Annotated in this window: 44 protein-coding genes and 2 riboswitches (1 of these 46 running past the window's edge); of the genes, 22 read left to right on the top strand and 22 right to left on the bottom strand. The window is 60.4% G+C overall.

All coding sequences use genetic code 11. The features are described from left to right. A protein-coding gene (locus Q7C20_RS21005) for a nitrite/sulfite reductase (RefSeq protein ID WP_375069926.1) crosses the window boundary here: on the bottom strand, positions 1-27 show its 5' portion. Its footprint begins 1,632 nt before the window's first position; only the first 27 of its 1,659 coding nucleotides appear in the window; its start codon is at positions 25-27; its stop codon lies beyond the left edge, outside the window. 422 nt (positions 28-449) lie between these two features. On the opposite strand from Q7C20_RS21005, the gene Q7C20_RS21000 reads away from it, so the two are divergent. Beyond that, a complete protein-coding gene (locus tag Q7C20_RS21000; protein WP_375069925.1) occupies positions 450-1,517 on the top strand; it encodes an ABC transporter substrate-binding protein in 1,068 nt (355 codons plus the stop codon). Here Q7C20_RS21000 and Q7C20_RS20995 read toward each other — a convergent pair whose 3' ends face one another. After that, positions 1,518-1,736, bottom strand: a complete 219-nt coding sequence (locus Q7C20_RS20995) for a DUF2970 domain-containing protein (protein ID WP_348058554.1) — start codon at positions 1,734-1,736, stop codon at positions 1,518-1,520. A 113-nt stretch (positions 1,737-1,849) separates the two neighbouring features. Between Q7C20_RS20995 and Q7C20_RS20990 the strand changes: the two genes are divergently transcribed. Then, the gene (locus Q7C20_RS20990) at positions 1,850-9,070 is read left to right on the top strand and encodes an NEL-type E3 ubiquitin ligase domain-containing protein (protein WP_375069923.1); all 7,221 of its coding nucleotides are present in this window, start codon (positions 1,850-1,852) and stop codon (positions 9,068-9,070) included. 62 nt (positions 9,071-9,132) lie between these two features. Here the strand turns inward: Q7C20_RS20990 and metH are convergent, their stop codons facing one another. After that, on the bottom strand, positions 9,133-12,843 hold the full coding sequence (metH, locus tag Q7C20_RS20985; protein ID WP_375069922.1) for a methionine synthase: 3,711 nt from the start codon (positions 12,841-12,843) through the stop codon (positions 9,133-9,135). 323 nt (positions 12,844-13,166) lie between these two features. On the opposite strand from metH, the gene nfuA reads away from it, so the two are divergent. Next, positions 13,167-13,751: a Fe-S biogenesis protein NfuA gene (gene nfuA / locus Q7C20_RS20980; protein ID WP_027606479.1), complete on the top strand. Its 585-nt coding sequence runs from the start codon at positions 13,167-13,169 to the stop codon at positions 13,749-13,751. Between the two features lie 219 nt (positions 13,752-13,970). On the opposite strand, the gene cobM is transcribed toward nfuA, so the two are convergent. The 4 genes from cobM to Q7C20_RS20960 form a co-directional block, all read right to left on the bottom strand. Beyond that, positions 13,971-14,717 (bottom strand): precorrin-4 C(11)-methyltransferase, encoded by a 747-nt coding sequence (gene cobM, locus Q7C20_RS20975; RefSeq protein WP_375069919.1) that lies wholly within the window; start codon positions 14,715-14,717, stop codon positions 13,971-13,973. A 70-nt stretch (positions 14,718-14,787) separates the two neighbouring features. After that, positions 14,788-15,180, bottom strand: a complete 393-nt coding sequence (locus tag Q7C20_RS20970) for a cobalamin biosynthesis protein (protein ID WP_375069917.1) — start codon at positions 15,178-15,180, stop codon at positions 14,788-14,790. Next, entirely contained in the window at positions 15,177-15,869 is a 693-nt protein-coding gene (locus Q7C20_RS20965) for a CbtA family protein (protein WP_375069915.1), read from the bottom strand. The genes Q7C20_RS20970 and Q7C20_RS20965 overlap by 4 nt, the downstream gene beginning before the upstream one ends. Positions 15,870-15,880: 11 nt before the next feature. After that, positions 15,881-16,069: a CbtB-domain containing protein gene (locus tag Q7C20_RS20960; protein WP_024075128.1), complete on the bottom strand. Its 189-nt coding sequence runs from the start codon at positions 16,067-16,069 to the stop codon at positions 15,881-15,883. 94 nt (positions 16,070-16,163) lie between these two features. Next, positions 16,164-16,379: riboswitch (cobalamin riboswitch) on the bottom strand. A gap of 41 nt (positions 16,380-16,420) precedes the next feature. Further along, a riboswitch (cobalamin riboswitch) is annotated at positions 16,421-16,621 on the top strand. A gap of 92 nt (positions 16,622-16,713) precedes the next feature. Here Q7C20_RS20960 and cobW point away from each other — a divergent pair. The 4 genes from cobW (at position 16,714) to Q7C20_RS20940 (ending at position 23,567) form a co-directional block, all read left to right on the top strand. Continuing rightward, entirely contained in the window at positions 16,714-17,775 is a 1,062-nt protein-coding gene (cobW, locus tag Q7C20_RS20955) for a cobalamin biosynthesis protein CobW (protein ID WP_375069912.1), read from the top strand. Between the two features lie 3 nt (positions 17,776-17,778). Further along, positions 17,779-21,540 (top strand): cobaltochelatase subunit CobN, encoded by a 3,762-nt coding sequence (gene cobN / locus Q7C20_RS20950; RefSeq protein ID WP_375069910.1) that lies wholly within the window; start codon positions 17,779-17,781, stop codon positions 21,538-21,540. 372 nt (positions 21,541-21,912) lie between these two features. Continuing rightward, positions 21,913-22,911, top strand: a complete 999-nt coding sequence (locus tag Q7C20_RS20945) for an ATP-binding protein (RefSeq protein ID WP_375069909.1) — start codon at positions 21,913-21,915, stop codon at positions 22,909-22,911. Positions 22,912-22,964: 53 nt separating this feature from the next. Continuing rightward, positions 22,965-23,567, top strand: a complete 603-nt coding sequence (locus Q7C20_RS20940) for a VWA domain-containing protein (RefSeq protein WP_375069908.1) — start codon at positions 22,965-22,967, stop codon at positions 23,565-23,567. Between the two features lie 108 nt (positions 23,568-23,675). Here Q7C20_RS20940 and Q7C20_RS20935 read toward each other — a convergent pair whose 3' ends face one another. Then, positions 23,676-24,623 (bottom strand): DUF1853 family protein, encoded by a 948-nt coding sequence (locus Q7C20_RS20935; RefSeq protein WP_375069907.1) that lies wholly within the window; start codon positions 24,621-24,623, stop codon positions 23,676-23,678. A gap of 146 nt (positions 24,624-24,769) precedes the next feature. Between Q7C20_RS20935 and Q7C20_RS20930 the strand changes: the two genes are divergently transcribed. The 8 genes from Q7C20_RS20930 (at position 24,770) to Q7C20_RS20895 (ending at position 33,354) form a co-directional block, all read left to right on the top strand. Continuing rightward, positions 24,770-25,660, top strand: a complete 891-nt coding sequence (locus Q7C20_RS20930) for an NAD(+) kinase (RefSeq protein ID WP_375069906.1) — start codon at positions 24,770-24,772, stop codon at positions 25,658-25,660. Further along, positions 25,660-26,646, top strand: coding sequence for a metallophosphoesterase (locus tag Q7C20_RS20925; RefSeq protein ID WP_375069905.1), 987 nt, complete (start codon positions 25,660-25,662; stop codon positions 26,644-26,646). Before Q7C20_RS20930 ends, Q7C20_RS20925 begins: the two co-directional genes overlap by 1 nt. After that, the gene (locus Q7C20_RS20920; protein WP_348062632.1) at positions 26,643-27,512 is read left to right on the top strand and encodes a rhomboid family intramembrane serine protease; all 870 of its coding nucleotides are present in this window, start codon (positions 26,643-26,645) and stop codon (positions 27,510-27,512) included. The genes Q7C20_RS20925 and Q7C20_RS20920 overlap by 4 nt, the downstream gene beginning before the upstream one ends. Positions 27,513-27,526: 14 nt before the next feature. Further along, the gene (locus tag Q7C20_RS20915) at positions 27,527-27,787 is read left to right on the top strand and encodes a YeaC family protein (RefSeq protein WP_065895393.1); all 261 of its coding nucleotides are present in this window, start codon (positions 27,527-27,529) and stop codon (positions 27,785-27,787) included. After that, the gene (locus Q7C20_RS20910) at positions 27,784-28,614 is read left to right on the top strand and encodes a DUF2797 domain-containing protein (protein ID WP_375069904.1); all 831 of its coding nucleotides are present in this window, start codon (positions 27,784-27,786) and stop codon (positions 28,612-28,614) included. Before Q7C20_RS20915 ends, Q7C20_RS20910 begins: the two co-directional genes overlap by 4 nt. Positions 28,615-28,626: 12 nt before the next feature. Beyond that, positions 28,627-31,284 carry an aminopeptidase N gene (pepN, locus tag Q7C20_RS20905; protein ID WP_375069903.1) on the top strand — a complete coding sequence of 886 codons (2,658 nt, stop codon included), beginning with the start codon at positions 28,627-28,629 and terminating at the stop codon, positions 31,282-31,284. A gap of 339 nt (positions 31,285-31,623) precedes the next feature. Next, on the top strand, positions 31,624-32,730 hold the full coding sequence (gene zapE, locus Q7C20_RS20900) for a cell division protein ZapE (protein WP_375069902.1): 1,107 nt from the start codon (positions 31,624-31,626) through the stop codon (positions 32,728-32,730). A gap of 132 nt (positions 32,731-32,862) precedes the next feature. After that, the gene (locus tag Q7C20_RS20895; protein ID WP_348060290.1) at positions 32,863-33,354 is read left to right on the top strand and encodes a GNAT family N-acetyltransferase; all 492 of its coding nucleotides are present in this window, start codon (positions 32,863-32,865) and stop codon (positions 33,352-33,354) included. Between the two features lie 112 nt (positions 33,355-33,466). Here Q7C20_RS20895 and Q7C20_RS20890 read toward each other — a convergent pair whose 3' ends face one another. From Q7C20_RS20890 to Q7C20_RS20875, 4 genes are all read right to left on the bottom strand, one after another. Beyond that, complete coding sequence (locus Q7C20_RS20890; RefSeq protein WP_348060288.1) at positions 33,467-33,688, bottom strand: hypothetical protein; 222 nt, start codon at positions 33,686-33,688, stop codon at positions 33,467-33,469. A gap of 152 nt (positions 33,689-33,840) precedes the next feature. After that, positions 33,841-36,072, bottom strand: coding sequence for a TonB-dependent siderophore receptor (locus tag Q7C20_RS20885; protein WP_375069901.1), 2,232 nt, complete (start codon positions 36,070-36,072; stop codon positions 33,841-33,843). A 130-nt stretch (positions 36,073-36,202) separates the two neighbouring features. Next, positions 36,203-37,945 carry a phosphoethanolamine transferase CptA gene (locus Q7C20_RS20880; RefSeq protein ID WP_375069900.1) on the bottom strand — a complete coding sequence of 581 codons (1,743 nt, stop codon included), beginning with the start codon at positions 37,943-37,945 and terminating at the stop codon, positions 36,203-36,205. 154 nt (positions 37,946-38,099) lie between these two features. Beyond that, positions 38,100-38,261, bottom strand: a complete 162-nt coding sequence (locus Q7C20_RS20875; protein ID WP_375069934.1) for a DUF6026 family protein — start codon at positions 38,259-38,261, stop codon at positions 38,100-38,102. 283 nt (positions 38,262-38,544) lie between these two features. On the opposite strand from Q7C20_RS20875, the gene gnd reads away from it, so the two are divergent. From gnd to Q7C20_RS20860, 3 genes are read left to right on the top strand one after another with little or no spacing between them, the layout of a single operon-like run. Further along, on the top strand, positions 38,545-39,528 hold the full coding sequence (gnd, locus tag Q7C20_RS20870) for a phosphogluconate dehydrogenase (NAD(+)-dependent, decarboxylating) (RefSeq protein ID WP_348060280.1): 984 nt from the start codon (positions 38,545-38,547) through the stop codon (positions 39,526-39,528). Then, on the top strand, positions 39,525-41,048 hold the full coding sequence (gene zwf, locus Q7C20_RS20865; RefSeq protein ID WP_375069899.1) for a glucose-6-phosphate dehydrogenase: 1,524 nt from the start codon (positions 39,525-39,527) through the stop codon (positions 41,046-41,048). Before gnd ends, zwf begins: the two co-directional genes overlap by 4 nt. After that, a complete protein-coding gene (locus Q7C20_RS20860; RefSeq protein ID WP_375069898.1) occupies positions 41,045-41,869 on the top strand; it encodes a Cof-type HAD-IIB family hydrolase in 825 nt (274 codons plus the stop codon). Before zwf ends, Q7C20_RS20860 begins: the two co-directional genes overlap by 4 nt. Positions 41,870-41,940: 71 nt before the next feature. On the opposite strand, the gene Q7C20_RS20855 is transcribed toward Q7C20_RS20860, so the two are convergent. Then, positions 41,941-42,201, bottom strand: a complete 261-nt coding sequence (locus tag Q7C20_RS20855) for a hypothetical protein (RefSeq protein WP_375069897.1) — start codon at positions 42,199-42,201, stop codon at positions 41,941-41,943. 345 nt (positions 42,202-42,546) lie between these two features. Between Q7C20_RS20855 and Q7C20_RS20850 the strand changes: the two genes are divergently transcribed. Next, complete coding sequence (locus tag Q7C20_RS20850) at positions 42,547-43,872, top strand: sigma 54-interacting transcriptional regulator (protein ID WP_375069896.1); 1,326 nt, start codon at positions 42,547-42,549, stop codon at positions 43,870-43,872. Between the two features lie 40 nt (positions 43,873-43,912). On the opposite strand, the gene Q7C20_RS20845 is transcribed toward Q7C20_RS20850, so the two are convergent. From Q7C20_RS20845 to Q7C20_RS20815, 7 genes are all read right to left on the bottom strand, one after another. After that, positions 43,913-45,223, bottom strand: coding sequence for a hypothetical protein (locus tag Q7C20_RS20845; RefSeq protein WP_375069895.1), 1,311 nt, complete (start codon positions 45,221-45,223; stop codon positions 43,913-43,915). 49 nt (positions 45,224-45,272) lie between these two features. After that, positions 45,273-46,022, bottom strand: a complete 750-nt coding sequence (locus Q7C20_RS20840) for a hypothetical protein (RefSeq protein WP_375069894.1) — start codon at positions 46,020-46,022, stop codon at positions 45,273-45,275. Positions 46,023-46,059: 37 nt separating this feature from the next. Beyond that, positions 46,060-46,737: a C39 family peptidase gene (locus Q7C20_RS20835; RefSeq protein ID WP_375069893.1), complete on the bottom strand. Its 678-nt coding sequence runs from the start codon at positions 46,735-46,737 to the stop codon at positions 46,060-46,062. A gap of 61 nt (positions 46,738-46,798) precedes the next feature. Further along, positions 46,799-47,509, bottom strand: coding sequence for a heme utilization protein (locus tag Q7C20_RS20830; RefSeq protein WP_375069892.1), 711 nt, complete (start codon positions 47,507-47,509; stop codon positions 46,799-46,801). Between the two features lie 67 nt (positions 47,510-47,576). Continuing rightward, the gene (locus Q7C20_RS20825) at positions 47,577-48,140 is read right to left on the bottom strand and encodes an adhesin (RefSeq protein WP_375069891.1); all 564 of its coding nucleotides are present in this window, start codon (positions 48,138-48,140) and stop codon (positions 47,577-47,579) included. Beyond that, positions 48,137-48,598, bottom strand: coding sequence for a hypothetical protein (locus Q7C20_RS20820; protein WP_375069890.1), 462 nt, complete (start codon positions 48,596-48,598; stop codon positions 48,137-48,139). Before Q7C20_RS20820 ends, Q7C20_RS20825 begins: the two co-directional genes overlap by 4 nt. A gap of 316 nt (positions 48,599-48,914) precedes the next feature. After that, entirely contained in the window at positions 48,915-49,913 is a 999-nt protein-coding gene (locus Q7C20_RS20815; RefSeq protein WP_375069889.1) for a FecR domain-containing protein, read from the bottom strand. A 151-nt stretch (positions 49,914-50,064) separates the two neighbouring features. Here Q7C20_RS20815 and Q7C20_RS20810 point away from each other — a divergent pair, with 151 nt between their 5' ends. After that, a complete protein-coding gene (locus Q7C20_RS20810) occupies positions 50,065-50,334 on the top strand; it encodes a PepSY domain-containing protein (protein ID WP_348061699.1) in 270 nt (89 codons plus the stop codon). A gap of 22 nt (positions 50,335-50,356) precedes the next feature. Here the strand turns inward: Q7C20_RS20810 and Q7C20_RS20805 are convergent, their stop codons facing one another. Then, positions 50,357-55,489, bottom strand: a complete 5,133-nt coding sequence (locus Q7C20_RS20805; RefSeq protein WP_375069888.1) for a dermonecrotic toxin domain-containing protein — start codon at positions 55,487-55,489, stop codon at positions 50,357-50,359. A gap of 199 nt (positions 55,490-55,688) precedes the next feature. Here Q7C20_RS20805 and Q7C20_RS20800 point away from each other — a divergent pair, with 199 nt between their 5' ends. Continuing rightward, positions 55,689-56,726 (top strand): Ldh family oxidoreductase, encoded by a 1,038-nt coding sequence (locus tag Q7C20_RS20800; RefSeq protein ID WP_348061697.1) that lies wholly within the window; start codon positions 55,689-55,691, stop codon positions 56,724-56,726. 34 nt (positions 56,727-56,760) lie between these two features. Here Q7C20_RS20800 and Q7C20_RS20795 read toward each other — a convergent pair whose 3' ends face one another. Then, entirely contained in the window at positions 56,761-57,081 is a 321-nt protein-coding gene (locus tag Q7C20_RS20795) for a YqjD family protein (protein ID WP_375069887.1), read from the bottom strand. A 164-nt stretch (positions 57,082-57,245) separates the two neighbouring features. Here Q7C20_RS20795 and Q7C20_RS20790 point away from each other — a divergent pair, with 164 nt between their 5' ends. Next, complete coding sequence (locus Q7C20_RS20790) at positions 57,246-57,497, top strand: hypothetical protein (RefSeq protein ID WP_348061694.1); 252 nt, start codon at positions 57,246-57,248, stop codon at positions 57,495-57,497. The last annotated feature ends 174 nt before the right edge of the window (positions 57,498-57,671 follow it).

The raw sequence follows: 57,671 nt of genomic DNA, 5'->3' as shown, positions 1-57,671 counted from the left end.
CTGATCGTATTCGTCGTATACGTACATATAGGTCCTGTTCTCGGCAAATCTGCGCGCACGGCCGCGCACTCCCAACGGAGCCGGCGCACGATACCAGTTTGCGTTTATGCGCAAAAGTGATGTTTGAGTATATGCAAAGAACCAAATCGACTAATGAGACTGATTATCTTGATATCCACATTTGTCATAGGGGCAAGTGTGAACTTTACTGAGGTCGAGTCTTAATGCAATCACCTATAAAACCGACAAGAGGCGATGCGATGAGCAATTCGACAAAGATCCGTAAACCCGACAGCACTGTGGATGCCTGGGCCATTTTGTTCCTGATAATCCTGGTCGTCGGCACTGCCGTGTTCTGGGTCGGCCACCAGTAAAACATGTGTATTGAGCCTCGATTGACTGTCGCATTGCCATTATCATGGCGGTCAACGTTCAAGGCTTGAACAACCATGTTAAAGGTTCTGATTACGTGTGTGTGGTTGCTGGGATCGACGTACGGGGCAATGGCTCACGCGACCTCGGTGGTGTTTCTCAACCCTGGCATGTCGACCGAAACCTTCTGGGTCAGCTACGCGCAATTCATGCAGGCCGGCGCCAAGGACCTCGGCCTGGATTTGCGCGTGCGCTATTCGGAGCGCGACGTGCAAAACACCCTGGCTCAGGCCCGCGAAGCGCTGCAAGGCGCCGATCGCCCGGATTATCTGGTGCTGGTGAACGAGCAGTATGTCGCGCCGCAGATCCTGCGTATGGCCGAGGGCAGCGGGGTCAAGTTGCTGATGGTGAATAACGCGCTGACCCCTGACCAAATGCAGATGCTTGATGCGCGCCATGATGCCAAATGGATGGGCAGCCTGGTTCCCGATGACGAGCAGGCTGGCTACCTGATGCTCACCGACTTGGTGCGTCAGCATGGCCCGGTTGCTCCCGGCGAATCCCTCGACTTGCTGGCATTCTCCGGCTTCAAAAACACCCCGGCTGCGCAACTGCGTGAACAAGGCTTGCGCCGTGCGTTGGCCGAGCACCCCGAGGTGCGCCTGCGCCAGTTGGTCTACGGCGAATGGAGCCGGCCGCGCGCCTTTGAGCAGGCCCTGCAACTGTTCAAGCGCTACCCGCAAACGGCGCTGGTGTGGTCGGCCAATGATGAAATGGCGATGGGTGCGATGCAGGCGTTGCAGAACAGCGGGCGAGTGCCGGGAAAGGACGTCTTGTTCAGTGCGGTCAACAGCTCGCCGCAGATCTTGAAAGCGCGGCTGGAGGGGCGGCTGGCGACGTTGGTCGCCGGGCATTTCACCTTGGGCGGGTGGGCGATGGTGCTGATCAATGATGATGCCAAGGGCGTGGATATCGGCGCTCACGGTGGGCGTGACCGTCAGGAAGCGTTGTTCCAGTTGATCGACGCCAGGCAGGCCCGCCGGTTGTTGGGGCCGATGCCGACGGTGGATTTCCGAGCGCTGTCGGCGGTGGGCAAGCCTGCGTCCTACCGCTATCCGTTTAGCCTGCAACTGCTGCTGCGGTAGCTAAACGCCGGCCAGCAACAACACAAGCTTGACGATGCCGAACAGGGCCAGCGCAAACACTGCGGTGAACAGAATACCCAACACTACAAAATGGCTGGGCTTGCCATGGGAGAAGTCGCGGGCGCGATTTTTCCCGCTCTGCACGCCAAACGCCGCCGCCATCACACTGTGCAGCATTTGCCAGAAGGTCGGCGGCTTGTTGTCGAGTGGATCGTCCATAACACCCTCGTCAGGCAGACTGTTCTTCAGAGCATAGACGCCCTGTACCTATGCACCACCGGCCAAGGGGCGGAGGGTGGTGTGCTGTCACTTCATTTAACAGGAGTGACAACATGCCCGATTTACCGCCCCGTCCCGACGCTGGCAAGCCGCCCGCGGCGACCCTGAGCATTCATGGCGATTTTCTCGAAAAGGCCGTGCCCCAATGGTTGGTCGACGCGACACCGGCCCGTCGGTTGGCGCTTAAAGAAGCCGAACCAGTCCTGCCGGCATGGTACGCAAACGCTTCGCCCCAGCAACGCAAAACCTACGACGCAAGCCTCAAGGCCAGTGTGACGGCCCAGGTCCAACTGGACACCACCATGAAGACGTTCCTGGACGTCGATGCGTTCGCGCGACCGCTACTGCTCAAGGCCTTGAACGACCAGTATCACGTGCAAGTCGATGTCGACAAGACGTTGCTCTGCCTGCGGCGCCCGCTGGCGGTCAGTGCGCTGCAAGTGGAGATATCGTCGTTCGAGTTTCTGAAGCTGCCGATGTTGCAAGCGGCCTTGCATAACTTCGAGGCCTGGGAGTGCAAGCCGGGTGCTTACCACAAGACCTCGGGTTATGTGCTGGAAACCGCCACTGCCGGCACCTACACGCCAACGACCGTCAACCTGACGGTCAGCCAGTTTATGTCGTTGTGCCGAAGCCTCGACATCGGCGCGCAGTACCAGACCTACCTGAACTCATTCTTTGAACCGGTGGACACGAGCCCTGAACCGGCCCTTCGCCAACACTTTATTGCCAGCCAAAAGGCGACCATGAAGGCCGCCGCCGACTACGCCGTATTGGCCGGGGATATTGAACCTGCGGATCACGCGATGATTCTTTCGGTGATCGGCGGCAACGTTTATCCCATGCTCGGTGGCAAACGGGTCTGGCCGTTCGACATGAGCCTGATGAAAAAAAGACTGGTGGGTTGTGTCTATTTTGTGATCGGTGACAGGTACAGCGACGAGTTGATCCTGTATATCCCTCACGATCCGGCTCACCCACTCAAGCGCTATACACGGCAACAAATGTGCGACGAGCTTAAGCGTCTGTTCACCGCTCGCGATGGGATGGCGGCTGGCGACCCCGCACCGACGGCCTACCAAAGGTTTTTCAGCCAGTTCCTGCCTTATGACCAGCAACCCTACTATTTCAGCCAGTTCACCCAAAGGTCTGCTGATTCTCCGAGCAATCCGTTGGCCTCGCCGTGGCGAACGTTCGTGGAAACCTTCCTCGGTCTCTCCGTGTTCACCCAAATCAAAGAACTGCCGCCTGAAAAAAACCTGAAGCTGGAGCCGGTAGACGACCCTTATCTTGCGCCCGGTAACCTGATGCCCTTTCGCGGTAAAGGTATCTTTTCCGGCCTTCTTGACCTGTGGCCCTTCCTCTACGAAAAACACCGCGACAAGGTGCTGGCCGATGCCCGTGCCCATGCCGTGCCCACCGCTGAAGTCGACACCAAGGCGCGGGAGGCCAAACTGGCGCACGTGCTGGAACTGGGCATGCTGGCGTTTAACCTGGTCTCTATGTTCGTGCCGGTACTGGGCGAAGTAATGTTGGGGTTGATGGTTGAGCAATTGCTGGCCGAAACCCTGGAAGGCGCGGCTGAATGGGCCGAAGGCGATAAACGTGCGGCCAAGGCGCATTTGGTGGACGTGGCAGAGAACCTGGCACAGATCGCTGTGATGGCCGGAGTAGGCGCGCTGGCCAGCAGGTTCAGAGCGGTCAAGCCGGAGCCGGTGCTCGAAGGCCTCAGCCCCGTTACCCTGCCCAACGGCGAAACCCGCCTGTGGAAGGCGGATCTGAAGGGTTATGAAAGTACCGTCACGCTGGATGCGAGTCCAGGCGCCAATGCCCTGGGTCAACACACACTCGATGGCAAGACCTACATCCGCCAGGGCCAGGCGGTCTACGAGACGTTCTACGATGACTCGATCAACACGTGGAGGATCAAGCATCCGACGGATGCCGAAGCCTACCAACCTGTTCTAGGCAGCAACGGGCGTGGCGCATGGCGCCATACCTTGGAACGCCCTCTGGAGTGGGACCGCCTTACCCTGTTGCGGCGAATGGGTCACGACACCGAGGCGTTTTCCGATGCCGAGTTGATCAACGTGGCGGATGTCAGCGGCGTCAGCGACAACGCCCTGCGCAAAATGCACGTGGACCATGCAGCGCCGCCCCCTGAGCTGCTGGATGCGATGCGCCTGTTCAAGGCCGACGCGGGCGTCGAGCAGGTGATTGCCCAGTTGCAAGGCACCCAACCGATCACTGAGCGGTATTTATACGTGCTGCCCCTGGTGACCGAGATGCCACGCTGGCCAAACACGCGGGTGCTGGAGGTATTCAAGGGGCCTGGATTGTCGGGGGAGTCAGTCAAATACGGCGCAGGGCGCTTGCCGCGTGGTGCCGTCGCCAAGGCCGCCATCAAGGTGAGCCGGGCCGATGTCTTGGGCGGGCAACTGCCTGCGGTGATTCTGGCGGCATTGGACGATTCAGAGGTTACACGCCTGCTGGGCGGCGAGGGCGCGCGCTTGAAGCACTTGAGGCCGCAGGAGTTTGCCAAGCAAATCGCCGAGTATGCCCAGACCCGCAAACCCGCCATTTTCGACAGCATTTACGCGGGTACCGAACCAGACAATACCCAGATCAAGCTTCTACAACGTACCTGCCCTGGGCTTAGCGAAGCCGCGGCCCAGGAAACACTGGCCAACGCTTCGCTGGATGACCTCAAGCGTTTGGAGGCGACTCGTCGGGTGCCTCTGCCGATGCTGGAGGAGGCCCGTTGGTATGCACGCCAGGGTCGACAGACCCGTGCGTATGCGGGCTTGCGCAGCGATACCATGGCCTCGGCGGACAGTCGACGGCTGGCGCTGCATACCCTGGAAAAACTACCCGGTTGGCCGGACACCCTGCGTCTGGAAGTTCGCCAGGGCAGTGCCAGCGGCACGCTGCTGGACAGCATTGGCCCAGACACGGCACGGCATAAGAAATACCTGGTGAAAAAAGGCCCGCGCTTCCAGGCGTTCAATGAACGCGGGGAGGAACTCAACAGCTTGCCCAAAGAGGGCGATAACTTTTATGCCTCGCTGATGCATGCCCTGCCCGATGAAGCACGGCAGGCGCTGGGTGTGCCGCAGGTCAGTCAGAGCGCTCAACTGCAAGCCAGAATCATCGCGTTTGCCGAGCTTAATCGCAGTCAAACCCCACAGCTGCTGGAGCCGCAGCGCAAAGGGTTCAAGCCGCCGGTGCGGGTCAACGGCAAGCTGGTGGGTTATTACGCCAGTGGTCGCGGTGAAGGCCTGAACCCGAGCCTGAGTACGCGTGCCCGTGATGTCTATCCCGAAATGTCCGACAGTGAGGCCGACGGGTTTATCCTCCAATTACGTCGCACGTACCCTACTGATAGAGCCATCTTCAACCACTTGCACAACCTGAGCCGTGAATACCAGGCACTGGAGTCGACGCTCGATGAATGGGTGAGACAACCCGCTGGTGCGCAGCCCGATCCCTTCAGCAGGCAATCAACCAGCAGACGGCAAGCCGCGACGGCGCTCAAGCAGGCATGGCGGCGTGCCCCCTTGGCTGGGCGAATATCTGCAGCCGCAAGTCTCAGGCTCGTGCTAGGGGACACGCTGCCAGCGCTGACGGCCGATTTTTCTCATATACGCGAATTGTCCATCAGCGGGCGCGGCATGAATGACGCCAATGCCGATGCATTTCTGCAACGCTTCCCCGAGGTTGAGAAACTGACGATAGAGCAGGTAAACCCGCTGGAATCCTTGGCGGGAATCAACCGTCGCTGTCTTACCACCTTGCCGCAGTCGGTGAAGGCGATGCGGGCGCTCAAACAGTTGAAGTTCCATCTTGATGAATACGCGGCGGTCGCAGATTTCAGTACAAACCTGCGCGAATTGACAGCCCTTGAGGAATTGCACATCGACTACACCGGGCGCGATCATTCGGACATGCGCATGCTGGATTTTTCCGCGCTGGTGAACCTTAAAAAACTCAAGGTTGAAGCACACACAGTGCTGTGGGAATGGCCGTCCAGCGTTGAACAGCTGCCCGTGCTGGAGCGTCTTGACCTTGCGAGTACCAACATCAGCGCGCTCCCCGAGCGCCTCTACGTCGGCCATGAGAAGTTGCTGTCCGGTTTATCGCTGAACTGGTCGAGATTTTCCCGCGACGCGTTCAAGCCCGTGTATGCGTTCGCGAGCCTTTCATCGGCATCGGCAGGCCATTTGATCGACCTGGATCTGATGGTGCGTGACTATGCCAAGGGCGAACTGCAGTCACTGTATAACCATCACCCGATTGCGCAGGTGCTGCATGAAAGGATCCTCACGGATTTCCCTACCCCGCAAGCGCGCTTCGCGGCGATCGACGCGCTCAGCGCAGAACACGCGGCACTTTTCGACAGGTTCTACGAACCCGCGCTCCCCAACTTCAGGTTCAGGCTCCTGCGGTCCACCTGGCACACCACCGAAAGGTCGAGCGTTATCCATGCGCTGAAAGCCAGTTGGGGCCGTGCTGCGGCCAAACGCTATGGCGTGGACCTGGATGCGTCGGTGCTGCAACTGCCGTCGCCGGAATCCAAAGGGTTTGTGGCGCGTCTTCCGGATAACCGGGTCAAGCTTCCCGAGCTGCCGGCCGGGTCTTTTTCCCACGTAAAAACGCTGCGCATGAACTGGGCAGGCGAAACCCTTGAGCAGACTCGCGGGTTCCTGCGTGCCTTCTCTGATGTGCGATCCCTTGAACTCAACGAGGTGAGCTTGACCGAGTGGCCTGTTCACGCTGCCGATTTTCCGGCCTTGACGTCGCTCAACCTGTCCCGCAACCGCCTGGTCGTTACCCCTCAGGTTCAGGCGCAACTTAACGGCTTGAGCAACCTTGAACGGTTGGACCTGAGCGATAACCCGCTGGGCGTGGTGGATGTGAGCGCGCTCACTTGCCTTGAAGCGCTGAACCTGAAAGCGACCAACCTGACGGCCTGGCCAGCGGGCGCTGAGCATTTGCCGCAACTGGAATGGGTCGACATCCGGGACAACAATTTGCTGACGATACCGGCGCAGGTGCTGAGCAACGATGAGGCGCTGATGAAGGTCAACACGCTCGGCAACCCGTGGCTGAGGGGTGATGTAGATATACGAGCGGCACGCAAGCGGGTCGAGGCTGCCAAAGGGTTGCCGGAAGGCACACTGCAGCGGTTTGAGCAGGAGCCCGTCCCCGCCACGTTTCCACCACTGGATACCGCTCGTTCGCTTGCGCGCACGCTGTTACCGCTGCCCGAGCCCCTCGTTGAACTGCAAGGGCCGGCAGGCTTTGTCAAACGCTTGCAGCGCTTGAACCCGGCGGTCACTGATGAACAGGCGCTGCAACGGATTGAACAACTGCGCAGCGGTGGAATGAGCGATGCCCAAATCAATACGCAGTTGAGCGCGTGGCACCAGGATTTCGAGACGCTTACGCGCCAGCTCAACGGTTGGCTCTATACCCGCGAGCCGCAAGGCCCGGGCGTGCATGCTTCGGCTGCCACGCGCAGGACCGTCGCCGCCAATATTCGCGAATGCTGGCAAGGCGGGCTGTTGCCCAAGGCGCGTCAGGAGCTGAATCTGCAAGGCCTGCAAACCGGCGATTTGCCTGGGCTGAACGTGCAATTCCCGAGGGTGCAAACCCTGGATCTGAGCGGTGCGCGCATTTCCGTTCAAGGCTCCAATGCCTTTCTTGAGTGTTTTTCCCAACTGCGCAACCTGGTGCTGAGCGGCAACGGCCTGACCGGCGTTCCCGACGCAGTCCTGCGCATGCCCCAGCTTGAGCGGCTGGAGCTGGCCAGCAACCAGCTCTCCGACACCCAGGCGCTGTATCAACACCCAAAAGTCGCGGGGCTGGTCTGGCTGGATGTGAGTCACAACAACCTGAGTCAATTCGTCGGCACTGGCTTCAACCAACTGCAAACCCTGAACTTGAGCTACAACAGGATCGCGTTTTGGCCCGAAGGCGTATTGGAGGCCCCAAACCTGCGCACCCTGGACCTCAGCGGCAACGAGCTGACCGATTTTCCGGACCGCTTGCTCGATGGAACCCATGAGGAACTGGTGGCGGGCATCGACCTTTCGGAAAACGCCGACCTGACGCTTCATAGCTTCGAGCAGATGAGTCGCTACAGCCCGAATGGGACCACAGCGCCGTTGATGGGGTTTTCGCAGAGTGAGATTCGTCAAAGGATTGCCGCGTTTGAAGAGGCCGAAGCGGGCAGTGAAGCCACTTCCCGGGAGGATTCAAGCGATGAATCCGCCAGCGATTCTGAGACTGATGTGGACGAAGCCTACGAACCCCTTGAACTCATTATTGATCCTGATGGGGACGCGGGAGAGGCGGCGTTGGCCCCTTGGCTGATGAATACGCCGGCTGCGCTGCAGGCGGTCAGGCGCCTGGAGTGGGGGCAGTTGGCGCAGGAGCCAGGTCATGAAGCATTTTTTCACCTGCTGGCGCGACTGCAAGATACGGCTGAATTCAGGTTTACCCGTGCCGATCTCACCCGGCGGGTCTGGGAGGTGATTGAGTCCGCCGCCTACCGTGCAGAACAGCGCGAGGTGTTATTCGCCGCCGCGCAAACCCATAACACCTGCATCGACGGCCGCACGCTGACCTTCAGCAATATGGAGGTGCTGGTTTACGAAGAGCGCGAGCTGCTGGGTGTACCGGCCGATGATTTACGCCAGCGAGGTCAGCGTTTGTTGAACTTGTCCCGGGGCCTGTTCCGCCTGGACCGGGTCGACACGTTGTCGGAAATCCATGGCAGTCGCGCCGTGGACAGCGCCGAGCGGCGGCTGCAGTACCGCATCGGCATGCGCAACGTCTGGCCCGATGGGCTGGAGCTGCCGGGGCAGCCTTCGTATATGACCTATGCCCGGCCGATCGAGGGGCAACGGTTGATCGAGGCGCGCGACAGCGTACTTGCCGCGGAGGCCAGTGATGCGTTCTATGAAAGCCTGATTTCCCGCGATTACTGGATCAACTATCTGAAAGGGCAGTATCCCGAAGTGTTCGAGGCATTGGAGACGAATGCGCTGAGCAGACAAGAGGCGCTGGAGGACGAACACAGCGATCGGGTAGCGGGCACTGCGAGTCAGGAGCGATACGAGGTGGCGCTTAACCTGTTGGAGGTCGAGTTGGGCAGTACGCGGGCGCAAAGGCTGATGGGGCTGTCGCGCCAGGAGGCACTCATCTTGACTCCCGAGACTCAGGCAGGGCCGCCGGCATCGCCGCAGCCTGGCCCGTCAACCCGCCAATAGCCGGACGCCCCGCAGCCCGGCGCTGTCAGGCGCCGAGATGAGGGGTGGCAGAGAGCGACGGCTCAGTTGTCATAACCCAGGTTCGGCGCCAACCAGCGCTCGGTGATGCTCAGGTCCTGGCCCTTGCGCGAGGTATAGCTTTGCACCTGGTCCTTGTCGACCTTGCCCACGGCAAAGTATTGCGCCTGCGGGTGGGCAAAGTACCAGCCACTGACCGCCGCCGCCGGGAACATCGCGTAATGCTCGGTGAGGAACACGCCGCTGCGCCCGGCTTGCATTTCGCGGGCCTCTGGGTCCAGCAGTTGGAACAACTGGGCTTTTTCAGTGTGGTCCGGGCACGCCGGGTAGCCAGGGGCAGGGCGGATGCCGCTGTATTGCTCCTTGATGAGGGCCTCGTTGTCCAGCTGTTCGTCCTTGGCGTAGCCCCAGTGTTCTTTACGCACTTGCTGGTGCAGCCATTCGGCGCAGGCTTCGGCCAGGCGGTCGGCGAGGGCCTTGACCATGATCGAGTTGTAATCGTCGCCGGCGTCCTGATATGCCTTGGCGACTTCCTCGGCACCGATGCCGGCGGTGGTGATGAAACCACCGATGTAGTCGGTCACGCCGCTGTCCTTGGGCGCGACAAAGTCGGCCAGGGAGAAGTTTGGCTTGCCATCGGTCTTGATGATCTGCTGGCGCAGGTGATGCAGTTTGGCGATCGGTTGGCCGTCGTCACCGTAAACTTCCAGGTCATCGTCCTGCACCTGGTTGGTCGGCCAGAAGCCGAACACCGCGCGGGCGCTGATGAGTTTTTCGTCGATCAGTTTCTTGAGCATTTCCTGGGCGTCGGCGTAAAGCGCGGTGGCGGCTTCACCTACAACCTCGTCAGTCAGGATGCGTGGGAATTTGCCTGCCAGGTCCCAGGAAATAAAGAACGGCGTCCAGTCGATGTAGTCGGCCAGGACGTTGAGGTCGATATTGTTTAGCACCCTGGCGCCGGTAAAGGTCGGCGTCACCGGGGTGTAAGTGCTCCAGTCGAACTGCGGCTTCTTGGCAATCGCCGCCGGATAGCTCAGGCGTTCGGTGCGGGCGCTGCGGTTCGAGGTGCGCTCACGCACGTCGATGTACTCCAGGCGAGTCTTCTCGACAAAGCCGGCCTTCAATTCCTTGGACAGCAACTGCGTGGCCACGCCGACCGCCCGCGAGGCGTCGGTCACGTAGATCACCGCATCGTTGCTGTACTTGGGTTCGATCTTCACCGCCGTGTGCGCTTTGGAGGTGGTCGCGCCGCCGATCATCAGCGGCAAATGGAAGTTCTGGCGCTGCATCTCGCGGGCCACGTGCACCATTTCGTCGAGGGACGGCGTGATCAGGCCAGACAGCCCGATGATGTCGCACTTCTGCTCCCTGGCCACTTGCAGGATCTTCTCTGCCTGCACCATCACGCCGAGGTCGACGATGTCATAGCCGTTGCAACCGAGCACCACGCCGACAATGTTCTTGCCAATGTCGTGTACGTCGCCTTTCACCGTGGCCATCAGGATCTTGCCCTTGGCTTCCGGCTTGTCGCCTTTTTCCAGCTCGATGAACGGGATCAAGTGGGCCACGGCTTGCTTCATCACGCGCGCGGATTTCACCACCTGGGGCAGGAACATTTTACCGGCGCCGAACAGGTCGCCGACGATGTTCATGCCGGACATCAGCGGGCCTTCGATCACCTCGATCGGGCGCGCGAAGGATTGGCGCGACAGCTCGGTGTCTTCGACGATGTGCGTGGTGATGCCCTTGACCAGGGCATGCTCCAGGCGCTTGTTCACTTCCCAGCCGCGCCACTCTTCGGTCTCGGCTTCCTTGACGCTGCCGTCGCCCTTGTACTTGTCGGCGATGGCGAGGAGGGCGTCGGTGCCTTCCGGGGTGCGGTTGAGCACCACATCTTCCACGGCGTCGCGCAGCTCGGCGGGAATCTGGTCGTAAATTTCCAGCTGGCCGGCGTTGACGATGCCCATGGTCAAGCCGTTGCGGATCGCATACAGCAGGAACACCGAGTGAATCGCCTCACGCACCGGGTTATTGCCGCGGAACGAGAACGACACGTTGGACACGCCGCCGGAGGTCAGCGCGTACGGCAGTTCGTCGCGGATGTAGGCGCAGGCGTTGATGAAGTCGACGGCATAGTTGTTGTGCTCTTCGATACCGGTGGCGACCGCGAAGATGTTCGGGTCGAAGATGATGTCTTCCGGCGGGAAGCCGACGTCATTGACCAGGATGTCGTAGGAGCGTTTGCAGATTTCTTTCTTGCGCGCTTCGGTGTCGGCCTGGCCGGCTTCGTCGAACGCCATCACCACCACCGCCGCGCCGTAGCGCTTGCACAGTTTGGCGTGGTGAATGAACTGCTCCACGCCTTCCTTCATGCTGATGGAGTTGACGATGCCCTTGCCCTGGATGCATTTGAGGCCGGCCTCGATCACTTCCCACTTGGAGGAGTCGATCATGATCGGCACACGGGAGATGTCCGGCTCGCCGGCAATCAGATTGAGGAAGGTCACCATGGCCTTCTTCGAATCGAGCATCCCTTCGTCCATGTTGATGTCGATCACCTGGGCGCCGGCTTCCACCTGCTGCAGGGCGACTTCCAGGGCTTCGGTGTAGTTGTCTTCTCGGATCAGCCGGGCGAACTTGGCGGAACCGGTGATGTTGGTGCGTTCGCCGACGTTGACGAACAGCGAGCTGCGATCAATCGTGAACGGCTCCAGACCCGACAGGCGGCACGCCTTGGGAATGTCCGGGATCGCGCGCGGCGCATAACCGGCTACGGCCTTGGCGATGGCTTCAATGTGGCCCGGCGTGGTGCCGCAGCAGCCGCCGACAATGTTCAGGAAGCCGCTTTGGGCGAATTCTTCGATGACCTTGGCAGTTTCCGACGGCAGTTCGTCGTACTCACCGAATTCATTGGGCAAACCGGCGTTCGGGTGCGCAGAAACGTGGGTGTTGGCCTTGTTCGACAGTTCTTCCAGGTACGGGCGCAGCTCGCTGGCTCCCAAGGCGCAGTTCAGGCCCACGGAAATCGGCTTGGCATGGCTAACCGAGTTCCAGAACGCTTCGGTGGTCTGGCCCGACAAGGTGCGGCCGGAGGCGTCGGTGATAGTGCCGGAGATCATGATCGGCAGTTCGAAGCCCAGCGCTTCATACACACCTTGCACGGCAAAGATCGCGGCCTTGGCGTTGAGGGTGTCGAAGATGGTTTCGATCAGGATCAGGTCGGCGCCGCCCTCGATCAGGCCTTTGGTGGCTTCGGTGTAGTTTTCCACCAGCTCGTCAAAGGTCACGTTGCGGTAGCCGGGGTTGTTCACGTCCGGCGACAGCGAGCAGGTGCGGCTGGTCGGGCCGAGCACACCGGCGACGAAACGCGGCTTGGCCGGGTTTTCCAGTGTCTTGGCGTCCGCAACCTTGCGTGCGAGGCGTGCGCCTTCGACGTTTAATTCGTAGGCCAGTTCTTCCATGCCGTAATCGGCCATGGACACACGGGTGGCGTTGAAGGTGTTGGTTTCGAGGATGTCGGCGCCGGCATCCAGGTAGGCTTTTTCGATGCCGCCGATCACGTCAGGGCGGGTGATCACCAGCAGGTCGTTATTGCCCTTGACGTCGCTGGGCCAGTCGGCAAAGCGTTTGCCACGGTAGTCCTGTTCTTCCAGCTTGTAGCTTTGGATCATCGTGCCCATACCGCCGTCGAGGATCAGGATGCGTTCCTTGAGGGCTTGATGAAGGGCGTGCAGACGAGCGCTACGATCGGACATGGGACTACTCTGGTCAGGCATTTCGGAGGGTGTGAATCATAGCAAACCTGTGCCAAATTAGAGCATGTACAGGTTTTGCATGAATATCGCTCATGTTGTTGTGGCGGCTTGCCGTGACAAGCGCAACAACTGTTGGGCACAGACCTTTCGGCTGGGCCGGCATTTGGGGCTCTCGCCAAAGTGACCCGCTGAAAGAGCCGAACCGATATCAGGCCTAACGCACCAACGGATAAGCATCCAAAAATAACCCGACAAAAACACTAGGACTTTGTACCTGCGCAACAATTTGGCGTAAACTCCCGCCAAGCCTGTGAGGAGTTTCCATGACTGCCATAACCATTACCGACGCCGCCCACGATTACCTGGCTGACCTGCTGTCCAAGCAGAACACCCCGGGTATCGGCATCCGCGTCTTTATCACCCAGCCCGGCACCCAGTACGCAGAAACCTGTATTGCCTACTGCAAACCCGGCGAAGAAAAACCTGAAGACACCGCCCTGGGGCTGAAAAGCTTCACCGCGTACATCGACAACTTCAGTGAAGCCTTCCTTGACGACGCCGTAGTCGATTACGCCACCGATCGCATGGGCGGCCAGCTGACCATCAAGGCCCCCAACGCCAAGGTGCCGAACGTCAACGCTGACAGCCCGGTCAACGAGCGCATCAATTACTACCTGCAAACCGAGATCAACCCGGGGCTGGCCAGCCACGGCGGTCAGGTCAGCTTGATCGACGTCGTGGATGACGGCATCGCCGTGCTCAAGTTTGGCGGCGGCTGCCAGGGCTGTGGCCAGGCGGACGTGACCTTGCGTGAAGGCATCGAGCGCACCCTGCTCGAGCGCATCCCGGAGCTCAAGGGCGTACGCGACGTGACTGACCACACGCAGAAAGAAAACGCCTACTACTGAGTAAGGTGTTCACTGCGAACATAAAAAACGGCGCCCCGTGAGCGCCGTTTTTTATGCCTGAAATTCAATACCTTACACAATCTATCTAACAAAACAGCTCAACTGTGGGAGCTGGCTTGCCTTCGATAGCGTTTTACCCATGATTGAATTATGGACTGATACACCGCCATCGCGGGCAAGCCCGCTCCCACAGGTTTTTGCATTCATGCCATTGCTTATTCAGGGGCGATAAAGGTGAGCGTGGCCTGCGCGGTACAGCGAGGACTCGCTGAAACTGTCGTCTGCCAACACTCGGCCAACTAGGATCAACGCCGTGCGCCGAAACCCTTTCGCCGCCACCTTCGCCGCGATATCCGTCAAGGTGCCGACAGCCCAGTCCTGATCCGGCCAGGTCGCGCGGTGCACCACGGCAATCGGGCAATCCGCGCCGTAATGCGGCAGCAGTTCAGCGACGATCTTCTCCAAATGGTTAACTCCCAAATGAATCGCCATGGTGGTGCCGTGACGCGCCAGGCTGTCGAAATCCTCACCTGCCGGCATGCTTGTCTTATCGGCATAGCGCGTCAGGATCACGCTTTGGGCAATGTCGGGCAGCGTCAACTCGGCCTCCAGCAGCGCCGCGCAGGCTGCCACCGCCGTAACGCCCGGGATGATCTGGAACGGGATGCCCAGCGCCCGCAGGTGGCGAATCTGTTCACCAATCGCGCCATACAGACTCGGGTCGCCGGAGTGCACGCGCGCCACGTCCTGACCGTTGGCGTGAGCCGCCTTGATCAGCTCAATAATCTGTTCCAGGTGCAGTTCGGCGCTGTTGACCACGTGTTGCGCCTGATGACCTTCCAGCACCGCCGCCGGCACCAGTGAGCCGGCATAAATGATCACCGGGCAGCTGCGGATCAGCCGCTGGCCTTTGACGGTGATCAATTCCGGATCGCCGGGGCCGGCGCCGATGAAGTAGACGGTCATGGGGGGTTCCTGTCGAAAAACGGGCGAGCATGAAAAGTGCTCATGATCGGGCGCACTGATTATCGGGATTTTAGCCTGCGCAAGCCAATGCAAAGGTGGCCTGGGCGGTTTTTTTGCGGGTGATCAGCAGCCGCGAAGGGGCGTTGCAGAGGTGTTCAGCCAGGGCCAGGGCCGCGCTTTCGGCGATGCCGTAACAGCCGGTGTGGGCAAACGCCACGTCGGATGTGTGGCTCAGGCGGCCCTTATAGGGGGCCAGTTGTTCTGCGCTGAAACATTGAAAGGGCAGGCTCAGGTGTTCGGCCAGAGCGAGCAACCCCGGCTCATCCTGTTTGCGATCAATACTGGCCAGGGCGGTAATGCGCGAGCGCTCAATACCGCCCTCGGCGAGGGCGGCGTCAAACAGCGCCAGCAGGGTGTGAACGTCACAACCCCGTTGGCAGCCCAGGCCGACCACCAGGGTCATGCCGAGTATTGACCGTCGCGGTTGCGGCGAAACAGCCAGGCGCTGATCAGGCCCAGGGCCAGCCAGAACGCCACGTTGGTCAACTGCGAGGCAATCTTGAACTGCGCTTCCAGTGCCTCCGGCGCCAGCATCGAATGCACCTCAGGCTGCGGCGCGCCGATTACATGCGGCACCGCCAGGATCGCCACGCCCAACACTTTCAACAGCCAGCCGCGGCCAAACACCAGCAACGCGATACCGGCAGCCGTGGACGCGGCGGTGCCGATCCACCAGACCTGGCGCTGTGCCAAATCAGCAGCGGCGGTACCCGGCAACTCAGGCGGCAGGCCCAGCGTGGGCGCCAAAACAAAGGTCGCGTAACCCGCCAAGCCCCATAACAGGCCCTGGGCCGCGCGGGTTGGCGCGCGCAAGGTGTAAAGGCCAGCCAGCATCAGCGCAAAGCCCACGGCAACCACCAAGTTGCCGCCGGTGGTCGACAGCACGCGCTGCCAGCCGTCTTCCGGTTCCCAAGCTTGGGCGTCGTGAGTGTGCGCCGCTGCGCCAGGGGCATGTTCATGCGCTGCCGGAGCCTTTTCAAAGGTCTCCGCCTGCACAATCAAAGGGGCGACCCAGAAGCTTTGCAGCAGGGTCAGCAACAGGGCGGCGAGCAGGCCGGTAAAACCTGCGGTCTGGGCAATGCGCTTGATCATGTCGACAGGCCTCAGTGGCACGGGAACGCGGCGCTGTGGCGAGTATCGTGGGCGGCGTTGTGCACCGCTTCGATGTGCGAGAAACCGGCGAAATACACCAGGCACGCGCCGAGGATCGACGCGCCGATGGCGGCGGTCAGGCGTTGGCTCAAGGTGGCGGTGCTGCTGGCGGTGTGCGAGGTGCTACTGATGATCGACATGGCGCGTCCCTTCTGGGTTTCAGGGTGACGCAGGCGCATAAGACCCCGCGAGCCGGGCACGCAGGGTTCGAACAGCGCCCGCCCACCGCGGGTTTGTTATCTGATTTTTTCGGGCCGGTCTCCGGGCTTGCGAGGGGCGCTCTGCGGGAGAGTCAGCCTGAAAACGTCGCCTTCCCATGCCCAAGGGGCACAGTGGATATGACGTTTCGCTCGCTTACCGTTGCGGGGGCAGCACCGGACTGTCGTGTGAACATGAGTCACCGGTTTCCCGTTTCACCCTGTGAAGGGCACCCGAAACAAGGCGGGTAGGAAAGCATGCAGAGCGGCGGTAGTCAAACTGACCGAGCACCTGTAGCCTTGCACCTTCGAGGTTCTTCGACCGAGGTCGAAGCTAAGAAGGGAACACGGTTCAAGCCGTGGCTGCCCCCGCAACTGTGAAGGGTTTAACTGACTGCCACGCCACTGCCACTACGGCGGGAAGGCGCAGCCGGCGCCGGTCGAGAGACCCGCAAGCCCCAAGCCAGGAGACCTGCCTCGTGACCGATTTTCTACTTTAACCGGGCGGGGTGATCCGGTGACGAAATCAGCTGCTGCGCGCTGTCGCAGGGCCTATCGTCCCGTATGCCCGCCCCAAAGGGCATCCGATGAAAACACTGGCCAAACTCCCCGTCACCATCGTTACCGGCTTTCTCGGCTCGGGTAAAACCACCTTGTTGCGCCACATGCTCGACAACGCTCAGGGCCGTCGCATTGCCGTGATCGTCAACGAGTTCGGCGAGCTGGGCATCGACGGTGAAATCCTCAAGCAGTGTTCCATCGGTTGCACCGAAGAAGAAGCCAACGGCCGCGTCTACGAACTCGCCAACGGTTGCCTGTGCTGCACGGTTCAGGAAGAGTTCTTCCCGGTGATGCGCGAGTTGGTGGCGCGTCGCGGTGACCTCGACCACATCCTCATCGAGACCTCGGGCCTGGCCCTGCCAAAACCCCTGGTGCAAGCCTTCCAGTGGCCGGAAATTCGCAGCGCCTGCACCGTTGACGCGGTGATTACCGTGGTCGACAGCCCGGCCGTAGCCGCTGGCACGTTCGCCGCGTTCCCGGATCAAGTAGACGCTCAGCGCAAACTCGACCCGAACCTGGACCACGAATCGCCGCTGCACGAGCTGTTCGCCGACCAACTGGCGAGCGCCGACCTGGTCATCCTCAACAAATCCGACCTGATCAGCCCGCAAGACCTGGCCCGCGTGCGCCTGGAAGTCGCTGAAGAATTGCCGCCAGCGGTGAAAATCATCGAAGCGAGCAGCGGTCGCGTGCCGCTGGACGTGTTGATCGGCCTGGGCGCAGGCTCCGAGGAACACATCGACGGGCGCCACAGCCATCACGATCATCACCACGAAGGTGAAGACGATCACGACCATGACGCGTTTGACTCGATCTCCATCGACCTGCCGCAAGCTGACGAGTCGCTGCTGCTCGACGCCTTGACCCAGCTGGTGGTGCAGCACGGCATCCTGCGCGTCAAAGGCTTCGCGGCGATCCCGAACAAGCCGATGCGCCTGTTGATTCAGGGCGTGGGCACGCGCTTCGACAAGCATTTCGACCGCGCCTGGGGCGCTGACGAAGCGCGCATCACGCGCCTGGTGCTGATCGGCCAAGAGCTGGATGCGGTGGGCCTTGAAGCGCAATTGCGCGCCGCGCTCAGCGTTTAACCCATGCACCTGCTCAGGACTCAGCCCGGTGGTTTTGTCGCGGACGACAATATTGCCGACCTCGGCCAAACCCCCGCTGAACTGGTGATCCTGTGCAGCGGTGATTCGAGCCTGGCGCTGCTCGCCGAAGCGGCGCAGCAGTTGCCCGACGACTACCCCAGCGTGCGCCTGGCCAACCCGATGCAGGTGCAGAATCACGCTTCGGTCGACCTCTACGTCGATGAGGTGCTGCGCCACGCCAGGGTCATCCTGATTTCGCTGCATGGCGGCATCGGCTATTGGCGTTACGGCATCGAGCGCCTGGTGGAGTTGGCCGAGCGCGGCGTGCAGTTGATCCTCGTGCCGGGGTGTGATCGCCCCGACCCGGAACTCAGCGCTTTGAGCACAGTGGGTGTGGCTGAGCGCGACCGCCTGTGGCACTTCCTGCGCCAGGGCGGCATGGGCAATGCTCTGGATTTTTATCGCTGCCTGGCCAGTGAATACCTGGGTCGCGACTATGCCTGGGCCGAACCGCGCACCCTGCCGCGCACGGCGATTTATCACCCGCGTAAAGCCGACGCTCGCTTGAATGATTGGCAAGCGGATTGGAACCCCGAGTTCCCGGTGGCCGCCGTGCTGTTCTACCGCTCGCATTTGCAGGCGGCCAATACCGGCTTTATCGACGTGTTTTGCCAACGCTTGCAGGCGGCGGGCCTTAACCCGTTGCCCATCGCGGTGGCCAGTTTAAAAGAGCCCGGTTGCCTCACGGTGGTCGAGGACCTGCTGGATGACGTGCAGGCAGCGGTGATTCTGAACACCACCGGCTTCGCCCAGTCCAGCCCCGAAGCGCCGCATGTGCGCCCGTTTCGTCGCAATATTCCGGTGATCCAGGCCATCTGCGCCCAAGACAATGAGCCCGGCTGGAAGGCCAGTGCGCAAGGCCTCGGCCCGCGTGACTTGGCGATGCACATTGCCTTGCCGGAGCTGGACGGGCGCATCATCAGCCGGCCGATCAGCTTCAAGGACCTGGCCTGGCGCAGTGAGCGCAGCCAGTCGGACGTGGTGTGCTATCGCGCTGCGCCCGAGCGTATGGATTTTGTTGCCGAACTGGCGCGGCGTTGGGTCGAGCTGGCGCGGGTGCCGAATGCCGACAAACGCATCGCGCTGATCCTCGCCAACTACCCGACTCGCGACGGTCGCATCGGCAACGGTGTGGGCCTGGATACGCCGGCGGCGGCGCTGAATATCCTGCGTGCGCTGCAGGCTGAAGGTTATCCGGTGCCCGATGTTTTACCGAGCAGCGGCACCGCGCTGATCCACGACTTGCTTGGCGGCGTGACCAACGACCTGGACAGCCTCGACTTGCGTCCGTGCCACCAAAGCCTGGGCCTGGACGATTACCAGGCGATGTTCAATCGCTTGCCTGAAACCAATCGCCAAGCGGTGACAGCGCGCTGGGGCAACCCGCAAAACGACCCTATGTGCCGCGATGGCCGCATGATGATCGCCGGCCTGCGCCTGGGCCTGACCTTTGTCGGCATTCAACCGGCGCGCGGTTATCAGGTGGACCACAGCGCGGTGTATCACGACCCGGACCTGGTGCCGCCCCACGGCTATCTGGCGTTTTACTTCTGGTTGCGCCACACCTACGGCGCCCACGGCGTGATTCACGTGGGCAAGCACGGCAACCTCGAATGGCTGCCGGGCAAGGGCGTTGGGCTGTCGGAAAACTGCTGGCCCGACGCGCTGCTGGGGCCTTTGCCGAATATCTATCCGTTTATCGTCAACGACCCGGGCGAGGGCGCCCAGGCCAAGCGCCGCACTCAGGCGGTGATCATCGACCACTTGATGCCGCCGCTCACCCGCGCCGAAACCTATGGCCCGCTGCGTGATCTTGAGCTGTTGGCCGATGAATATTACGAGGCGCAGTTGCTCGACCCGCGACGTGCCCTTGAGCTGCAAAAAGACATTCTCAAGCTGGTGCGCGAAACCCGCATCGACGCAGAGCTTGAAATGGACAGCGACGCCGACGCCGCCATCTGGCTGCCGCGCCTCGACACCTATTTGTGTGATTTGAAGGAATCGCAGATCCGCGACGGGCTGCATATTTTCGGCGAGTCGCCCGAAGGCCGCTTGCGCATCGACACCTTGCTCGCCTTGCTGCGCATCCCCCGTGGCGACGGGCGTGGCCCGCAATCGAGTTTGCTGCGGGTGTTGGCCAAGGCATTCCAGCTGGGTTTTGATCCGCTGGACTGTGCGCTGGCCGAGCCCTGGACCGGGCGCCGTCCCGAGGTACTGCAACAGATTGACGCGCAGTTGTGGCGCACCGCCGGCGATACCCGCGAGCGCCTGGAATTGTACGCCGCGCGTTTGATCGAGCAGGCGCTGGAAGGGCCGCTTGAGCAGTTGGAAGAACCCGGTTGGGAAGACGTGAAGGCGGTGATCGAAAGCCTGCGCATCGTCGTCGCGCCGCGTCTGGATGCCTGCGGCCCGGCAGAGATGCAAGGGTTGCTGGATGCCCTGAGCGGGCGTTTTGTGCCGGCCGGGCCAAGCGGCGCGCCGAGTCGTGGTCGCCTGGATGTGCTGCCCACCGGGCGCAATTTCTTTAGCGTGGATGTGCGCAACCTGCCCACCACCACGGCGTGGCGGATCGGTTTCCAGTCAGCCAATTTGATTCTTGAACGGCATTTGCAGGACCACGGCGACCACTTGCGCCAACTCGGTTTGTCGGTTTGGGGTACCGCCACCATGCGCACCGGCGGCGACGACATCGCCCAGGCGATGGCGCTGATGGGCGTACGCCCGGTGTGGGCGACGGGCAGCCAGCGCGTGGATGATTTTGAAATCCTGCCGATCAGCTTGCTCGACCGCCCGCGTGTTGACGTGACGCTGCGGGTGTCCGGGTTCTTCCGCGATGCGTTCGCCAACCTGATCCGCCTGTTTGATGCGGCGGTGCAGGCGGTGGCCGCGCTGGATGAGCCGGACGACATGAACCCGCTTGCCGCCAAAGTGCGCAGCGAGCGGGAGGCGCTGCTCGCGTCTGGCCTGGATGAAGAGGCGGCGGCGAAACAGGCTGGCTGGCGCATTTTCGGCGCCAAGCCCGGCGCGTATGGCGCAGGTGTGCAGGGCGCAATTGACGGTCGCCTGTGGCAAAGCCGCGAAGACTTGGCCGAGGTGTACCTGAACTGGGGCGGTTATGCCTATGGCGGGTCGGATGAAGGCACCGCCGCCCGCGAACAGTTCGCGCAGCGCCTGAGTCAGGTGCAGGCCGTGTTGCAGAACCAGGACAACCGCGAGCATGACCTGCTCGACTCCAATGACTATTACCAGTTCCAGGGCGGCATGCTCGCCGCCGTGGAAACCCTGAGCGGCGACAAGGCCGCCAGCTACCATGGCGACCATAGCCAGCCGGACCTGCCTAAAATCCGCACGCTGAAGGAAGAGCTGAACCGGGTGATCCGTTCCCGCGCCGCCAACCCCAAGTGGATCGAGGGCGTGAAGCGGCATGGCTATAAAGGCGCGTTCGAGATGGCGGCGACGGTGGACAACCTGTTCGCCTTCGACGCCACCACCGCGCTGATCGATGATCACCAATATGCGTTGCTTGCCGACGCGTATTTGCTTGACCCTGATACCCGGGACTTTGTGCAGCAGCACAACCCCGACGCCCTGCGCGACATGACCGAGCGCATGCTCGAAGCTCAACAGCGCGGCATGTGGCAGGAACCGGGCGCTTATAAGGAAGCCCTGGAAAACCTGTTGCTGGACATAGAAGAAGACAGCTGAGATGCCGCGCTTGGCGTGTTGTTGGCGGTCAGTTGCAGCGAGCGGGCACGTCTGTCGGGGCGTGCAGGCACACTGTGGCGAGCAGCCTTGTTGTGGCGAGCGGGCTTGCCCCGCGTTGGGCTGCGCAGCAGCCCCAGAACCAGGCGCAGAGGAGTGCTTGGCAGACCGCGTTTGCCTGTATTGGGGCGGCTTCGCCACCCAACGCGGGGCAAGCCCGCTCGCCACAACAAGCCTGCTCGCCACAAGAAGCCCGCTCGCCACAACAAGCCTGCTTATCACAGCAAGCCCGCTCTCCAGGGCAAGCCTGTTTGCCACAGTAGGCCCGCTTGCCACGGGGCATTTCCAGATTGATGAAGTTGACCGAGGGCTCGCATGACTGATATCCCGCATTTTCCGCTGTCCGCCGTGGTCGGCGCTGACGAATTGAAACTGGCGCTGTGCCTGACCGCCATTGACCCGAAGATCGGCGGTGTGTTGATCGAGGGCCCGCGCGGGATGGCCAAATCCACGCTTGCGCGCGGCTTGGCAGACCTGTTGGCGAGTGGTCAGTTTGTCACCTTGCCATTGGGCGCTACCGAAGAGCGCCTGGTGGGCACGCTGGATCTGGACGCGGCGCTGGGCGAAGGTCGCGCGCAGTTTTCCGCCGGTGTATTAGCCAAGGCGGATGGCGGCGTGCTGTACGTCGATGAAGTCAACTTGTTGGCCGATCACCTGGTTGACCTGCTGCTGGACGTGGCCGCCAGCGGCACCAACCTGATCGAGCGTGACGGCATCTCCCATCGGCATTCCGCGCGTTTCGTGCTGATCGGTACCATGAACCCGGAGGAGGGCGAGTTGCGCCCGCAACTGCTCGACCGCTTCGGCTTCAATGTGGCGCTGAGCGGGCAGACCCTGCCGGCCGAGCGCGGGCAGATCATCCGCCGTCGCCTGGATTTCGACAGTGACCCCGTCGGGTTTTGCAAGCAGTGGGCCGAGCCGCAGGCAGCCTTGCGCGAGCGCTGCACCCAGGCGCGGGCGCGGCTCGACAGCATTGAATTGGATGACGACGCCTTGGCGCAGATCACCGAGCGCTGCTTTGCTGCCGGTGTCGATGGCTTGCGCGCCGACTTGGTCTGGCTGCGCGGTGCCAGGGCGCATGCCGCGTGGCGTGGCGCAGCCGCCATTGCCGAAGAAGATATCGAGGCCGTGGCTGAATTTGCCCTGCGCCACCGCCGTCAGGAGCAATTTCCGCCGTCCAGCCCTGCTGAACAAGGGCAGGCGCCAAAGCCCTCCGACACCTCACCCGGTCAAGGCCAATGGGGCGATATGCCCGCGCAGGCTTCTGCCATGGGCGCACGCCGGGATGTGCCCTCCTGGCCAAAAAAGCCTTAGGCATTCGCCCTCGACCTGACTCGGGGGCGGATGCCCGACCCAAGGCGGGGCAAGTGGACAGAGGCCGCCATGGCAAGGCGCGCAGCGCAGAATACGGCTCGATCAATTGGCCGGGCACCTTGCTCGGCGGTCGGCCGCAGTGCCGTGAGGATATGCTCTATCACCTGCGCAGTCGTTCGGCCGATGAGCTGTGGCTGGTCATTGTCGACGCGTCCGCTTCCACTCGGCGGCACCGCGCGTTGACCGATGCCAAGGGTTTATTGGCCCAGCTGTTTGATGACGCGTATCGGCAACGGGCGCGCATGGCGTTGTTGACGGCCAGCGGGCAGTCACCGAAGTGGCAGGTGCAAGGCCTGAAAGCTGCAAAGGGTTTGGCGCAGTGGTTGAAGCAGCTGGGGGCGGGCGGCGGCACGCCATTGCTGGCGGCGCTGATTGAAGCCAGGCAATGGCTGGCAGTGCGGCGCAAGCGGTATCCCTCTGAACAGCAGCGATTGCTGGTGATTACCGATGGCCGATTGAAGGACATTGCCGGGTTGCCATTACTGGAGTGCCCGGGGTTGCTGGTGGATATCGAGCGTGGGCCGATCAGGTTGGGTCGGGCTGAAGAGCTGGCGGTTGGGTTGCAGCTGGATTATCGGCATATCGACAGCTTGTAGTGTCTGGGCCTGCGCATTCGCGAGCAAGCCCGCTCCCACAGGGGAATGCATTCCAAATGTGGGAGCGGGCTTGCTCGCGAAGAGGCCTTGAAATCCACCACAAGGCTGTCAGCCAGCCCCCGGCACATTCGGCCAAAGGTCTGCCACCAGAAACAGCCGCTCGGCTTCCTCCCAATCCTCACCCACCTGAACCAGGCGCACCAGCAACTGCGCCGGCGCCATCGGGTCCAGCTCGCTCAGCCAGGCGTGCATCTGTTCTTCGCTCCAAACGTCACTCGCCGCGTAATGTGCCGGCGCCAGCCACGCATGCCGTGGCAGAGGTTGCCAGCAGCCCGGTGGACGCACGCAGACAAAGTCCCGCCAATCACGCTGATGCAACCAGCGCCCGCGCAAATGCTGCGGATGGGCGCCACGGGGTGATGCAGCTTCGCCAGGCCACGGGTAGAGCAAATACCCACCCAGCCACAAATGCGCATCGAACTGCTGAATATCCAGCGCCGCCAGCACTTCGCGGCTTTCCGGCCGTGCCGAAATCGGCAATTGATGTTGGGCCAGGTGCGCCAGTTTACGGTCGAGCCGATCATGGCAACCCGGGCCGAGCCATTGCGAACTGTCCTTGCCGTCTCCGTCTTGCGGCCCCAGATAAAGCTTGATCGCCAGTTCCAGGTGATGCACCCCATCGCGGTCGCGCAGCAGCATGTCGAGTTCGCCCAACGTATGCCCGGCGCGGCGGATCGGCAGGTTGGCGGCCAGCAATTCCACGCCCGGCGCATGCTTCACGGCGAACTGCCACAGGCGTTCGTAATACAGGCCCAGGCGCCGCGTGCGGGCCTGGCTCAGCCACTGCTGCAATGGGCGGCTGTCGTGGTCAAGTGAGCGTAACCAGTGTTCGAGACGCTCGGGCGCCTGCACCCAGTCGCTGCCGGCCAGCGGGTGGCGCTGGGGCCACGGCGTCTGTTCGAGCATCGGCGGGGCGAGCATGACCCACGCCAGGTCACGCACCTCGGGGTGGCGCAGTTGGCGGGGCAGGGTGTGTAAATCGGGGAACACAGTCATGTGTCCGAGCATAGCTGTTTAACCGTCCTGTCGGTGGCTGAGAACCATTGTCATCAAGGCCTGACGGCGACAAAGGGTTTTGCCTGACGCGGCCTTTCGCCCATAATCGTTCTTTTTTGCGTCACCCTAAATCCCGCAGGAGCCCCATGGAGCAATTTCGCAATATCGGCATTATCGGTCGCTTGGGCAGTACCCAGGTGCTGGACACCGTCCGCCGGCTGAAAAAATTCCTGGTGGAGCGTCACCTGCATGTGATCCTCGAAGACACCATCGCCGAAATCCTGCCGGGCCATGGCCTGCAAACCTCGTCGCGCAAGATGCTCGGTGAAGTGTGTGACATGGTGATTGTGGTCGGCGGTGACGGCAGCCTGCTGGGCGCGGCACGGGCGCTGGCGCGGCATAACGTGCCGGTGCTGGGGATCAACCGGGGCAGCCTGGGGTTTCTGACCGATATACGCCCCGACGAGCTGGAAGTCGAAGTGGCCAAGGTGCTCGACGGCCATTACCTGGTGGAAAACCGCTTCCTGCTGCAGGCCGAAGTGCGCCGCCACGGCGAAGCCATCGGCCAGGGCGATGCATTGAATGATGTGGTGCTGCACCCCGGTAAGTCCACGCGCATGATCGAATTCGAGCTGTATATCGACGGCCAGTTCGTGTGCAGCCAGAAGGCCGACGGCCTGATCGTCGCCACGCCGACCGGCTCCACCGCGTACGCGCTGTCGGCGGGCGGCCCGATCATGCATCCCAAGCTGGATGCCATTGTGATCGTGCCGATGTACCCCCATATGTTGTCCAGCCGGCCCATTGTGGTAGACGGCAACAGTGAACTGAAAATCGTGGTGTCCAAAGACATGCAGATTTACCCGCAAGTCTCCTGCGACGGGCAGAACCATTTCACCTGCGCCCCCGGTGACACCATCACCGTGAGCAAAAAGGCGCAGAAGCTGCGGCTGATCCACCCGCTGGACCACAACTACTATGAAGTGTGCCGCACCAAGTTGGGCTGGGGCAGCCGCTTGGGGGGTGGAGGCGACTGATGCTCGATCCCGCGCGTAGCTACGACCTGATTGGTGACGTGCACGGTTGCGCTCATACCCTTGAGCACTTGCTCGAACAGTTGGGTTACCACAAGAGCGGTGGCACCTGGCGTCACCCTTCACGCATGGCGGTGTTCCTCGGCGATATCATCGACCGCGGGCCGCGCATTCGCGAGGCGCTGCATATCGTCCACGATATGGCCCAGGCCGGTCAGGCGCTGTGCATCATGGGTAACCATGAGTTCAACGCGCTGGGCTGGACCACGCCTGCGCCGCCGGGCAGTGGCAAGCAGTTCGTGCGCGAGCACAACCCACGGCATGCGCGCTTGATCCAGGAAACCCTGAGCCAGTTCGAGCAGCACCCGGCCGACTGGCACGACTTCCTCGGCTGGTTCTATGACATGCCGCTGTTTGTCGACGCCGGGCGTTTCCGTGTGGTGCATGCGTGCTGGGACGACGGCTTTATCCAGCCGCTGCGCGCGACCTTTCCGGACGGCTGCATCGATCAGCACTTCCTGCAAGCCGCCGCCGTGCCGGGCAGTTTTGCCTGCAATGCGTTCGACCGGCTGTTGCGCGGCACCGACATGCGCCTGCCGGACGGCTTGACGCTGACCGGTGGCGATGGCCTGACGCGTTCGTTCTTCCGCACCAAATTCTGGGAAGACGACCCGAAAACCTACGGCGATATTGTGTTCCAGCCCGACGCCTTGCCGGAGCCGGTGGCGCGCACGCCGTTGTCGTCCACCGAAAAGAATTCCCTGCTGCGCTATGGCGTCGATGAACCGTTGCTGTTCGTCGGCCATTATTGGCGCAGCGGCAAACCGGCGCCGATCCGCGATAACCTCGCGTGCCTGGATTACAGCGCAGTGCTGTACGGCAAGCTGGTGGCGTACCGACTGGATCAGGAAACCCGCCTCGATCCGCGTAAATTTGTATGGGTCGACGTTGAGCGGCCCGAGGTTATTACACCTGAGGTCATGAAATGAGCACCGTGGCTGTATTGCGCTTGCCCCTGAGCGTCGACCTGGCGGGTTTCGTCAAATTGTTGCAACGCATGCAAGTGCCCCATCGGGTCAGTGAAGAAGCGGGCGAGCAAGTGCTGTGGGTGCCTGAAACCATCAGCGACGACGTGCGCGTGTTGTACCAGCGTTTTCCGGCTGGCGACCCCGACCAGCAGCTGGATATTCCCGAACAGGCGCCTGTCACTCGGCCGAGCTTTGTGCAGCAAGTGCGCCACAGTCCGGTGACGGCGTTGGTGTTGCTGGCGAGCATCATTGTCGGCGCGGTGACGTTGCTGGGTGAAAACCTGCAAACCATGGCCTGGCTGACCTTCTTGCCGTTCCATGTGTCGGGCGAGTACCTCCAGTTCACGCCGCTCGCCGATAGCCTGGCGTCGGGGCAGTGGTGGCGGTTGGTCACGCCGATGCTGATTCACTTCGGCATCCTGCACCTGGCCATGAACGGCATGTGGTATTGGGAACTGGGCCGGCGCATCGAAGTGCGCCAGGGCAGCATTAATCTGCTCGGCCTGACCCTGTTGTTCAGCCTGGTTTCCAACTATTCGCAGTACGCCTATAGCGGCCCGAGCCTGTTTGGCGGCCTGTCGGGCGTGTTGTACGGCCTGCTCGGGCATTGCTGGATCTTTCAATTACTCTCGCCAAACCCGGCCTATCGCCTGCCCCGTGGTGTGCTGGCGATGATGCTGATTTGGCTGGTGCTGTGCATGTCGGGGCTGATCTCGATGATCGGTTTCGGCGAAATCGCCAACGCGGCTCATGTGAGCGGCTTGGTCATCGGTTGCCTGACGGGTTTGCTGGGCGGGCTGTACAACCGCCGCAAAGCTTCTATTTGATAAGGAAGAGCCTCATGTCCTCTTTTGCTGAAATGATCGAAAACATCACCCCGGACATCTACGAGAGCCTCAAGCTCGCCGTGGAAATCGGCAAGTGGTCCGATGGCCGCAAGCTCACTGCCGAGCAGCGCGAGCTGTCCCTGCAAGCGATGATCGCCTGGGAACTGCAGAACCTGCCGGAAGACCAGCGCACCGGCTACATGGGCCCGCAGGAATGTGCGTCGAAATCGGCACCGGTACCCAACATCCTGTTCAAGTCGGATGCGATCCATTGATTGAGATTGGTCGCGGTGCAGTCAACAAAATGTCGGCGCAACTCGGTGAGCCGACCGTTCAATACGCGTTTCGCCTGGGCGATACCGAGGTGCCGGTCAACCCGTTGATCGGTACCCATGTGCGCCTGGAGTTCCTCGGTGCCATCCATTGCAGCCATTGCGGCCGCAAGACCAAAACCAGTTTCAGCCAGGGTTATTGCTACCCGTGCATGACCAAGCTGGCCCAGTGCGACCTGTGCATCATGAGCCCCGAGCGTTGCCACTACGACGCTGGCACCTGCCGCGATCCGGGCTGGGGCGAAAAATTCTGCATGACCGACCACGTGGTCTACCTGGCGAATTCGTCAGGGGTGAAGGTCGGTATTACCCGTGCGTCCCAGTTGCCAACGCGGTGGCTCGATCAGGGCGCCAGCCAGGCGCTGCCTATAATGCGCGTCGCAACGCGTCAGCAGTCCGGCTTCGTCGAAGACCTGTTCCGCAGTCAGGTGGCCGACAAGACCAACTGGCGTGCGCTGCTCAAGGGCGATGCTCAATCCGTCGACCTCAAGCAGGTGCGCGATCAACTGTTCGCCTCGTGCGCTGAAGGGTTATTGAGTTTGCAGGAACGCTTTGGCCTACAGGCCATCCAAACGATTGCCGACATTGAACCGATCGAAATTCGCTACCCGGTAGAGCAATATCCCACAAAGATAGTCAGCTTCAACCTGGACAAGAACCCGATTGCCGAAGGCACGCTGCTGGGGATCAAGGGCCAATACCTGATTTTCGACACCGGCGTTATCAATATTCGTAAATACACGGCCTACCAGCTCGCCGTGCATCAGTAAAAGGACGAAGACATGCGCACCGAACAGCCGAAGATGATTTACCTGAAGGACTATCAGGCGCCGGACTACCTGATCGAAGAGACGCACCTGACCTTCGAGCTGTTCGAGGACCACAGCCTGGTCCACGCGCAGTTGGTGATGCGCCGCAACCACGAGCGCGGCGTCGGCTTGCCGCCGTTGGTGCTGGATGGCCAGCAGCTGGAGCTGTTGAGCATCAACCTCGCCGATCAGGAACTGACGGATGCGGATTATCAACTGACTGAAAATCACCTCACGGTGCACCCAAAAAGTGAGACTTTCACCCTCGACACTACGGTGAAAATCCACCCGGAAACCAACACCGCGCTGGAAGGCCTGTACAAATCCGGTGGCATGTTCTGCACCCAGTGCGAGGCCGAGGGCTTTCGCAAGATCACCTATTACCTCGACCGCCCGGACGTGATGAGCACCTTCACCACCACGGTGATCGCCGAGCAACACCGTTACCCGGTATTGCTGAGCAACGGCAACCCGATCGCCAGCGGCCCCGGTGAAGACGGCCGTCACTGGGCGACCTGGGAAGACCCGTTCAAGAAACCGGCGTACCTGTTCGCGCTGGTGGCCGGTGATTTGTGGTGCGTTGAAGACACCTTCACCACCATGACCGAGCGCGACGTGGCGCTGCGCATTTATGTCGAGCCGGAAAATATCGACAAGTGCCAGCACGCCATGAACAGCCTGAAAAAGTCCATGCGCTGGGACGAAGAAACCTACGGCCGCGAGTACGACCTCGACATCTTTATGATCGTCGCCGTGAACGACTTCAACATGGGCGCCATGGAAAACAAGGGCCTGAACATCTTCAATTCCAGCGCCGTGTTGGCCCGCGCCGAAACCGCCACCGACGCCGCGCACCAGCGGGTCGAGGCAATTGTTGCCCACGAATATTTCCACAACTGGTCGGGCAACCGCGTGACCTGCCGCGACTGGTTCCAGCTGTCGCTCAAGGAAGGTTTCACCGTGTACCGTGATTCCGGCTTCTCTGCCGACATGAACTCGGCCACGGTCAAGCGCATCCAGGACGTGGCGTACCTGCGTACCCATCAGTTCGCCGAAGATGCCGGCCCGATGGCCCACGCGGTGCGCCCGGACAGCTTTATCGAGATCTCCAACTTCTACACCCTGACCGTGTACGAAAAGGGCTCGGAAGTGGTTGGCATGATCCACACCTTGCTCGGCGCCGAAGGTTTCCGTAAAGGCAGCGACCTGTATTTCGACCGCCATGACGGCCAGGCCGTGACCTGTGATGACTTCATCAAGGCCATGGAAGACGCCAACGGCGCCGACCTGACTCAATTCAAGCGCTGGTACAGCCAGGCCGGTACGCCGCGTTTGGCCGTCAGCGAGTCCTACGACGCCGCCGCCAACACCTACAGCCTGACCTTCCGCCAGAGCTGCCCGGAAACCCCGGACAAGGTTGAAAAACTGCCGTTTGTGATCCCGGTCGAATTGGGCTTGCTGGACGGGAAGGGCGCCGGTATCGCCTTGCGCCTCGCTGGTGAAGCCGCCGCTGGCGGCACGTCCCGCGTGATTTCGGTCACCGAAGCCGAGCAGACGTTCACCTTTGTGGATATCGCTGAGCAACCGTTGCCTTCGCTGCTGCGCGGTTTCTCGGCGCCGGTGAAACTGAGCTTCCCGTACAACCGCGATCAACTGATGTTCCTCATGCAACACGACAGCGACGGCTTCAACCGCTGGGATGCCGGCCAGCAATTGGCGGTGCAAGTGTTGCAGGAGTTGATCGGTCAACATCAAGCGGGCCAGCCGCTGAAGCTGGATCAGCGCTTGATCAGCGCATTGCGCAGCGTGCTGAGCGACGAAAGCCTGGACCAGGCCATGGTCGCCGAAATGCTCTCGTTGCCGGGTGAAGCCTACCTCACGGAAATCAGTGAAGTGGCGGACGTCGACGCCATCCACGCCGCCCGCGAGTTTGCCCGCAAGAAGCTGGCGGAAAACCTCCACGAAGAGCTGTGGTTGCGCTACCAGGCCAATCGCGACTTGTCCAAGCAAACGCCTTACGTGGCAGCGGCTGAGCATTTTGCCCGTCGCGCGCTGCAAAACATTGCACTGTCCTACCTGATGCTCAGCGGCAAGCCTGAAGTGCTTGCGGCCACACTTGATCAATTCGACACCAGCGACAACATGACCGAACGCCTTACCGCGCTGGCCGTGCTGGTCAACTCGCCCTTCGAGGCAGAAAAGGCCCAGGCGCTGGCGGTGTTTGCCGAGAACTTCAAAGACAACCCGTTGGTCATGGATCAGTGGTTCAGCGTGCAGGCCGGCAGCACCTTGCCGGGTGGGCTGGAGCGGGTCAAAGCGCTGATGGAACATCCTGCGTTCAACATCAAGAACCCGAACAAGGTGCGTGCACTGGTCGGCGCGTTTGCCGGGCAGAACCTGATCAACTTCCACGCGGCGGATGGCTCGGGTTATCGCTTCCTGGCGGATCTGGTGATTCAGCTGAACGGGTTTAACCCGCAGATCGCCTCCCGCCAACTGGCGCCACTGACCCGCTGGCGTAAATACGACAGCGCGCGCCAGGCGCTGATGAAAGCCGAGCTGGAGCGCATTCGCGGCTCGGGTGAGCTGTCGAGCGATGTGTTCGAGGTGGTCAGCAAGAGCCTTGCTTAAGGTGTGCGAATGAAAAAAACGGCTAGGTCAGGCTAACGCCCACCAGACAAGGGCGAACGCTATACCTGTGGCGAGGGAGCTTGCTCCCGCTGGACTGCGTAGCAGTCCCTTTTTTGGGGCCGCTGCGCGACCCAGCGGGAGCAAGCTCCCTCGTCACATGGTCTGTTTACTCCTGAAAAAAACTGACACGTTCCTGGCTTGGCAGGGCAGTACAAATCACCCAAAAAGGAGTTTGTCATGTCCGTCCCGGAACTGGCCCCGGCCGTCGTCGCCTATAGCCTGAACGAGCAGGGCAAGATTTCACGGCTGGATATCTCGCTGTAAGTCATACTCGCGCGCATGACTTTTGACTCGCCTCTCGCTGCCTACACACATGCCATCGCCGGGCAGGGCTTCGTGCCCGACGACGCCCAGCGCCGCGCGGTTGACGCCCTGCAATCCTGCCACGAGGCCTTGCACGCAGGCCGCTCGCCGATGCAGGGGGTTTATTTGTGGGGGCCGGTGGGCCGTGGCAAAACCTGGCTGATGGACCAGTTTTATCAAAGCCTGCGCGTGCCGGCGCGGCGCCAGCACTTTCATCACTTTATGGGCTGGGTGCATCAGCGCTCGTTTCAACTCACCGGAATCCAAGACCCTTTGCAGGCACTGGCCCGTGAGCTGAGCAGGGAAGTGCGGGTGCTGTGTTTCGACGAACTGTTCGTCAATGACATCGGCGACGCAATCATTCTTGGCCGCCTGTTCCAGGTGATGTTCGAGGAGGGCGTGGTGATGGTGTGTACCTCCAATCAACCGCCCGACCAGCTTTACGCCGGCGGCTTCAATCGCGAGCGCTTTCTGCCGGGTATTGAGGCGATCAACAGGCATATGCAGGTGGTGGCGGTGGACGGCGATGAAGATCACCGCTTGCACCCGGGCATTGGCGTGCAGCGCTATTGGGTCGCGCAGCCGGAAGCGCTTGCCGCTGTATTCAAGCAGTTGAGCGAAGGGCAGGCAGTGAGCAGCGGGGCGGTGAGCGTCGGCTACCGGTCGATCGAGGCGGTGCAATCAAGCGAGACGGTGCTTTGGTGCCGCTACATCGATCTGTGTGAGCAGCCCTTGGCGGCGATGGACTTCATGCTGCTGTGTGACCGCTTCAAGGCAATTCTGCTGAGTGACGTGCCCAACCTCAGCGCGCAAAAGCGCCCGGCGCGCATTGCCCGTGGTACCGAGGATGCCGCCCAGCGTGTGGTGGCAGGGGATCGTGAGCTACCGGAACTGTCGGTGCACGATGACAGCGTGCGACGTTTCATTGCATTGGTGGATGAGTGTTACGACCGCAAGGTGCCCTTGTTCATCGATGCCCAGGTAGCGCTGGAACATCTCTATACCGAAGGCTACCTGGAGTTTGCGTTCCGTCGCACCCTGAGCCGCCTGCAAGAAATGCAATTGCAGCGTTTCGGCGCTTAGAAAAAATCCCGCATTCTTCGTACTTTCTGACGGGCATCTGTCGTTAATCTCCTTCATCTCCCGTGGGCTCCCCGCTTACAATCGCTCCCTCAAAGGGAGACGAAGCCCTTGTTGTCGTTATCGAGGAAGGACATGGACACCCCTGAAATTCTGGTGCTGCAAGCCAGCTACACCAACGCTGTGCACGCCGAGGCCATTGGCCTGGTACTCAATCATTACGCTGAAGACCCGATGGGCGGCGGCCATACATTGCCCGCCGACCTGTTGCAGCAATTGCCTGCAGAACTGGCCAAGCGCCCGCACGCGTTCAGCGTACTGGCCTTCGTCGGCGGTGAGCCGGCAGGGTTGGTCAATTGTTTTGAAGGGTTCTCGACATTCGCCTGCCGCCCGCTGGTCAATGTCCACGACGTGGCGGTGATTAACCGGTTTCGTGGCTTGGGCTTGAGTCAGAAAATGCTGCAAAAGGTCGAGGAAATTGCCCGTCAGCGCGGTTGCTGCAAGATCACTCTGGAAGTGCTTGAGGGTAATGCGGTGGCGCAGTCGGCGTATCGCAAGTTTGGTTTTGATGATTCGATGTTTGATCCGGCCCATGGCCGTATGTTGTTTTGGAGCAAACCGCTGTAATAAACGACAGGCATAAAAAAGGCGCCATTACATGGCGCCAAGTTAACCTTTGCCAAAGGAGCGGAATGGCACAGGGTAATGCGGATTAAATCAACATTAAATAAAGATTAAATCAGCTGTTAGGTAGCTGCTCTGCACTTTTCTGTTCAACGGTGTCGCCCTTAATGCTCTTGCCGTCGGCAACCGCAGTTTGTGGGTTAGTGCCGTGGGTCTTTTGCTGCATGAAGCTGAAGTCGTTGTAGAACTGCTTGGAACGCTCTGAACCGCCTTCGGCGAAAGCAGCAGCGGAGGTCAGTGTCATAAGGCCGGCCAGCATCAAAGTCGAAAGTTTCATCGTTGGTATTCCCATCAAAGTGTGATCAGTGTCTGCTCTCTCGGATCAGACTCGTGGGGCCGATTGTGTAGGGGTTGGATTAAGCCAGGCTTAACTGAGTGGCCTGGAAACTTAACAATTACGTTAAGTTTTCAGGCGACACAGCGCGGTATTTAAAGTGTCCAGTCCAATGCAAGCGTGACAGAACGCGGGTCTCCCCAATACACGCCATTATAAAAACCGACGTTGTTGTAGTACTGCTTGTCGAATAGATTGTTGACGTTCAGAGAAGCCGCTAAATGCTTGTCGAATTCATACCGTGACATCAGGCCGACCACGGCGTAGGCCTCTTGCCGGATCGCGGTGCTTTGGGTGATGTAATCGCCCGTAGCGGTGCGGCCGACGGGGCGCCTGGCATACCGATAGACGTCGCTCTGCCAATTGACGCTGGCACCTACCGTCAATCCTTGCCATTGGCCAGGCAGGCGGTAGGTAGTGGAGGTGCGCAGTAGGTTCAGGGGTTGTGCAGTGTTGTTGCGCTTGTTCTCGCCATTGACCGAGTGGGTATAGGTGTAGCCGGCTTTCATGTTCCAGTCAGGCATCACTTCGCCCGCCAGTTCGACTTCAAAACCGCGCACCTTGTTGCCCTTGCCGCCGGACTTGTAATACTGCTGCCCGTCCGGGCCCAGGGGAATCGAGTCATCAATCTCCGGCACATTGTCCTGGGTGGTCCAGAATACCGCGCTGGTCAGGTTGAGCCGGTGGTTGAGCAGGCTGCCCTTGAGGCCCAGTTCGTAATTCTTTCCAACGATGGGTTCCAGGTAGGCGTCGCCAACATCCTTTACATCCTGCGGCTTGAAGATATCCGTGTAGCTGACGTACGCCGTGAACGCGTCGTTGATGTCATAAAGCAGTCCGGCGTAGGGCGTCCAGATGTCGTTCTGGGTCTGGCGGCTGTTGCTGGCGCTGGTCAGTTCGCGGTCGGCGTAGCTGAAGTCGGTGCTGCTGGTTTTCCAACTGCCGTAGCGACTGCCCAGCACCGCGTGCCAATCGTCGCTGAGGTTGAGTCGCGTCGCCAGGTAACCGGCCTTCTGATAAGTGCTGCCACGCCTTTTGTCCATGTCAGTAGTTTCATCGGCAAACTCGGGAATGCCGCCTGTATCGGACCAGTCTGGAATAGTGCTGTAGTCGGCCGGCAACGGGCCGGGAATGATGTAGGGCGAGGAGTTGCGATTACGCGCCTGGCCATAACCGATCATGGCTTCATGATCGCGCCCCAATAGTGAGTAGGAGCCTGCGAGGTTGAAGTCTACGGCGTCCATTTTTTCATCGCCGGCGAAGTGGCTTGTGTAGGCAAAAATACCGCTGCGATCGGCATTCGGGTAACCGCCGCCGCCATAGTAGACCTTGCCGTCGGTCTCGCTCTCGCGGTGGGTGTAGGCGGCTTTCAGGCGCCAGTCATTCGCCAGGCGCTGGTCCAGTGTGACGAATGCGGTACGGTCAGTCAGCGGCCAGTTGCTCCAGGAGGTGGCGATGTTGTTGGAGCGCGGCAGGTTGGCCTTGTCCCCGGAAGCATTCCAATACGGTACGCTGCCCCAGGTGGCGCCCTGTATTTGCTTGTCCTGGTAGTCGTAACCCACCGCCAATACGGTGTCGTCGGTCAGGTCGGCTTCGAGGATGCCGTAACCGACCTTGCGCTCCAGAGCATAGCGATCACGAAATGACTTGCTGTCGCGATAAGCCAGCACCGAGCGCCCGCGTAGGCGGCCATCAAAGCCAAGCGGGCCGCCCACGTCAACATAGCTTTGGTAGTTGTCATAGCTGCCTGCACTGGCGCCGACTTTTGCCTCCCAATTGGCGGTCGGCCGCTTGCGTATCATGTTGACGGTGCCGGACGGGTCGCCCGCGCCGGTGGTCAGGCCCGTCGCACCCCGCACCACTTCGATATGGTCGTAGATGATGGTGTCTGAGTCCGACTTCAACCCGGTGAAGGTATTGAGCATTCCATCAATCTGGAAATTCTGGATCGCATAGCCGCGCGAATAGAAGTTGAAACGCTCCGAGTCATTGCGTTGTACCACTATGCCAGTGGTCTGATTCATCACCTCGCTCAGAGTGCCGAGCTTGAAGTCGTCCATCTCTTGGCGGGTGACGACGGAAACCGACTGCGGCGTTTCCTTGATGGACAAGTTCAGGCGAGTAGCAGTGCTCATCGCGCCTGTGGTGTAGGCACCGGTGTGTTCGGTGTTGGTGCCCAAGCCTTGGGCTGTGATGCGGGTGGTGCCCAGTTCAAGGGCTTTGGCGGGGACTTGCTCGGGGTCGGTTTCGGCCAACAGCTCAGGGCTCAGCGCGGCGCTGAACAGGCCAAGGGTAAAGGTCATGGAACGGGTAAACGGCGCGAACATCGCTGCAAACTCCTTGTCGTCTTTGAGACCACCCCGGAAAGGGGAGGCCATGGCTCAAAGACGAAAGGAGGTGCTGAACTTTAGGCTTAAACGAGAATGATTGTTATCTTTCTGTTACAGAGCCCATCGGTTATTTATTAACGACCTCGGCAGTCTCGGGTTTTTTCGGCTTGATCAGGCTGAAGTCAATCAGGCCCTTTTTCTGCGCGATATACGGATCGCCAATGATCAGCGGGCGCGGCGTGAAGCTGTCGCTGACCAGGCTCTTGGTACGGTCCAGCTCATCAAAACTCAACCCGGCGAGGTCGGCCCATGTGTGAATCAACTGCGAGCTGCTGTAAGGCCGCTGCAGGGCGCTGGCGAAGCTCCAGTCGTGGGTTTCACGCCATTTCGGGGAGGCATAGGCCATGAACGGAATGGTGTACATCGGCGCCGTCGGCTTGCCTTCGTTACGGCCCAGGGTGCTATGGCCGGCGGAGTCGTACACGTCTTCGCCGTGGTCCGACAGGTACATCAGGAAGCCGTTCGGGTCCGCCTTTGCGTAGTCCTTGATCAGGCTGGAAACCACGAAGTCGTTGTACAGCACGGCGTTGTCGTAGCTGTTATAGGTCGGCAGCTGTGCGTCGCTGATGCCGGCCGGAACGCCCTGGCGATCGGTGAATTTGTCGAAGGTCGGCGGGTAGCGGTACTGGTAGCTCATGTGCGTGCCCAACAGGTGCACGACGATGAACTTGCGCTCGGTGGGGTCAGCCAGCGCCTTGGCGAACGGAGCCAACACGTCGCCGTCGTATTGGCGGGCGTTCTGGTTACGATTGTTGTTGAGGTACACCTGCTCGTCGGCCTGTTCGGAAAAGGTCGTCAGCATGGTGTTGCGCTTGGTCATGGTCTGCTGGTTGGTGATCCAGTAGGTCTTGTAGCCGGCCTGCTTCATGACGCTGACAATCGACGGCGTCTTGAGGTACAGGTCCGGGTTCTCTTCGTCGGCAAAGGTCAGCACCTGCTGCAACGCTTCGATGGTGTAGGGGCGCGGGGTGATGACATTGTCGAACACCGCCAGTTGGTCACGCAGCTTGTCCAGTTCCGGCGTGGTATTGCGCGGGTAGCCATAAAGGCTCATGCGCTGGCGGTTGGTGGACTCACCGATGACCAGCACCAGCGTGGATGGCTGGCCCGCCATGGTGTCCTTGAGGTTTTTCAAGGGCGGGATCTGGCTGGCGCTGGTCAGCATGCCTTGCATGCTTTCCAGTTGTTCGGTGTAGCGGTGGTAGGCGACGATCATCTGCCATGGCACCGCAGGCTCGACGCGAGATTCGAAGCCTTCGATCCCGAGTTTCAAGGTCGGGTTGGTGGCAATCTGTTTCACCAGCGGGTAACCGACCACGGCCAATACGATGGCGGTCGCCGCCATAATCGATTGGCTTCGCGGCAGATACACCGGGCGCAGGCGGGTCCACAGGAAAACCGCCATGGCCGTGTGAGCGAGAAACGCCAGCACGATCCACCATGCGAAGTATTGGGTGGCGTACTCGCCGGCTTCAGAGATGTTCGACTCGAACATAATGAAGATGACGCTCTGCGAGAATTCCTGCTGATAGATGAAGAAGTAACCCAGGCTGGCCATGGAGCACGCCCACAGCACCACGCCGATCAAGCCGGCGAGCAAGCGCGTACGGCGCGGGAACAGCAGCATGGGCGCCAGCCAGAACGCGCTGAGGAAGAAGGCCTGGCGGAAACCACTGAAGCCGGACGTGCCGGTCAGCTGGATGAGCAGTTGGGTGATGCCCGAGAAATACCAGAAAAACAGAAACAGCCAACCAAGGCCTGCCCAATCAAAACCTTTCGCAGACTTGGTGCTGCGTTTAAACATCGCCATCCAGTACTCCAACCCGATAATTGCTCAGTCGCCGCACAGTCATGTGCGCAACAGAGAGCCACCGCGCGTGGGCAGCCCTATTCTCGGCGGGAGTATCGTGAGGAGTATGTGAAAACTTCGTGAGTTTATTCTAAAGGGTTCGTTCAGCTCAGGTTCAGCAAAGGCTGGGCTGGGTGCCGGACGCCAGGTTGACTTGGGCTTGAAGGTGCGAGCGCAGGCGCAGGACTTCCTGCTGCAACTGATCGCGTTCGTCTTTCAATTGATGCCACTCATCACGGCGAACGGTGACGTAGAGGGTCTGGGGCGGGCGGGTCATCGGTGATGTGCTCATTGCTTACCTCGCAAATAGCCGGTAGATCGCGGTGCCAGAACGCTTGAGTCGAGGTCCTCGGCAACAGTCGGAGCGATTCTGAATTCTTTTTGTAGGCAAGGGAACTTTTTTATTTTTGATGGTCGCTGTGACTTTTGCGCCAGTGATGGTGAAAGGATGGCCTCTTTTTGTCATGAAACTCCACGGATCGGCTCTGGACTAACCCTCATTAGCCTCATTGCGCTATAAACTATGTCACACATTTATTAGCAGTTAGGAGCATCAGCACATGCAACTGGGGATTATCGGACTAGGCCGCATGGGCGGTAACATTGCGCGGCGCCTGATGCTCAATGGGCATACCACCGTTGTATACGACCGTAACGAAGCCTTCGTCAAAGGCCTGAGCGAAGAGGGCGCCACTGGCGTCGCCGATTTGAAGGCACTGGTTGCCGGGCTGCAAAAGCCTCGCGCCGTATGGGTCATGCTGCCTGCCGGCGCGCCCACCGAAGACACCATCACTGAATTGAGTCACCTGCTGGAAGCCGACGACGTGATCATCGACGGCGGCAACAGCATGTATAAGGATGACATCCGTCGTGCCCAAGCCTTGTCGGAAAAAGGTCTGCACTACGTCGACGTCGGCACTTCCGGCGGCGTCTGGGGCCTCGAGCGCGGTTACTGCATGATGATCGGCGGTGACGTCGACGCCGTGCAGCGCCTCGACCCGATCTTCAAAAGCCTGGCACCGGGACTGGGCAACATCCCGCGCACCAAGGACCGTTCCGCCAGCGCCGATCCGCGCGCCGAGCACGGCTACATCCACGCAGGCCCGGCCGGTTCCGGGCACTTCGTGAAGATGATCCACAACGGTATCGAGTACGGCATGATGCAGGCGTTCGCCGAAGGTTTTGACATTCTCAAGACCAAGAACTCGGACAACTTGCCTGAACACGAGCGCTTCGACCTCAACGTCGCCGACATCGCTGAAGTCTGGCGCCGTGGCAGCGTGGTGTCGTCCTGGCTGCTGGACCTGACCGCCGACGCCCTGGCCACCGACCCGAAACTCGACGGCTACTCAGGTTCCGTAGCTGACAGTGGTGAAGGCCGCTGGACCATCGAAGCGGCCATGGAGCAAGCAGTGCCCGTGCCGGTGTTGTCGACGTCGCTGTTCGCGCGCTTCCGTTCGCGTCAGCAAAGCACCTACGGTGACAAGATGCTTTCTGCCATGCGCTTCGGCTTTGGCGGCCACGTGGAGACTTCCAAAAAATGACCGTCAACGGCAAGAAACCCCAAGCCGAACCCGCACCGCCCACCACGCTGTTTCTGTTTGGCGCCCACGGCGACCTGGTCAAGCGCCTGCTCATGCCGGCGCTGTACAACCTGAGTCGCGACGGGCTGTTGGGCGAAGGCCTGCGCATTGTCGGGGTTGATCACAACGCCATCAGTGACGCCGACTTTGCCAAGAAACTCGAGGACTTCATTCGCACCGAGGCTGCCAGCAAGGTCAAGGGCAATGGCGACAATGCCCTGGACCCTGAACTGTGGGCGCAGTTGGCCAAAGGCATCAGCTACGTCGAGGGCGATTTCCTCGACGACAGCACCTACGCCGACATCGCCAGCAAGATTGCCGACAGCGGCACCGGCAACGCGGTGTTCTACCTGGCCACTGCACCGCGCTTTTTCAGTGAAGTGGTGGAGCGTCTGGGCAGCGCCGGCTTGCTGAACGAAACCGATGAGGGTTTCCGTCGCGTGGTCATCGAGAAGCCTTTCGGCTCCGATCTGGCCACCGCCGAAGCGCTGAACGCTTGCCTGCTTAAAGTGATGAGCGAAAAGCAGATCTATCGCATCGACCATTACCTGGGCAAGGAAACGGTGCAGAACATCCTGATCAGCCGTTTCTCCAACGTGCTGTTTGAGGCGTTCTGGAATAACCATTACATCGACCACGTGCAAATCACGGCGGCGGAAACCGTCGGTGTGGAAACGCGGGGTAATTTCTTCGAGAAGACCGGCACCCTGCGCGACATGGTGCCCAACCACCTGTTCCAGTTACTGGCGATGGTTGCCATGGAACCGCCGGCGGCGTTTGGTGCCGATGCGGTGCGCGGCGAGAAAGCCAAGGTGGTCGGCGCTATCCGTCCATGGTCTCTGGAGGATGCGCGCGCCAACTCCGTACGCGGCCAGTACACGGCGGGTAACATTGGCGGCAAGTCGCTGCCCGGCTATCGCGAAGAAGCGAACGTTGCGCCTGACAGCAGCACCGAAACCTTTGTCGCCCTCAAGGTGATGATCGATAACTGGCGCTGGGTCGGCGTACCGTTCTACCTGCGTACCGGCAAGCGCATGAGCATCCGCGACACTGAAATCGTGATCTGCTTCAAGCCTGCACCTTACGCGCAGTTTCGCGACACGGACGTGGATGAACTCAAACCCACCTACTTGAAAATCCAGATCCAGCCTAATGAAGGCATGTGGTTCGACCTGTTGGCCAAAAAGCCTGGGCCGACCCTGGAAATGGCCAATATCGAGCTGGGTTTTGACTATAAGGATTTCTTCGAGATGCAACCGTCGACGGGTTACGAAACCCTTATTTACGACTGCATGACCGGCGACCAGACCTTGTTCCAGCGTGCCGACAACATCGAAAACGGCTGGCGTGCCGTGCAGCCGTTCCTGGATGCCTGGAAGGAAGACGACGGTATTCAGGCCTACAAGGCCGGTGAAGACGGTCCTGCGGCTGCCGATGCGTTGCTGGCCCGCGATGGCCGAACCTGGCACAGCTTGGGATGAGTGATGCCGCGATTCACCCCATCCGTTTTGTATTGAGTGACATGGACGGGACGCTGCTGCGTCCCGACCACACGCCCAGCCAACGCACGATCGACGCGGTGCGTGCGTTGCGCGATGCCGGCGTGTTTTTCAGCCTCGCCAGCGGGCGACCGCCCCGGGCCATGATGCATATGGTCGAAGCGTTCGGTATTGATGTGCCGGTGGCCGGGTTTAACGGCGGTACGCTGGTCAATCCCGACGGCAGCGTGTTGTTGTCGCACCACCTGCCCGCAGAAGCGGCACTGGTGGCGCTGGCGCTGTTTTCGGCGCAGCCGGACGTGGAGGTTTGGGTGTTTGCCGACGGTGAATGGCTGCGCCGCGATCCGCCCGGGCCGATGGCTGCCGTTGAAGAGGCAGGCCTGGGATATGGGCCTCGGGTAGTGGAGAGTTTTGAGCCGTACCTGGACCGGGTCAACAAGATCGTCGCAGCCAGCCGCAACGCGCCGCTGCTGGTCGAGCTTGAGGCGCAGTTGCAACCCAAGGTGCAAGGGCTGGCCCACGTGTCGCGTTCGCAGCCGATTTACCTGGATGTGACCGCACTGCTGGCCAACAAGGGTGATGCCTTGAAAACCCTGGCTGAACATCTTGGGGTACCGTTGGAGCAGACCGTGGCCATCGGTGATGGCGGCAATGACCCGGCGATGTTTGAGGTGGCCGGGTTGTCGATTGCCATGGGCCAGGCGGAAGAGGCGGTTAAGCGTCAAGCAACCGTCGTCACTGGCAGCAACGTTGACGACGGCGCTGCCGAGGCGATTGAACGGTTTATTCTTACCGCGCAATAAGCGCCGTTCCGGCGTGAACTTCCGATCATTGTTTTAGCGTTCTGACAATGATCGGAAGTTGTTGCGTCTCCTTACTTGGGCATTGCCCACGACTGCAACTGATGGCCTTCTTTGTCGAGCTCGGCGCGCGCTTGCAACAGCAAGTCTTCCAATTGGGCCGGGTCGGAATAAGCACTTGAGGACAGCTGTTTGCTGCCAATACGGGTATTGGTGCGGTCGATGACGCTCAGGCTCAGGGCGCCGTTGCCATCGTGCCAGGCCACGCACTGAAAGGGCTGAAAAGCACGGTCTGCGATCAAAAGAGCTTCGTTGATGCGGAGCGGGGCGTTCATGGGGTTCGTCTCTCTCAATGCCCATTCAAGTGAAGTGCCGGCGGTTGGGCTGACCGTGCGGCGGGTTACTTGTACTGATGCACGATGGCAGGGTACGGGTCACATCCTGGAACAAGAATTTTCAACTTTCCCTGACGGGCGTCATGTAAGCAGCTGTTTTAAAAGCGCAATAGGGTTTTTGCTGCGGCGTCACTTTTTGCCTGCGTGAAAGGGTAGGTGGCTTTTTGCCAACACTTATAGCGAAACGTTACAAGGAATGCGTCAATATTTTGCTAGTGTTGGCCGCAGCCCTCACAAATGGTTGTTTATAAGTAACTTTATCGATTTTGGCGCCAAGGAATAGACATGGTTGTTACACCTGTCCAAAGACGCTTGCTCGTTGTCGACCCGTGTGAAGACTGCCATGAGCTGCTGCCCGCCTTGCGCGCTGCCGGGTGGGAAGTGGACAGCTGCGCGCTGGGCGCCGTGGGCGACCGTTCATGTGATGTCGGCTTGCTGCGCTTGCAGCCTTACCACCTGGAACGCCCCGAAGCGGTCAAGGAGCTGATCAGCCGCAGTGGTACCGAATGGATCGCCGTGCTCTGCCAGGATGTGTTGCGCCTGCAGAATGTCGGTGATTTCGTCTGCGAATGGTTCTTCGACTTCCACACCCTGCCGTTTGATGTGGCGCGTGTGCAGGTCACCCTCGGGCGTGCGTTCGGCATGGCACGCCTGCGAGGCAAAGGTCAGATGCTGGTCGATGAAGTCGGGCACGAGCTGCTCGGTGACAGCCGTCCGATCCGTGAACTGCGTAAATTATTGGCCAAGCTCGCACCGACCGAATCCCCGGTGTTGATCCGCGGTGACAGCGGTACCGGTAAAGAGCTGGTGGCCAAGACTCTGCACCGCCAATCCCAGCGCCATGCCAAGCCCTTTGTGGCGATCAATTGCGGCGCGATCCCCGAACACTTGATCCAGTCCGAACTGTTCGGCCATGAAAAAGGCGCATTCACCGGCGCCCATCAGCGCAAGGTCGGACGCATCGAGGCTGCCAACGGTGGCACGCTGTTTCTGGATGAAATCGGCGATCTGCCGATGGAGTTGCAAGCCAACCTGCTGCGCTTTCTGCAGGAAAAACAAATCGAACGCGTAGGCGGCAGCCAGCCGATCCCGGTGGACGTGCGAGTGCTGGCGGCGACCCACGTGGATCTGGAGGCGGCGGTGGCCAAGGGCGCTTTCCGCGAAGACCTGTATTACCGCCTGAACGTACTGCAAGTGGTCACGGCGCCGCTGCGTGAGCGCCATGGTGATGTGGCGATGCTGGCCAACCATTTTTCGCGTTTTTACAGTCAGGAAACCGGCCGCCGCCCGCGCAGTTTCAGTGAGGATGCCCTGATCGCCATGGGCCAGCACCCGTGGCCCGGCAATGTGCGCGAGCTGGCCAACCGTGTGCGCCGCGGCCTGGTGCTGGCAGAGGGGCGGCAGATCGAAGCCGTTGATCTGGGGTTGCAAGGCCAAAAGGCAATCGCGCCACCAATGGCGACACTGGAGGACTACAAACACCGCGCCGAACGCCAGGCGCTGTGCGATGTGCTCAACCGGCACAGCGACAACTTGAGTGTTGCCGCGCGAGTGCTCGGCGTATCCCGGCCGACGTTCTACCGGTTGCTGCACAAACACCAGATCCGCTAGGGCGGGTAAACCTCATGGGACGCCCCGCGTCCCGCCATCACTAGAAGTAGTACGGGAATTTCAGGCTGAACGTAAAGTCCGGCGCATCATCGGTCATGCCAATCGACAGGTTGGGCACGATCGTCAGGTTATCCGACGCGGCTATGGTCATGCCCACGTTGAAGTAGCCGGCGTTGGCATCGCTGGAGACCACCGATTGCCAATCCCCGCCGTTCTGCTTGATCCTGCTCTTGCGTTGCACCAGGTCGGAAACGGAGAACGACATACTCATCTTCTCGTTCAACGCGAAGGCTACCCCCACGCCAAACTGGAAGCTGTCCCCAAGGCTGATTTTACCGGGGGTTTTCTGATTGACGTTGGGGCTGATGTCGTCGAACGACTCCTCGAAGTTATGCGTGTAAGACAACGAACCGAACAGCACCGCCGGGTCGAAGGTCTTGACCAGCGAGATGCCCGGCGTCACCGACCACACGCCATTGCCCGTTGGCAGGCTTTCCGGCACGGCCAGGTTATTGTTGTTGGCTTGTTCGATCAGCTTGATGCCATAGGGCTCCTCGCCGGTCGGCGCCTTGACCCGCACCGACAGCACGGCGTCCGGCAGGTGGGCGCTTTCATCGAGGAACTTGTAGGCAATGCCGACGTTAACGTCGCCGATGGTGGGGTCGCGCGTGACGGAACCTTCCGAGGTGGCGTTCGAGTCGCCGCCCGCGCCGCCTGATTGGTAAGTCGATTCGCGGTACACCACGGGCACGTTCAGGTCGAACTGCCAGCGATTGTCGAGGTTGTAGCGCCCGGTCAGGTCGAGGGTCCAGCTATCGGACTTGATCCGGTCCAGGTTCAGGTTGCCAAGGAAGATCGAGTCCAGCGCCAGAAAGCCGTTGAGGGACAGCTGACGCGCGTCGTAGCGGGCATAGGTGATGCCGGTTTCAACGCTGAACTTGCCGTTGCCGAAAAAGCCGCTGGCCTCGTTATAAAGGTTGCTCACGCTTTGTGCCGGGGCCGAGTCATCCTTGAGGCTTTGCCCGTAAGAGCTGCCACCCCCTGCGCCGCCTGAAGCGGCCGCCGCACCCACGCCCGTGGTGTTTGCGGCCACAGTGGCGCCGCCTTTCTGGAAGTCGGCGGGCGACTTGGCCAGGCGCCTGGGCGCCGGTGTTGCGGGTTGGTCTTCTACCTGTCGTACGCGTTGCTCCAATACGGCCAGTGCTTTTTGCTGCACTTCATAACGTTGCTTGAGTTCCAGCAGTTCCTGTTTCAAGGTCTCGATATCGGTATCCGGTGCGGCATAAAGAACGGATGCGGGCAGGAGCGTACTCAAACAAATCACGGCACGTAGCGATAACGATCGAGGCATGGAATAAGCCGTCCCTTTTTAATGCGTAGGTGTCGAGGCTCAGCGTAGTTTAATAACCAGCGGTGCGTAGGCCCTTGAGCTGGTCCAGATTGAGGTTCTGCGTGATGGTGTTAAGGCCGTTATTTCCCAGGACTACATTGAGTTGGGTCAGGTTGGAAATGGCATTCAAATCCCCTTTGATAATCGTGCCCTGGCTGACGGCGCCGCCGCCGATCTGCTGCAAAACGCTGCCTTGGTTGTTATTGGCCAGCAGCGCCATTTGCAACCCGCCGTTTTGCGCCGAAATCGTCACCTGGCCTGCCGCTGTGCCGCCGGTAACCGGCTGGCCAGCCATCAGTGCCTGGCCGGATTGCACGTAGTTGGCGGGTGCCAGGCCGTTTTTGCTCACGTTGATGTCGACGCCATTGGTGGCGCTGTTGCCATCGCCCGCCGCGCGGACACTTTGCACCACACCCTGGCCGCTACCCAGGCCGGAACCCCCGGCCACGGTGCCCGTGCCATCAGGCTGCCTGACCAGTCCGTTGCCATCGTGCCCGGTTATCTGCACATAAAATTGCGGCGTGACGGTGCTTGAACTGACCTGCATGTTGGCGGTGCCGGTGACGGTTGCGCCGGCGGCGTTCGTCCAGGTGGTGCTCATGACCAGGCCAAAGCTGACAATCCGCCCCGGCATTACATAGCGCCCGCGCAGGTCGGCCATCTCCGAGTCCTTGAGTTCGATCGGCTTGAACGCCGACGAGGCAAAAGCCGGCGCAGAGGCTGCCAGGCACATGACCGTCAGCCAACGAAACGTGTTCATCGTGAGCTCCTGGAGCGTCCTGCCCCTTATTGCGCTTCTAGAAGAAGTCGCTCTGGATAAAACCGAAGTCCATCAATTCGCTGTCGCGTACCGGGCTGAACTCGTTCAGTTGGCCCTTGGCGGTCAGCGGGTTGCGCGGGGTGAGCAGGGCGTTGGCCTTGTCGTAGCCTTCACCGATCACCGCGAACACGATGCCATTCCAGCCTTTGACGAAATCGTCCCTGGCGTAGCGCTTGTTGCCCAGCACGGGATCGCCGATATACGCCCAGTCCTTGTCGGTACGTTGCAGCACGACAAAGTGCTTGTAGCCGCGAATGTCGAGCAGCACCACCACCGGCACTTTGACGGTGACCAGTACGTCCGGGGCGATCCGGTAGCCCTTGGCGCGCATGTTGATACTTTCCAGGTAGCGCTTCATGTCGAGCATGGAGAAGCCCTGGGTGCGTACCAGATCCTGGTCGGCGTGGACCAGCATGCCTTTGATGACGTGGTCTTCATCCACGTCCATCCAGTAGGCTTGGCGCAGGATGGTCGCCAGTGCAGCGGCGCCGCAGCTGAAATCGGTTTTCTGTTCCACCAGGTTGGCGAACTTGCGCTCGCGGATGCTCTCGACCTTCTTGTAAATCACCGCACCGTTGGGCATGACCACGGCCATTTGCCCCGCCCATGCAGGGCCGGTCAGTGTGAACAGAAGGAGGAAGGCAACGAGGCGCATGATCGTAGGACCTGCTGGACACTGGAAATAAAAGGGCCTTGTTTCCAAGGCCCTATCTGAATCAGAAGCGGGTGGTGGATTGCACGACTACGTTGTTCGAGCCCTGGTTGCCGCTGCCCGACAGAACGTTGGAGTTCGACACGCCGGAGCTGAAGTTCATCGAGTTGTTCACGCTGGCATTGTTGACGACCGGTTTGGTGCTCCAGCCGTGGCCGCTGGCCAGGTTGAGCGTCAGGTTGCCGGATACGTCCTGCACGGCATTGACAGTTGCGGCGCCGCCGCTGCCATCTTTGTTGGCCTGAATGACAGTGCTGTTGCTGCCTTGGTTGGAGGTGCCGGCTGCGACGTTCAACTGGATGACGCCCGAAGCGTTGTTACCGCTGTCGTTCAGCGAGGCATTGTTTTTGCTGCCGCTGTTGATTGCCAGGTTGCCACTGTTCGATTGTGTGGAGTTCACAGTAGCGAACACGAAATCAGCGTCGGCAGACTGAATGACAACGTCGTTTTTGCCCTGGTTGTTGTCACCGCTCAGCACGTTGCCGTTGGCCACACCACTGATGTTTTTGTATGAGTCAGTGGCCGAGGCGTTGTTTTTGGTTTCGTCATTGATCACCACGTTGCCGCTGTTGCTTTGACGGTCATTGGAGGTAGCGCTGGCAGTGACTGGCGCAGGTTGTGGGCCGCCATGGCCAGGCTGACCCGCTTGAGCAGCAACAGCCATGAGCGCAGCGAGAGCGAATGCCAGTGGTTTGAGAGCCATTGTGGTTTTCATGGTGTATCTCCTTGCTTCTAATTGGTTGGTTAAGTGTTGGTGCGTTCCAGCAATCGACTCAGCTCCATCAGTTGAGTCGTACATTCAGGGTGTTAGCCACTCGGTTCCCCACCCCGGCGCTCTGGTTGACCTGTACCACTCCACGGCTGCCGGTGAAGGCCTGGTCGCTTGTCACGACCTGGCGGCTGCCAGTGGTAGAGGTCAAACCCGAGTCTGTTGCAAGCGCAACGGTCTGTTGCGACATGACACTGTCGTCGATGCTTTGCGGGCCAGCGTTCACGCTGATGCGCACGGCATTGATCATCTGGTTTTGCGCCCCGGCGGACTGGTTGACGCTCAGTGCACCGTTGCTGTTGCTGAAAGAGTTGCCCCGGATCGCGGCGTTGGCGTTCAGAGAGCGGTCAGCGGCAGCGTCGTTGATTTTTTGAATGACGGTGATGGTTGACTGGGTGCTGTGCCCCACCGACAGGGCGAGGTTGTTGCTCAGTTGATGTTCATCACCGGCGGCCTGGTTGATCAGGACCACGCCGTTGTACTGCGTTCCGGTGTTATCAATGGTCGCGTTGTTGTTGCTGTCGGCCAGCGCCGATGCGCAACCGAGCGTTGCCAGCAGGATCAGGGCACGGTTCATTTCATCGCCCCTCCGATCATGCCGCCGAGGTTGTTCAGCGGCGCAAGGCCCCGTGAAACTGCCCCGTTGACCGTGTTCGAGACGCCACCGCCGCCACCCGCGCCGAGGCCGGCCGCGTTGCCCGCACTCAAGCCTTGACTGCCCGTAATTGTGTTCAGGCCGGGAATGTTGCCGTTCGGCATGAGGGTGCGCGTAATGCCTGCGCCGCTGCTGATGCCCGCGATGTCGTTGTCGCTGAGTTCACGGTTGGTGGCGCGCAAAATTTGCGCCGAGGCGTTGGCATTTACGGTCGTGGGGTAGGGGTCGGATCCGCGTGAGCGGCCAATCGCATAAGGGTGCACCTGACGCTCAAGGACAATCACACCATCGCCTGCAGCGAGCACTGGCAGGCTGACGCCGGCACTCATGGCACAGCTGATCAGCAGGAGGCTCAGTGAGCCTGGAGTGTGTGTGTTCACGGCAACGTTCCTTATGCTTCGCGCTGACCCTGAACAGCGCTGCAAGACAAGGAGCAGAACCCGTGCCGCTTTTTATTTTGTTTTGATAATCAAAGGCCTGGGATTTAAACAAGGCGAAATGATGGCCGCAGTGTTTCAGCGTTGAGACAGTATTGCCTCGGCCAGTGATGCCCGGCCCCATTTGCGGGTTGTCTCAGCGATGTAACAGTGGGCGTGACAAAACCATGAACCCGCTACAGGCGGGCGGTTCAGGCCGGGGATGTGTTTCAAAAATGGACACTGCGGGCGCAAATGAGCCCCAGCCTTGAGGCAAGGCTCAGCCCTTGGGTGCTTTGCGCGGGATGGAGTTGAGTACAGGGTTGCCGTCCTGGTTTTGGGTCAGGTAGACCGGTAAAACCTTGGGCAGGGAGGCGACGAGGTCTTTGACCTCTTGGGTGTTGTAGATCCCGCCAATCCGAATCGCGCCGGTACTGGCGTCTGCCAGCATCACCGGTTTGTCCAGGTAGCGGTTAATCAACGGCAACGCATCGGCCAGCGCCAGGTTGTCGAGTACCAGTTTGCCGCTACGCCAGGCCAGAGCGCTGTCATCCGGGTTGAACGCTCGCACCTGCGGCGTGGCATCGCCCAGTCGGTAGCTGGCTTGCATGCCGGGGCTCAGCGGAACACTGGCGGACTGCCCGTCGCTGGAAACCTGTACGGAGCCTTCGAGCAGCCTGACCTGTACACGGTCTTCATACTCCCAGACGTTGAACTGGGTGCCGGTCACACGGACCTTGCCGGCGCCTGCGTAGACGACAAAGGGATGCTCAAGGTTATGGCTGACCTTGAAAAACGCCTCGCCCTTTTTCAAGGTGACCCGGCGCTCGTCCTTGTAGTTGCTGTAGACCAGCTCGGTGCCAAGGTTCAGTTCCACTTGGCTGCCGTCGCCCAGGGTGACCTGGCGCAAGCCGTTGGTGGCATCGAGCCTTTGATAGGCGTTGGGCAGCCAACCGGCTTCCCAACCCGTGAACGCAGCCAAGGGCAAGGCTGCCAGGCAGACCGCGGCGGCGACTGCATACGTGCGCAGGCGGCTACGGGGTTTGAGCGGGGCTACCGCCGGGAGTGGCGGCGCGTTGCGCGGTAAATGATCAGCGACATCCCAGATTTCCAGCATGGCCGCGTATTCGAAAGCATGCAGCGGATCAGCATCGTGCCATTGCTCAAAGGCCTGCCGTTCCGTGGTGGTGCAATCGCCCGCGTGCAGCCGCATGCACCAATGCGCGGCGGCGTCGGTGATAGCGTCATATTCGGCTTCTGAAAGGGACTGTTCGCTCATTAACTCATCCTGATTTCCCACAGTCTAACCTCTGCAGATGGAGGACGAGAACAGCAGTCATGGCTATTGCACATCAATTGGAACTTATTCTCGTTTGAAAGCACCTAAAAAATTCGGGACTGAAACACTCATTGCCAAATGGAGTATGACCATGTTCAAGAAAACCTTAGTCGCCTTGTGTGCAACCACCGCCTTGCTCAGTGCCGGCGCGGCCATGGCCGACAAGCCGGGCGCCGGCTGGATCCCTATCGAAAAAGCCATCGAAGTGGCCAAAACCAAGGCCGGTTATATCGAGGTTTATGCCGCCGAGGCAGACGACAACGGCTACTGGGAAGTCAAGGGCCGCAAGTCTGACGGCGTCGTGTATGAAGCCCGCATCGATGGCGCTTCGGGCAACGTCTTGCGTGACCAGAAAGACTGATTGACCCCCTTCGGGGGCCTGTTCAGGCCCCCGGATCCAATACCCGCCCCAGGTAGGTAATCAGGTACGTCAGTGAATCGGCGTTGGCCAGAATGGTGTCGATCCGTCGATCCGGATCCGACATGAACACTGACCGTGCGTCATTCAGTGTCTTTGCACCTGTCAGTTTCAACACCCTATCGCGCAACTGTGTAGAACCATAACGGCCGAAGTCATCCCAACGTTGCGCATATTCATCCCAGGATTTGAACAGCAGGGTGGCCGGAGTCAGCGTCGACAGGGCGGTATCGCGCAGGTTTGAAAGCGCCGTGTGCAACCTCAAACCGTCAGCAGTGCCCCGGTTAATCAGGTCCTGGAAGGGGCGCATGCTGTCCAGGTAAGCGATGTCCTCGGTCAGCGATGTCAAATGGCCCAGTTCATGAATCAAGGCGGCGGCCCGCGCATGATGGTCTACATCAAACGGCGTGTTGAGGTGGGGTTCATAGATGTGCATGCCGGGGTTGAAGAAAGCGTCCATCAAAAAGATTCTTCGCTCTCGGTCGGTGGGTATCACGAAGGCGAAGTTCGAACTGACAGCCCACTTGGCGCGGCCGATGACAAACCGTTGTGAGTTAGGGACGGTGAGTGTGTGATCGGTGAGCCCGTTGAGCATTTCCATGATGCGCGCCTGGACTTTCGCTAGCTGCCCGGGGTTAACGTTGAGGATGCCGAACATGTCGGTCAGAAAGCGCCCGACACGCGAATCGGCGTCAGGTTGCTGCGCAAACAACGCCACGTTGCGATGGCAGGTCACCGTGTAGTAAGTCGCCACATTGATCGCTTCGTTGATGCACTCGGCCATGAACGGCGACAACGCGCGAATGTTGTCCATGCCCTCTGCTTGAACATTGATGACCTCGCGAACAGCCCGGCGAGTGTTAAACCGGTTGAAAGGGCGCGACAGTGCCGGACCGAACTGTGGTTCGCGTCGAGTCAGGTCAAGCACCCACTGGCCTCTGGGGTTGCGCACGATGTAAGGCCCCGGATCTGACCCCAGGCTGACCCGCCAGTGGTCGCCGAGACGTTTTACCGGGTAGACCTTGCCCTCCACCGGCACAAAGTCCCGGTTGCTGGAAGCCTGCGTATAGACACGGTTCAGAGGGTTTCGCGAGAGGTCTGCCAGGGCCACTGTCGCGTCTTCAAAGTGCCGCATCCGCGTGCGCAAGGGGTCGGTGATATCCGGCTCGTCCGTGGGTATTTGCGCCGACACCGAGGGGGCTGAGTCTGGAAGCAGTGCATCCAACTCGCTGCGTAAGGACGCCAACGACGCCAAGCCCTGCACAAACTTGTGCATGCCAAGGCCGAAATGCTGCGCCTGCAAGGCATCGGCAGAGGTTTCGAACAGTTTGAAACTGCGCCACACCACCAGCGGAAATTTGAGTTTGCCGGCAAAGAATTGCAACGCCATGGGCACGCCCTCGCGTAACAAGCGGGTAATGCTGACCCACTGGTCTTTGCCGTCTTTTTCGAATTGGCAGGTGAGCATTTTCAGCAGTTGTTGGGCGTTGTCGGCAAACAGTTGCGGCAGAATATTGCGCGTCACGGGTGACGAGGCCAGGGTTATTCCCGTGTCATCGGCGGGTGCCGGGGTGCGTAACAGGTTGCGGTAGAGGGCCTGATGCGGGTCACCCAGTTGGCGAATGATCCACGCTTGCAGCGGCCCGGGCCGGTATATCTCGTCGATTAGATCGTCTTCATCCTCGTATTCCTTGATCACGCTTGACGGGCTGTAAGGCGCGTAAAGCACCCAGGGACCGGTTGCCGGTGGTTGCGGGCCAATCAGGTACAGGCCGGGCACCACCACCGGCACAGCGCCCGGTGTGGCGATCAGCGCCAATGGGCGCACCATCGCGGCCTTCTCGTTGAAAGCCTTGCGCGCCACGCCATCGGGCATGTCAAACACCTGCTGGATGAAGCCCCAGGCCTTGGCGCTCAGGCGTTCTTCGAGCTTTTCCTCGTGGGCATGGCGCAGCAGTTGCCAGGGCAATTGTTGACAAAACCGCCTCTGTCGCTGGCGCGTGTCCTCGGTAGCGGAGGTCAGCAAGGGCGTGAGCACGTCGCGGTAGTTGGTGGCGATGTCGACCTGGCGCACCAACTGTTCCACTGCCGCGCCATCCAGCGTTGGCGGCAGGGGCGTCGCACCGCGCGCGTGGGGACGAAGGTTATCGGCGTGCAGGTCGGGTAAGTGGCGCAGTGCAAAGTCGGTAAGGCTCAGGGCATGCCCAGTGAGCACCACGCGCTGCGGAATCAGAATGTCGTCCGGGTTTAATGCTTGGTCAGGGAAACGGTTCTTCAGCAACGCCTGCAAGCTGCTGGCGACGTGTTCGCGCAGCGATGGCACGCCGTGCAGGTAATCGCGTTGGTCGGGGGCGCTGAGGCGGTATTGCTCCAGCAATTCGGCGTGAAGCATCTGTTCATGCGGCGACGCCAGGCCAAGCCACACCGGCAAAGCTTGTTGCGCAATCATCGCTTGAGCGAGGGCTTTGGCGCGGCCGAGGTTAGACGGTGGCATCCGCTGCATCTCGCTGTCCAGGCAGTCCTGGAGTTGCCTGGGAGCCAGTGGCATGGCCAGCCAACGGTCAATGCCATCAATCTGGTAGTCCAGATAGCTCTGTTGGCGGTTATTGAGCAAATGCTCGTCGATGCGTTGCAGCGGCCCAAGGCGGAACACTTGATGAGGGGGGCGCTGGCTGATGGGTAAGTTCTGAAGCAAGGGCAAGCGCTTGTCCGCATGTGCCAGACGCTGTTCAAGCGCCTTGCGCAGGGCATATACCGAGGCGAACGGTTCGTGCCCACGCTGCGGTGTCCACAGGACAGCCTGGCCGGAGCGCTGAATGTCGGTACCACCGCGCTCCGTCAGCACAAAACAGTTGGCCAGGGGCCGCAGTTGCGGGTCATCGCCGATCTTCAGGGTTAAACCGTAGGCATCCGGCATAAAGCCTTCCAGTCCATGGCGTTTGTAGCGGGTCATGCTCTCAGGGCGCAGTACGGTGTCGAGAATTGCACAGTGGCGCGTGCTCAACGTTGTGTTCAGCTGCCGCAACTGCGCCTCGCTACGCAACCCAAGCATCAAGGCATAGTTCATCGAGTCTCGATGACGCTCCAGAAACTGGCGGGGAAGGGTGCGGATGTCATGTTCGACGAGGGGCTTCATGGCCTGCTCAATCACGGCGTTGAAGGTGCGGACGTCCAGGTTGCTCCAGCGCGTTGCCGTGCCCTCGCGCCGCTCGCTGTAAAGCCCGAATTCGGGCACATCGGTGACGGGTTCGGCGGTATTCGCCAGGCGCGCAATAAAGTGCTCAAGCATGCTTCGGGACTGCAGCGGGATACGCTCTTCCAGCGGCTGTGCCTGGCTGGCGTACGTGTTGGCGTACACATCGGTGGCGTCGATCTTCAGCAAGCGCCTGCTCAGTTCCTGATTCAGGCTGTGTATGGCCAGGCGGCGCAGTGTGGGGTGATTGTCCCGTTCCACCTGTAAGGCGGCATCGGCGGCCTGAAGCGCGAGCAACTGCTGTTTGGCCCGTTCTGCCTGCACTGTCGAAGGGCCGCCATGCTCAGCGCTGATCGGGTGAAGGCTCCAACGGCCTTCGGTGTCCATCCCCAGTAGACGGCTGTCGAGCATGGCGCGCACGTCCAGCGCGCAATCGAGCAGCGCTTCGAGGTCGATTGCGCCGCCGCTGCGGCGAAACAACCTGAGGGCATGTTCCAGATTGCTCAGTTGTTTGGCGGCGATGTCCTCGACCAGCGTGCTGAATACGCCGCCGTGTACCGGGCGCCCACTGACCTGCACCGCGTCCATGGCGATATACAGGCTGCGCTCCTCCAGGGAGAGGTAGTTCAACAGTTCATCCTGATGCCCGGCGGCTTTGAGCATGCTCAGCAGCGTGTCATTCAAATCGGCCAAATCTGTGAGCACTTGCAGCCCGCGTGTCTGCGTATAGAGGTAGGCGCAGGTGCCATCATTCATCATCAAGGTTGCGGCCAGCTCAACGTAATGTTGATAGGGCGCGTGAATGCTGACTTTTTCGACTTGCAGCGGACGGTGCCAGGCGCTGCGCGCTGCCTGGTCGGGAAGAAAAATGCCGAGTAATTCCTGATTCTCCGCCGCAGACACAATCTGCGCATGCTGCTTGAAGAACAGATCGGCACGGAACACGTCACTCATCACTTGAGTAAAGAATTCCAGGCGCGACTCGCCGTTGCCGGTGTCCTCGTTCCACCATGTCGTCAGCAAACCGGCAAGCAAGGGGCAAAGGACTTCGGCGGTTTCTTCCACCAGGCTTTCCCAGCGGGTTTGGTCCTGTGTACGTTCGGCCTCGGTGAAACCTGTGGTGACGTGCCGCGGGTTACTGAAGGTGCGACGCTGCCCAGCGGGCCACGTGTGCTTGAGGTAGTACTGCAACAACGTTTCGCTCAGCGTCGCCGAGGCTAACCATGGGTCAGTAGCGTGGCTGTCGTTGTCCGTCGAGGCGGTAAAGCTGTAAACCCGGGTGTCGCGTTGATCCAGGCCGGGAAAATACGTGCGCGCGGTTATGCCGAGCAGTGTGTCGAGCATGGACGACAAGCTGGGCGTGGTGCGCAACGCATCGAGCATGCGTTGGATATTGTGCTGCTGGTTGACGCCAATGGCGCGCTGCTGGTCTTCAAAAACGCCCCCGGCGATCAGCGCTGTCGCAAGGGTAAAAGGGCTGTCCGGGACAAAATTTTTACGTTCTTCTATCGTTAAAAATGCAATTAAATCAATGTTATCCGTTTCATTTTTCAAGCGATTTATAACGCTGGAAAGCAACGTCTCACGATTGTCGAACACCTCGATTCCACCGTACGGTGTAAAGAGCAAGGCCTTGTGGTCGTCAGGGCTGGGGCTCATTAAAAAGGCGCCTGCCAGCGACACCGTGGCGCTTCCTTCCATCTCCAACACGAGTTTTTCCACCACCATGGGCGCAGTGCGCTCTTCGCTGTCCTGGCGTGCCGCATCGGTGGCGTAGTACAGGGTGTCGAGCCAATCAAGGTCATTGAGCGTAAGCCCCAGCGCCTGTTCACGCGGCGTCGGCTGCTTTCTTCGGAATGGCTGGTGAAATTCTTCGAAAAAGTAAGGTGGGTTGACGCTGGCCATCGCTCGCTCCATCACGGCCAGAGTTGGCCAACTGATCGGCAGCGTAAAAGGTTCGGGCCTGCCCGTTGCGGTAGATAACTGCTGCAAAAGCGCCTGGGATGGCAAACGTCGATTGACAGCAACTGGCGGGCGCGTTGTTTAATCGCAGGTCTGGTTTCTCGTCTTGTCGCGCCTTCCAATCATAAATTCGGAGCTTCAGATGTCTACGCCGTCCAAGCTAGTTGAAGGTTCTCGTGTCTCCATCGGTTTCGGTGAGCTGGTGGCGTTACTGCAACAGGTATTTGTGCGGCACGGCACCTCGCCTGAGGTGGCTGCGATTCTCTCGCGCAATTGCGCCAGCGCCGAACGTGATGGCGCGCACAGTCATGGCATTTTCCGCATTCCCGGCTACCTCAGCACCCTGGCCAGTGGCTGGGTAGATGGCCGCGCAGTGCCCATTGTTAGCGATGTGGCTTCAGGTTTTGTGCGGGTAGACGCAGGCAATGGTTTTGCCCAGCCAGCGCTGGAAGCGGCCAGAGGGCTGTTGGTAGACAAGGCGCGCAGTGCCGGGATTGCCTTGCTGGCGATCCATAACTCCCATCACTTTGCCGCCTTGTGGCCCGACGTCGAACCCTTCGCCGAACAGGGGCTGGTGGCCTTGAGTGTGGTCAACAGCATGACCTGCGTGGTGCCCCATGGCGCCGACCGCCCACTGTTCGGCACCAACCCCATCGCCTTTGCCGCCCCGCGCGCCGATGGCCTGCCGATCGTGTTCGACCTGGCAACAAGCGCCATCGCCCATGGTGATGTGCAGATTGCCGCGCGCAAGGGCGAGCGCCTGCCGCCGGGCATGGGCGTCGACGGCCTGGGCCAGCCGACCCAGGACCCTAAGGCAATCCTTGAGGGCGGCGCGCTGTTGCCGTTCGGCGGGCACAAAGGCTCGGCGTTGTCGATGATGGTAGAGCTGTTGGCGGCAGCGCTGACCGGTGGCAATTTCTCGTTTGAGTTCAATTGGGCTGATCATCCTGGCGCGCGTACGCCCTGGACGGGTCAGTTGCTGATCGTGATCGACCCGAGCAAAACCGCCGGGCAAAGCTTTGCCGAGCGCAGCCAGGAATTGGTGCGGCAGATGCATGCAGCAGGGTTGCGGCGTTTGCCGGGGGATCGACGTCATCGCACACGGGCGAAGTCGGAGCAGGAGGGGATTGTGATCGACGTGCAGGAATTGGAGCAGTTACAGGCATTGGCGAACGGTTAAAAAGGGCAACGCCGGTGGCGTTGCCCTCAGGGCATCAGTTACGACGGCCCAGCAGCAGGCCTACGACCAGGCCGAAACCGGCGGAAATCGCCACGGTCTGCCATGGGTGACCACCGATATAGTTTACGGTGGCATCGACCACAGGCTTGCTGCGCTCGCGCACGTTGGACACCGAATCCAGGGCTTGCTTGAGCTTGATGGCGACCTGCTCACGCAGGGTTTCGCCTTCTTCGCCGACCAGCGACGCGCTGCTTTTGAGCAGTTTGTCGGATTCTTCGATCAATGCCGTCAGTTCACTGAAAGCTTGATCCTTGATTTGTTCTTCGACAGCTTGGGCGGCAGATTTGCGGGCCATTGTGTGACTCCTTGCAGGTGAATGTGACAGTGAACAATGGAGTATCGGGCTGCTGCAAAAGTTGCAGTTTTTTTGTGGCTGGGGAGTTTTGGGTGAAAAACCGGATCAGGAAATGGGGGGCTGGCGTGTAAGATGTCCTCTATTTTTGTAGCAGGGGATTTAACATGAGCTTCAATCTCGCAGACAAGACCCTGGCTGAGCGTGCTGAGCTGGAAGATGAAAAGTCGCGTCTTTATGATTTGTGGCAGGCGAACCTGGGTAAGGCCAAGGGGGAGGCGGCGCGGTTGTTTGGGGAGCGTGCGAAGCGTAAGGGAAAGTGGGCGGAGTGGGTGCGATCGGAGTTGGACGGGATGTCGCCGCCCGAGTTTTCCAACATGGTTCGTAGTGAGGTTAATAAGTTGATGGCGGCTAAGTAGGGGGTGTATCCGGTATTTTTGTGAGGGTTTGGATGGGTTCCGCTCTTACAGCGGGTCACTTTTGGAAAAGAGCCCCAAAAGTAACCAAAAGGGCTCTTGCCCCACCACTCGGCACCTCGCTATGGCTCGGTGTGCCCGCACTCCGGCTTGAATCCGTGGGCCGCCGCGATGGGC

The sequence above is a fragment of the Pseudomonas sp. AMR01 genome (genome assembly GCF_041946035.1).
GTDB lineage: Bacteria > Pseudomonadota > Gammaproteobacteria > Pseudomonadales > Pseudomonadaceae > Aquipseudomonas > Aquipseudomonas antarctica_B.
The sequence above is the reverse complement of the archived record's forward strand: the minus strand, read 5'-3'. Positions and strand labels throughout refer to the sequence as shown.

Excerpts from the sequence above, each read along its gene's own strand:
- Q7C20_RS21000 (WP_375069925.1), top strand. The coding sequence starts at position 450 with ATGTTAAAGGTTCTGATTACGTGTGTGTGGTTGCTGGGATCGACGTAC.
- Q7C20_RS20995 (WP_348058554.1), bottom strand. The coding sequence starts at position 1,736 with ATGGACGATCCACTCGACAACAAGCCGCCGACCTTCTGGCAAATGCTG.
- Q7C20_RS20990 (WP_375069923.1), top strand. The coding sequence starts at position 1,850 with ATGCCCGATTTACCGCCCCGTCCCGACGCTGGCAAGCCGCCCGCGGCG.
- metH (WP_375069922.1), bottom strand. The coding sequence starts at position 12,843 with ATGTCCGATCGTAGCGCTCGTCTGCACGCCCTTCATCAAGCCCTCAAG.
- nfuA (WP_027606479.1), top strand. The coding sequence starts at position 13,167 with ATGACTGCCATAACCATTACCGACGCCGCCCACGATTACCTGGCTGAC.
- cobM (WP_375069919.1), bottom strand. The coding sequence starts at position 14,717 with ATGACCGTCTACTTCATCGGCGCCGGCCCCGGCGATCCGGAATTGATC.
- Q7C20_RS20970 (WP_375069917.1), bottom strand. The coding sequence starts at position 15,180 with ATGACCCTGGTGGTCGGCCTGGGCTGCCAACGGGGTTGTGACGTTCAC.
- Q7C20_RS20965 (WP_375069915.1), bottom strand. The coding sequence starts at position 15,869 with ATGATCAAGCGCATTGCCCAGACCGCAGGTTTTACCGGCCTGCTCGCC.
- Q7C20_RS20960 (WP_024075128.1), bottom strand. The coding sequence starts at position 16,069 with ATGTCGATCATCAGTAGCACCTCGCACACCGCCAGCAGCACCGCCACC.
- cobW (WP_375069912.1), top strand. The coding sequence starts at position 16,714 with ATGAAAACACTGGCCAAACTCCCCGTCACCATCGTTACCGGCTTTCTC.
- cobN (WP_375069910.1), top strand. The coding sequence starts at position 17,779 with ATGCACCTGCTCAGGACTCAGCCCGGTGGTTTTGTCGCGGACGACAAT.
- Q7C20_RS20945 (WP_375069909.1), top strand. The coding sequence starts at position 21,913 with ATGACTGATATCCCGCATTTTCCGCTGTCCGCCGTGGTCGGCGCTGAC.
- Q7C20_RS20935 (WP_375069907.1), bottom strand. The coding sequence starts at position 24,623 with ATGACTGTGTTCCCCGATTTACACACCCTGCCCCGCCAACTGCGCCAC.
- Q7C20_RS20930 (WP_375069906.1), top strand. The coding sequence starts at position 24,770 with ATGGAGCAATTTCGCAATATCGGCATTATCGGTCGCTTGGGCAGTACC.
- Q7C20_RS20925 (WP_375069905.1), top strand. The coding sequence starts at position 25,660 with ATGCTCGATCCCGCGCGTAGCTACGACCTGATTGGTGACGTGCACGGT.
- Q7C20_RS20920 (WP_348062632.1), top strand. The coding sequence starts at position 26,643 with ATGAGCACCGTGGCTGTATTGCGCTTGCCCCTGAGCGTCGACCTGGCG.
- Q7C20_RS20915 (WP_065895393.1), top strand. The coding sequence starts at position 27,527 with ATGTCCTCTTTTGCTGAAATGATCGAAAACATCACCCCGGACATCTAC.
- pepN (WP_375069903.1), top strand. The coding sequence starts at position 28,627 with ATGCGCACCGAACAGCCGAAGATGATTTACCTGAAGGACTATCAGGCG.
- zapE (WP_375069902.1), top strand. The coding sequence starts at position 31,624 with ATGACTTTTGACTCGCCTCTCGCTGCCTACACACATGCCATCGCCGGG.
- Q7C20_RS20895 (WP_348060290.1), top strand. The coding sequence starts at position 32,863 with ATGGACACCCCTGAAATTCTGGTGCTGCAAGCCAGCTACACCAACGCT.
- Q7C20_RS20890 (WP_348060288.1), bottom strand. The coding sequence starts at position 33,688 with ATGAAACTTTCGACTTTGATGCTGGCCGGCCTTATGACACTGACCTCC.
- Q7C20_RS20885 (WP_375069901.1), bottom strand. The coding sequence starts at position 36,072 with ATGTTCGCGCCGTTTACCCGTTCCATGACCTTTACCCTTGGCCTGTTC.
- Q7C20_RS20880 (WP_375069900.1), bottom strand. The coding sequence starts at position 37,945 with ATGGCGATGTTTAAACGCAGCACCAAGTCTGCGAAAGGTTTTGATTGG.
- Q7C20_RS20875 (WP_375069934.1), bottom strand. The coding sequence starts at position 38,261 with ATGACCCGCCCGCCCCAGACCCTCTACGTCACCGTTCGCCGTGATGAG.
- gnd (WP_348060280.1), top strand. The coding sequence starts at position 38,545 with ATGCAACTGGGGATTATCGGACTAGGCCGCATGGGCGGTAACATTGCG.
- zwf (WP_375069899.1), top strand. The coding sequence starts at position 39,525 with ATGACCGTCAACGGCAAGAAACCCCAAGCCGAACCCGCACCGCCCACC.
- Q7C20_RS20860 (WP_375069898.1), top strand. The coding sequence starts at position 41,045 with ATGAGTGATGCCGCGATTCACCCCATCCGTTTTGTATTGAGTGACATG.
- Q7C20_RS20855 (WP_375069897.1), bottom strand. The coding sequence starts at position 42,201 with ATGAACGCCCCGCTCCGCATCAACGAAGCTCTTTTGATCGCAGACCGT.
- Q7C20_RS20850 (WP_375069896.1), top strand. The coding sequence starts at position 42,547 with ATGGTTGTTACACCTGTCCAAAGACGCTTGCTCGTTGTCGACCCGTGT.
- Q7C20_RS20845 (WP_375069895.1), bottom strand. The coding sequence starts at position 45,223 with ATGCCTCGATCGTTATCGCTACGTGCCGTGATTTGTTTGAGTACGCTC.
- Q7C20_RS20840 (WP_375069894.1), bottom strand. The coding sequence starts at position 46,022 with ATGAACACGTTTCGTTGGCTGACGGTCATGTGCCTGGCAGCCTCTGCG.
- Q7C20_RS20835 (WP_375069893.1), bottom strand. The coding sequence starts at position 46,737 with ATGCGCCTCGTTGCCTTCCTCCTTCTGTTCACACTGACCGGCCCTGCA.
- Q7C20_RS20830 (WP_375069892.1), bottom strand. The coding sequence starts at position 47,509 with ATGAAAACCACAATGGCTCTCAAACCACTGGCATTCGCTCTCGCTGCG.
- Q7C20_RS20825 (WP_375069891.1), bottom strand. The coding sequence starts at position 48,140 with ATGAACCGTGCCCTGATCCTGCTGGCAACGCTCGGTTGCGCATCGGCG.
- Q7C20_RS20815 (WP_375069889.1), bottom strand. The coding sequence starts at position 49,913 with ATGAGCGAACAGTCCCTTTCAGAAGCCGAATATGACGCTATCACCGAC.
- Q7C20_RS20810 (WP_348061699.1), top strand. The coding sequence starts at position 50,065 with ATGTTCAAGAAAACCTTAGTCGCCTTGTGTGCAACCACCGCCTTGCTC.
- Q7C20_RS20805 (WP_375069888.1), bottom strand. The coding sequence starts at position 55,489 with ATGGCCAGCGTCAACCCACCTTACTTTTTCGAAGAATTTCACCAGCCA.
- Q7C20_RS20800 (WP_348061697.1), top strand. The coding sequence starts at position 55,689 with ATGTCTACGCCGTCCAAGCTAGTTGAAGGTTCTCGTGTCTCCATCGGT.
- Q7C20_RS20795 (WP_375069887.1), bottom strand. The coding sequence starts at position 57,081 with ATGGCCCGCAAATCTGCCGCCCAAGCTGTCGAAGAACAAATCAAGGAT.
- Q7C20_RS20790 (WP_348061694.1), top strand. The coding sequence starts at position 57,246 with ATGAGCTTCAATCTCGCAGACAAGACCCTGGCTGAGCGTGCTGAGCTG.